This is a genomic window from Serratia sp. TMDUHS_CL (genome assembly GCF_037137105.1).
Lineage (GTDB): Bacteria > Pseudomonadota > Gammaproteobacteria > Enterobacterales > Enterobacteriaceae > Serratia > Serratia nevei.
The window spans coordinates 168,341-226,011 of sequence record NZ_JBBBDV010000007.1 but is presented as its reverse complement, the minus strand read 5'-3'; the positions used below and the strand labels follow the sequence as shown (position 1 = coordinate 226,011).

The window sequence follows — 57,671 nt, the reverse complement described above, 5'->3', positions numbered from 1 at the left end:
CTTGAGCGTGATGCGGCGCAGCAACAACAGGCTGCCCCAGCCGATGCCGCCCAGCAGCAGCGCCAGCACCGCCATACCGGCCAGGATCGCCCACAGCAGCGTGCTGGCCCCCATCAGCGTCACCAGCAGCGCCACCACGACCGCCGCCGTCACCGGCAGGAAGTAGCGCAGCGGCCAGACGTTGGCCACCACGTCGCGGCGCAGCACCCGCAGCGGTTGGGTAGCCAGCAGCTGACGGTACGGCCGCAGCCCGACCAGCAGTGAAATCAGCACCAGCGCGCCGAGCGCCCACAGCCACGGCCAGGCGCCGGCGGCAGGCAATGCGGCCGGTAACACCGGTTTCAGCAGGCGAATCAACAGCGCTTCGAACGCCAGCCCGATCGCCCCGCCGCACACCGCCGCCAGCGCCATCACCGCCAGCCACTGGCCGACGATCAGCTTACGCAGCGCGCCGCGCCCGGCGCCGAGGGTTTTCAGCACCGCGATCAGATCGTAGCGGCTGCGGCAATAGTGGCTCATCGCCACCGCCACGGCGGCGATCGACAACAGCAGCGTCAGCAGGGCCGACAACAGCAGGAACTGTTGGGATCGCTGCAGAGACTTGCCGAGCGCGCTGCCGGACTCCTGCAGCCCGAACCAGCGCTGATCCGGCGTCAACTGCGGCGTCAGCCGTTCTTCGTAACGTTGAATATCCGGCTCGGCGCCGGCGAACATATAGCGGTAGGTCAGGCGGCTGCCCGGCTGCACCGCGCCGGTCTTATCGACGTCCGCCAGGTTGATCATGATGCGCGGCGCGGTCTGGAACGGGTTGAAGCCGGCGTCCGGCTCCTGAATGATTTCACCGGCGATGCGCAGCGTGGTGTCGCCCACCTCGAGCGAATCCCCGACTTTCACGTTCAGCAGCGCCAGCAGACGCGGTGCCACCAGCACGCTGCCCGGTTCGGGCTTGATGTTGGCCGGGCGCGTTTCCAGCTTGCCGTACAGCGGATAGGCCAGATCGGTGGCTTTCACGTCCGCCAGCTGCGGCCGATCGCCGGCATAGGTCATGGTGGTGAACGACAGCTGACGGCTCAGTTTCAGCCCCTGCTGCTGCGCGTCCAGCAGCCAGCCTTCCGGCACCGGATGCGCGCTGCGCAGCACCCGATCGCCGGCGATAAAGTCGCGGCTCTGTTGACTGAGCCCTTTGTCCATACGATCGCTGATGCTGCCCAGCGCCAGCACGCAAGCCACGGAGAGCGTCAGCGCCAGCCAAACGATCAGCAGCGACGGCGAGCGCCATTCGCGCCAGAACCAGCGCCAGATCATGCTTCCTCCCACAGCTTGCCTTCGCGCAGCCGCAGCCGCCGCTGGCAGCGCGCCGCCAGGGTTTCGTCATGGGTCACCAGGATCAGGGTGGTGTCAAAATCGCGGTTGAGGGAAAACAGCAGGTCGGCGATGCGATCGCCGGTTTGGCGATCGAGGTTGCCGGTCGGTTCATCGGCGAACAGCACCCGCGGCCGGCCGCTGAAGGCGCGCGCCAGCGCCACGCGCTGCTGCTCGCCGCCGGACAGCTGCGCCGGCAGGTGATCGAGCCGTTTGCCCAATCCCAGCTGTTCCAGCAGCTGCACCGCCTGCTCGCGGCTTTGCCTGTCGCTCTCGCCGCGCAGCAGCGCCGGCAGCTGCACGTTTTCCAGCGCGTTCAGCGTCGGCACCAGCATGAACGACTGAAACACGAAGCCGACGTTTCTGGCGCGCAGCGCAGCGCGCCCCTCTTCGTCCAGCGCGGTCAGCGACTCGCCGAGCAGGCGCACCTCGCCCTCGCTGCCGTCATCCAGCCCGGCCAAAATGCCCAGCAGGGTCGATTTCCCCGATCCGGATTCGCCGATCAGGGCGATCGTCTGCGCGGGTTTGACAAGCAGCTCGACTCCGGTAAGGATGGTGAGCTGATGCTCACCCTGACCAACGTGTTTACTAAGATGATGAACTTCAAGAACGTTTTCCGCTGGCATCTTCCCTTCCTTTTGCTGTTGGGATTATTCAGTTTACGCGCTGTCGCCGCCGATACCTTGTTGATTTTGGGCGACAGTTTAAGCGCCGGCTACCGCCTGCCGATCGAGCGGGCCTGGCCGACGCTGTTGGCCGAACAGTGGCAGAAAAAACCGGGTGCACCGCAGTTGGTCAACGCCAGCATCAGCGGCGACACCGCCGCACAGGGGCTGGCGCGTCTGCCCGCGCTGCTGAAACAGCATCAGCCGCGCTGGGTGCTGATCGAGCTGGGCGCCAACGACGGCCTGCGCGGTTTCCCGGCGCAGGACGTACAGCGCGATCTCGGCCAGATCATCACACAGGTGCAGCAGGCCGGCGCACAGCCGCTGCTGATGCAGATCCGCATCCCGCCGAACTACGGCCGCCGCTATACCGAGGCGTTCAGCGCCGTTTACCCGGCGCTGGCCAAGCAGTTCAACATTCCGCTGCTGCCGTTCTATATGGAACAGGTGGTGGTGAAGCCGGAATGGATGCAGGATGACGGATTGCACCCCAATGGGGACGCCCAGCCGTTTATCGCCACCTGGATGGCGGAGCGCCTGGAACCGCTAGTAAAACATGAGTCTAACTAAATTAGGGTCGTACACTAGGTAAAGTTATGCAAAAAGCAGTATTGATAACCGGCTGCTCCAGCGGGATTGGGCTGATTGCGGCGCAGGATCTGCGCAACCGCGGCTACCGGGTGCTGGCCGCCTGTCGCAAGCCGCAGGACGTGGAAAACATGCGCCAGCTCGGGCTGGAAGGCATCGAGCTGGATCTGGACGACAGCGCCAGCGTCGAGCGCGCCGCCGCCGAGGTGATCGCGCTGACCGGTGGCCGCCTGTACGGCTTGTTCAACAACGGCGGCTTCGGCGTTTACGGCCCGCTCAGCCGCATTTCGCGCAGCCAGCTGGAGCGGCAGTTCGCCACCAACCTGTTCGGCACCCACCAGCTGACCCAGCTGCTGTTGCCCGCGATGTTGCCGCACGGCGAAGGGCGCATTATCCAGACCAGCTCGGTGATGGGGCTGGTCTCCAGCGCCGGGCGCGGCGCCTACGCCGCCAGCAAGTTCGCGCTGGAGGCCTGGTCGGACGCGCTGCGCATGGAGCTGCACGGCAGCGGCATTCAGGTCAGCCTGATCGAACCGGGGCCGATTTCTACCCACTTTAGCCAGAACGTCAACCAGGCACAGAGCGACAAGCCGGTGCACAACCCCGGCATCGCCAAGCGCCTGACGCTGCCGCCGGAGGCCATTCTGCCCAAGCTGCGCCACGCGCTGGAAAGCCCGCGCGCCAAACTGCGCTACCCGGTGACCCTGCTGGCGCACGCCATGAGCGTGCTGCGCCGCATTCTGCCGGGCCGCTGTCTGGATTGGCTGCTGCGCAGCAACGCTTAATTCGCCCGCCGGGGTTGAAGAATGGCGGCGCGCCCCCATCTACACCCCATGGCTCCGCACGATCAGAGAGAAAAAAGATGCTAGCTCAAGCTGTTGTTGATATTAACGAAACTAACCTGCACCAGACGCTGGAACAATCGATGTCCATTCCGGTGCTGTTCTACTTCTGGTCCGAGCGCAGCCAACACTGCCTGCAGCTCACGCCAGTGCTGGACAAGCTGGCGGCGGAATACGCCGGTCAGTTTATTCTGGCCAAGGTGGACTGCGACGCCGAACAGATGATCGCCTCCCAATTCGGGCTGCGCTCCATTCCGACGGTCTACCTGTTCAAAGACGGCCAGCCGGTCGACGGCTTCCAGGGCCCGCAGCCCGAAGAAGCGATCCGCGACTTGCTGCAGCGTTTCCTGCCGAAGGAAGAAGACCTGAAACTGGCGCAGGCGCAGGAACTGCTGGCCGCCGGCAACGCCGCCGAAGCGCTGCCGCTGCTGAAAGACGCCTGGCAGAGTAGCCAACAGCGCAGCGACATCGGCCTGACCCTGGCCGAAACCCAGATCGCGCTCAGCCGTAGCGAAGACGCCGAAGCGGTGCTGGCAACTATCCCGCTGCAGGATCGCGATACCCGCTATCAGGGCCTGGTGGCGCAGATTGAACTGTTGAAGCAGGCGGCGGACACCCCGGAAATCCAACAGCTGCAACAGCAGGTGCAGCAGCAGCCGGACAACGTCGAGCTGGCAGTGCAGCTGGCGCTGCAGCTGCATCAGGTCGGGCGTAACGAAGAAGCGCTAGAGCTGCTGATGGGGCATCTGAAGAAAGATCTGGCCGCCGCCAACGGCAACGCGCGCAAGACTCTGATGGACATTCTGGCCGCGCTCGGCACCGGCGACGCGCTGGCCGCTAAGTATCGCCGCCAGCTGTACTCCCTGCTGTACTGATATACCCTTCTTCTTTCCAGCCGCATCGTTATCGGCTGCATGTTCGAACCCCAGTCACTTAGTTATCTAAGCTCCTGGGGTTTGTCACGTTTGCCGCCTGGACGCAACTGGAAATCCATTGGGTATATCTGTTGTCCCAAAGTAAATATTGAAGGGTATCCCCTAAATAGTTCGAGTTGCATCAAGGCGGCAAGTTTGTAAGTCCCCGGGAGCTTACTCAAGTAAGCGAGCGGGGCGCGCAAACGCAGCCAACACAGATGCAGCTTGAAATATGACGGGGATATCAGCGATAGACCCGCACCCCACCTTCCACGCCCGCCGGGCTGAACAACACCTGCCACAGCTGAATATTGCGCGAACGGAACGCGCCGGCGCAGGCATTCAGGTAATAAGTGAACATGCGTTCGAAGCGCTCGGAATAGCCGCCGGCCAATTCCGGCCACGCCCGTTTGAAGTTCTCCAGCCAGGCCATCAGCGTGCGATCGTAATCGGCGCCAAAGTTGTGCCAATCCTCCATCACGAAACGCCCTTCGCTGGCCTCGGCGATATGCCGCACCGAAGGCAGGCAGCCGTTGGGGAAGATGTATTTGTCTATCCAGGCGTCGACGTTGAGATCGGTCTGATTGGAACCGATGGTGTGCAGCAGGAACAGGCCATCCGGCTTCAGGTTGCGCGCCGCGACGCTGAAATAGGTCTCGTAGTTTTTCGGCCCGACGTGCTCGAACATGCCGACCGACACGATGCGATCGAACTGGCGATCCAGATCGCGGTAGTCCTGCAGCAAGATCTCGACGTCCAGCCCCGCGCAGCGTGCCTGCGCCAGCTTCTGCTGCTCGGCGGAAATGGTCACGCCGTGCACCGAGACGCCGTAGTTTTGCGCCGCAAACTGCGCCAACCCGCCCCAGCCGCAGCCGATATCCAGCAGCGTCATGCCCGGTTTCAGCTGCAGTTTTTCGCAGATCATCCGCAGCTTGGCCTGCTGCGCCTGCTCGAGCGTCTGCGCCTCTTTCCAGTAGCCGCAGGAGTATTGCATGTAAGGATCGAGCATCGCCCGGAACAGGTCGTTGCCGATGTCGTAATGCTCTTTGCCCACCTGCCAGGCGCGCTTGCGCGATTGGCGGTTGAACAGCCGGGCATAGGCGACACGCGCGATGTCGCTCAGGCTTTTCGGCAGCCGCTCATCGACGCCGGCCTGCAGAATGCGGGTGAACAGCATGTCCAGCCGTTCGCACTCCCACCAGCCGTCCATATAGCCTTCGCCGAAACCGAGCGATCCTTCCTGCAAAATGCGTTTGAACAGCGCCGGGTTGTGCACCCGGATATCCCAGGTGCGCGGGCCGTTGATGGCGACGCCGGCTTCCGCCAACATCTCCTCCACAATGCGATACCAGCGATCCTTCTTCTGGGCGAGTTCATCAACACTGAGCGAATCCATAACAATCCTTGGCCGAAATGTCATTTCAAAAAGCATAGTCGCAAATAAAAATGACAAATTTTTGACGGTAAATACCGGGGTGTTTTTACTCTAGCCAAGGCGAGCAACATCATGAAATGAATAAAAATTATTGAAATCATGCCATTTAGGCATACTTATCCGCGCCAGCGCGGGCGCGGATAAACCGACGGCGGCTAAGGTAAAATAGAGGTGCCGGCCTGGCCCGCCAGCACCGCGTCGATATCCTGCAGGCCACCGATATGGGCCGTCCGCCCGGTGCGATCGACGAAGCGGCTGACCGCCATGATCTTCGGCCCCATGGCGCCGTCCGCCACCGCCATCGGCGCCAGTTCCTGCGTGGTGGCGCGCCGGATAGCGCGCTGGCGCGGCGTGCCCCACTCCTGGTACACCGCGTCGGCATCGGTGAGGATCACCAGATGATCGGCCCCCACCTGCTCCGCCAACAGCGCCGCCGCCAGATCTTTGTCGATCACCGCTTCGCTGCCCGTCAGCCCATGCTCGCCGGCGATCATCGGGATACCGCCGCCGCCGTTGCAGATCACGATGTGCCGCTGCGACAGCAGCAGCGTGATCGCCTCGATGTCGAGGATCTTTTGCGGCGCCGGCGAAGGCACCACCCGGCGGATGTAGTTGCCGTCCGCCTTCAGCGTCCAGCCGTATTTGGCCTCCAGCGCCTGCCGCTGTTCCGGCGCATACACCGGCCCGATGAACTTGCTCGGCGCCTGATAATCCGCATCCTGCGCATCCACCAGCACCCGCGTCAGCAGCGTGGACACCGGCTGCTGCGGATGGCTGGCGCTCAACTGCTGCGCCAGCATATAGCCGATCATGCCCTGGCTTTCGGCCACCAGAATATCCAGCGGATAAGGCGGCACATCGCGGTACGCCAGGTTCTGCAACGCCAGCAGCCCCACCTGCGGCCCGTTGCCGTGTACGATGGCAATGCGGTATTTCTGCGCCAGCTTGCCGATGGCGTCGGCGATAAGGGCGATGCTCTTATACTGATTTTCCGCAGAGAGCACGGCTCCGCGCTGCAACAGGGCGTTGCCGCCCAACGCAATGACCAAGGTTTTCATGGTTTGCACCCGTAGTTGAAATCATACCGTCCCGGCCGGATCCGCGATCCGGCCCTCGTGTTCACACCGCGCGCCGCACAGTGCGTTAATCGTCGTCACCCCCAGCCACACGCCCAGCAGCGTGTCCGCTCCCGAGAAGTGCCCCAGGCTCAGCACCGCCGCCACCGCCGCCGATACGCCTTCAGGCGCCCGCAGCCCCTGCGCCAACGCATGCAGCGGCGTGGCGAACAGGCCCTGCTCGGCGTAACGCAGGTAGTGCGCGCTCACCAGCGTGGTCAGCGCGTCCAGCGGTGGCGTCTGGGCGAAAAACGGCGCCAGCCCGGTAACCGGGATGCGGCTGTCGAGGTGGGCGCTCAGCAGCAGGCCGAGCAAGGTGTCGTCGTTGCTCGGCGTCAGCCCCGGCCCCTTGCCCAGCGCCTGGTGCCAGTCGACCGTGTCGCCCCGCAGCCAACGGGAAAAATCCCGCACCAGCGCGGCCGGCTCCGGCGTTAACGGCTGCCTCACCAATCGGCCCAGCTCGCCGTGCAACCCGCACTGCGCCGTGCAGCGCTGCAATACCGCCGTCAGCGGCCGATCGGCAATGGCCGCACGCGGCGACAGCGCCAGATCCCGCGCCGCCGCGGCGGGCCGCACCAGGAGCGCACCCAACGTGATGCCTGCGGCGGAGAAAGCGCAGCGTCGTACGGACGGCACCGCACGCCGCACGCGATCGAAATCCCGCGCGCCAAGCTGCCACCCCATCGGGCTCAGGCCGCTGCCGGCGCGGTGCAGCGTCAGCAGCCGTGCGTTTTCCGTCAGGAAATTGATCGCGTTGTTGAAGCTGCCGACGCAGCGCAGCGCGCCGTAATCCTGCGTCGCATGGCGGCTGCCGGCCAACGCGATAATGTCCATATGCGCCTCCGTTCGCTTACGCCGTAATGCCGAGCTTGTCGGCCAGCGCTTCGATCGCTTTCTCGAAGCAGCCGAGCGGTGCACGCACCGTGCCGGCGCCAATTTGCCCGACCCCGGCTTCGCGGTGGGCGATGCCGGTGTTGATCAGCGGCGTGATGCCGGTTTCCACCACCCGCCGGGCATCCAGCCCCAGGCAGGCGCCCTGGAAGTCCCAGGTCGGGATCTGCAGCATCATGTTGCGCTCGAGGTAGATTTCCGCCATTTCCTCGGAGATGTCGGTGGCGGCGCTCATGCCGCCGGAAGCCCCGACGAAGCGCGTCACGCCCGGTGCCGCCACCATCGCCGCGCCGCCAATGCCGAAGGTTTCGGTGATCGCGCTGTCGCCGATGTCCGGGTTGGCGTCCGCCTGGCTGAATCCGGAGAAGAACAGCCCTTCCGGCGTGTTCACCGGCGCGGTGAACCAACGATCGCCCATCCCGCTGATCTTGATGCCGAAATTCTTGCCGTTGCGGGTCATTACCGTGACGATGGTGCCCTGCTCAATCTCCGCCCCGGCGTCCATCGCCGCCTTGCAGTAGGCCATCGCCAGATTGAGGAAGAACTGATCGGTGATGCTGAGGAACTGCATCACCTGCGCCAGCTCCGCCTTATCGCGCGGCAGCTGGCTGATCTCCGGCGCCAGCCTGCGCATCAGCAGCGCCGAGGCCGCGATATTGCGCTGGTGGAATTCGTCCCCCATGCTGATCGCCTGCGCCATCAGCGCGGTCAGATCGATCCCTTCCTCCAGCGTCGCCAACACCGCTTTCAGCACCGGGGCCAGCGAGTCGCGCATCCAGCGCAGGCGCTGCTGCACGTCCTCGCCGTAGGCGCCGAAGCGCATCACTTTGCCGATACCTTCGTTCATGTTGCAGTAGGCGTAATTGCCGTGAACGGTGTTCCTGACCACCACCATCGGCATGTGGGCCGAGGTGATGCCGCCCATCGGCCCCACCGCGCTCACGCTGTGGCACGGGATAAACTCGATTTCCCCCTGCGCCAGCAGCGCCAGCGCCTGCTGCTCATCCTGCGCCCAGCCTTCGAACAGGCAGGCACCGATGCAGGCGCCGCGCACCGGGCCGCTCATCTCTTGCCAGGTGACCGGCGGGCCGGCATGCAGCAGCTTGCGCCCTTCGGCCAGCTGCGGGATCAAGCGGTGCGCCAGATCCACATCCTGCCAGTGCGGGCGCGCCTCGCGGATACGGGCGATAACGGCGGCGTTTGCTTGCTCAATCGTTGCGTACATAGCGGTTCCTTACTTTAATTTTTTCAAGATGTTGGCTAATCGTTGATCGCCACCGGCTACCGGCGCCCACTGGTAATGCACCACCGGAATGTCGCTGGTTTGCAGGTCATCGGCGAAGCTGCGCAGCCCGGCGTTGATCACCGCGACGCCGTCCAGCAAGGCCGGCCGTTCGCGTTCGGGTGCGGGTAAGACGGGGGTAATCAGCTGATGCGCCAGCGCGACCGCCGCCGGCAGCGACGGCATCACCGCGATGCCGGCTTCCTGCAGGGTGGCGATTTGCCGCGAGCGCTGCTGCGGATCCTGTTCGGTGCCGGTGACGGTGGCGATTGCCGCCAGCGGGTGGGCCGCGCCGCGCGCCGCGCGCACGTTGGCCACCTCAGCCGCCAGCGACGCCGCCGGATCGTCCTGAGCGCCGAAGCCGATCACCACGTCCAGCAGCAACACGCCGGTCCGCGGCTGCTGCGCCAGGCGGGCGATTTCTTGATTGCGGGCGGTCGGGTCAATCATCGGGTGCGGGCGCCCCTGGGTATAAAAGTCATCGCCCATGTCGATGATGCGATGGTCGTCGGCCACCAGCATGGCGCCGCGCGGGTGTTCGCTATCCACCGGCAGGGACAGTTTTTCCGCCAGCAGCATCGCGCATTCGGCCGCCAGCGTGCCGCCGGCGTACAGCCCGGCGATTTTGCCGCCGGGGACCGCAGGCTGCTGCGCCGCCTGTTGCTGCACGCAGCCCAGCATCGCCGCCAGCCGCGCCGCTTCATCCAGCGTGGCGGCGAACGTGATGTTGCCCTCCTGGCGCACGGCGGACTGCGCGCCGAGGAACAGCGCCACCACCGGCTTGCCGAGCGCTTTCATCTCGTCGATCACCCGTTGGCGCACCTCGGGTGCCGGCGGTTTGGACACGAACGCCAGCACAAGACTCTGCGGATCCGCTGCCAGCATGCGCAGCGCGCTGATGGCGCTGATGCCGCCGATCTCCGCCGTCAAATCCCGCCCGCCGAGGCCAATGGCGTGCGAGATGCCCTGGCCTGCCAGGGTAATTTGCGAAATAAGCTCCTGAATGCCGGTGCCGGAGGCGCCCACTACGCCGATAGATCCGGCGGGCGCCACGTTGGCGAACGCCAGCGGCGCGCCGGCTATGCAGGCGGTGCCGCAGTCCGGCCCCATCACGATCAGCCCGCGCTCGCGCGCCTTGGTTTTCAGCGCCACTTCCTGCGCCACGCTGACGTTGTCGGAGAACATCATCACGTTGCAGCCGTCTTCCAGCGCGCTATCCGCCAGCTCCGCCGCGTATTCGCCGGCGATCGAGATCAGCGCCAGATTGGCGGCGGGCAGCTTCTGCCTGGCGGTGCGCCAGCTGCGCGCCCGCAGCAGTTTTTTGCCGCCCTGGCTCCCCTGCGCAATCGCCTTGAGCGCCGTCTCCAGCGCCGCGCCGATCTCCTCGGCGATCGTCTCGTCGGCGGACTCAGCTTTGATCGCCACGCAAATATCGTTCGGCGTCGCTTCGCTAAACTGCGGGTGCCAGAAACCGGTCACCTCCAATAAGGATTTATTGGCCGGTGTCCCCATCATGACGGATATTTCCTCGACCTTGGGAGATTCACTGAGTTTGCGGGAGATCAACATCAGGCTGACGGAATCCTGAAAGCTCCCCTTTTTAATAAAAGCATGGATCATGGTGATATCCTTAAGACAGCATTTAATAATATCGGCAATATTTCCCGCACCGGCGGCGCGGCGATGCATTGAATCCAGCGAAAAGGTTAATGATCAAGCTACAAATTAAAACCACGCCCAGAGGTGAGTACGGTCACACTTTATCTATTGTTAGAAAAAATAACTTAATCGCCTGAATATTAGTTAATCCAGACGAAAAAAAGCATTTATAAAAAAACTTCTAACAATGGCGATTTAATTCAACGAATTTTTAATCCAATCGGATAAAACGCATCTGGATCACATTATTCCCACCCGGTATTTATACATTACAACGCAGAGGCGAATTAAATAAACCGTAGTGATAAAAGGACTGTATATGAAGGTCTCTAAACAACAATTACATCAGCTTATCCAGCAAAAAATTCACGCCGCCGGCCTGAGCCAGGAACACGCCGGCATCGTCGCCGACGTGCTGGTTCATGCCGATGCGCGCGGCATTCATTCTCACGGCGCGGTCAGGGTCGAATACTATTCCGAACGCATCAGCAAAGGCGGCACCAACAATCACCCGCATTTCACCTTTGAAAAAACCGGCCCCTGCAGCGCCATTTTCGACGGCGACAACGGCGCCGGGCACGTGGCGGCCAAGCTGAGCATGGATCGCGCCATCGAGATGGCGAAAGAGAACGGCGTGGCGGTGGTGGGCGTACGCCGCATCGGCCACAGCGGGGCGCTGTCGTACTTCGTGCAACAGGCGGCGCGCGCCGGCATGATCGGCATTTCGCTGTGCCAGTCCGATCCGATGGTGGTGCCGTACGGCGGCGCCGAGGTCTACTACGGCACCAACCCCATCGCCTTCTCCGCGCCGGGCGAAGGCGATGAGCTGATCACCTTCGATATGGCCACCACCGTACAGGCCTGGGGCAAAGTGCTGGACGCCCGCTCGCGCAACGCCGCCATCCCGGATACCTGGGCGGTGGACGCCGAGGGCAAGCACACCACCGATCCGTTCGCCGTCAGCGGGCTGCTGCCGATCGCCGGGCCGAAAGGCTACGGCCTGATGATGATGGTCGACGTGCTGTCGGGCATTTTGCTCGGCCTGCCGTTCGGCAAACACGTCAGCTCGATGTATCACGATCTCAGCGCCGGCCGGGAATTGGGCCAATTGCATATCGTGCTGAACCCGGGTTATTTCACCAACGAATCCGCATTCCGTAAAAATATCAGCCAGGTCATGAAAGAATTGAATGCCGTTAAGCCGGCGCCGGGCGTCAGCAAAGTGCTTTATCCAGGGCAGAACAGCCATGCGCGTGAAATGGAAAGCGAGAAAAACGGCATCGAAATCGTCGACGATATTTATCAATACTTAATTTCAAATGCTATTTACCAGCGTTCTTACGACCATAAAGATCCCTTCGCCAGTTAACGCACTCTTATTATCGTGGGCTTTTTACGCCGCGGCTCGCGGTTGAAATGTCAGAGCCGGGGAGAAAAAAGAAAACCTTCATCAGCGCGCTCAGCGCAATAGGCCGGCCGGCGGCGAATAGCATCAGCCCTGGCCGCATCGCCGCTGAGACACAACATGCGGGCAGGTAAACATGAAAGACTTCCAACAAGAAATCCGTGATATTTCCGGCTGGTTATCGAAAATCGGCGCCGACCCCAGCGGCGGCATGACGCGTCTGCTTTATACCCCGGAATGGATCGAAGCGCAGCACGCGTTGAAAAACGTCTTCGAGGCCGCCGGGCTGAACACCCATTTTGATGCGGTCGGCAACCTGTTCGGCCGACTGGAGGGCAGCAAATACCCCGACCAGGTGATTCTCTCCGGTTCGCACATCGACACGGTGGTCAACGGCGGCAACCTCGACGGCCAGTTCGGTATCGAAGCCGCCTTCATGGCGATCAAACACCTCAAGGACACCTACGGCCCGCCGCTGCGCAGCCTGGAAGTCATCGCGCTGGCGGAAGAAGAAGGCAGCCGCTTCCCTTATGTGTTCTGGGGCAGCAAGAACATCGTCGGCCTGGCCCGGCGGGAAGACGTGCAACACATTACGGACGCCAAGGGCGTCGGCTTCGTCAACGCCATGCGCGACGCCGGTTTCGATTTCCCTCCGCCGCATCAGCCGCTGCGCAGCGACATCGCGGCCTTCGTAGAGATCCACATCGAGCAGGGCAAGGTGCTGGAAACCGAAGGCAAAACCATCGGCGTGGTGACCAGCATCGTCGGCCAACGGCGCTATGACGTGCGTCTGCAGGGCGAAGCCAACCACGCCGGCACCACCCCGATGAGTTACCGCCGGGATACCGTGCATGCCTTCAGCCGCATCTGCTGCGAATCGATCGCCAAGGCGCGCGCCGAGGGCGATCCGCTGGTGCTGACCTTCGGCAAGGTAGAGCCGAAACCGAACACCGTCAACGTGGTGCCGGGCTTTACTCACTTCACCCTCGACTGCCGCCACACCGATCAGGCCGCGCTGCTGCGCTTCACGCAGGAGATCGAGCAGGATATCCAGCGCATCTGCGCCGAGATGGGCATCGAGGCCGAGATCGATCTGTGGATGGACGAAGCGCCGATCCCGATGAACGAACAGCTGGTGGCCTGCGTCAGCCGCCTGTGCGAAACGCAGCGGCTGAATTACCGCATGATGCACAGCGGCGCCGGGCACGACTCGCAAATCTTCGCCCCGCGCGTGCCGACGGTGATGATGTTCGTGCCGAGCATCGCCGGCATCAGCCATAACCCGGCGGAAAAAACCGCCGTCGCCGATCTGAACGAAGGGGTGAAAATCCTGGCGCAGACGCTGTATCAGCTGGCCTACACCGAACAGGGGGCCGAGGCATGAGCAACGACATCGACCCGCGCTACTGGAAAAAGATCGTCGTCGTGCTCTGTCTGGGCTGGGCGGTGATCTGGATCTATCGCACCGTCCTGACGCCGATCTTCCCCGAGATCCAACAAACCATCGGCGCGCACTCCAATGCGGAAATGGGGCTGATCGCCAGCTTCTACTTCTTCGCCTACACCGGGATGCAGATCCCGGCGGGCATCCTGGTGGACAAATTCGGCAAGAAGGTGGTGCTGATCCCGGGCTTCTGCCTGTTCATCATCGCCACGCTGCTGATCGGCAACGCCACCAGCCTGACCATGGTCTATGCCGGCAGCCTGCTGGCGGGCATGGGCTGCGGCTCTTATTACGGCTCGGCCTACTCCCTGTCGTCGGAGAATATCCCGCTGGAACGCCGTGGCCTGGCGACCGCGGTGATCAACAGCGGCTCGGCGCTCGGCATGGCCATCGGCCTGATCGCCTCCAGCCTGCTGGTGAAAAGCTTCAACATGAACTGGCAGATCATGCTGTTCATCATCACCGGCCTGCTGGTGGTGATGACGCTGGTGTTCGCCGTGGTCATCAAAGGCTCGCAGCCTCAAGCCCCGGCGGCCGTCAGCCAGACCGCTGCGCCGACGGCTGCCGAGCCCGAAGAGGACGGCCAGGCCAGCGGCCTGTTCAGCCTGCGCATGATCTCCGCCTACGCAATGTACTTCGCCACCTGCTACGGCTACTACATGATAGTCACCTGGCTGCCCTCGTTCCTGCAGCAAGAGCGCGGCTTTGAAGGGGTGGCTATCGGCTTCTCCTCCGCCCTGGTGGCGTTCGCCTCGGTGCCGGGCGCGCTGTTCTTCAGCCGCATGTCCGACCGTTTCCGCAACAAGAAGGTGCAGCTGATCATTTTCCTCGAGCTGTGCGCGGCGGTGATGCTGGTTTGCACAGTCATTTCGCCGGACTCCACCATGCTGCTGATCAGCCTGATCCTGTACGGGTTGCTGGGTAAGCTGGCGGTCGATCCGATCATGATCTCCTTCGTCGCCGACAACGCGCCGAAGAAAGGCTATGGCACCAGCTTCGGCGTGTTCAACTTCTTCGGCATGTCCTCGTCGGTGATCGCCCCCTTCCTCACCGGCGTAATCTCCGACAGCACCGGCTCCAAGGTGATGGGCTTTTACATCTCCGCCGCCATCCTGCTGGTGGGCACCGCCATTTTCTTCACCGTCAACGTCTTGATGAAACGCACTACGGCAGCCCGAACGGCCACCGAGGCCTGACGGCGCTTTTTTACCGGGCGCCGCCGCGGCGCCCTTTCAACGATCAGGAGAATCAACGTGGGTTACTTCAACAATCAAACCGGTTATCCAACCGACATTCTGTCAACGCGCGCCATCATCAAACGCGGCAACTATGCGCTGATCCCGCCGAACGGCCTGGTGCGCAACGTCATTCCCGGCTTTGAAAACTGCGACGTCACCATCTTGTCGACGCCGAAACTGGGTGCCACCTTCGTCGATTATCTGGTGACGCTGCACGACTGCGGCCGCAACACCAAAGGCTTTGGCGGCGAAGAGCTCGAAACCTTCGTGTACGTCATCGACGGCGCCATCACCGCTTCCGCCGACGCCACCGACTACCCGCTGACCGCCGGCGGCTACCTTTACTGCCCGGCGGGCGTCACGATGCGGTTGGAAAACGCCAACGGCGGCCAATCCAGCCGCCTGTTCCTCTACAAGCGCCGCTATCAGCGCATCAAGGGTTACGAGGCGCACGTGGTCAGCAACAACGTCGCCAACCTGGAGCAGATCCACTACGAGGGCATGAGCGAGGTGATCCTGCAGGATCTGCTGCCGAAAGATCTGGGCTTCGACATGAATATGCACATCCTCTCCTTCGCTCCCGGCGCCAGCCACGGCTACATCGAGACCCACGTGCAGGAGCATGGCGCCTACATTCTCAGCGGTGCCGGCGTGTACAACCTGGACAATGAATGGATGCCGGTGAAGCAAGGCGACTACATCTTCATGGGCGCCTATGTGCAACAGGCGGGCTATGCGGTGGGCCAGGAAACCTTCAGCTACATCTACTCCAAGGACTGCAACCGCGACGTCGAGCCGTAAGCGCTTCGCCGCCAAAACCAAGGCCACCTGCTCGCGCAGCGTGGCCTTCTTTTTTATTTATCCCAATCGCCGGCCGATGCGCATCGCGCGGGCGACGTTGGCGGCGCTGCGCTGCAGGTTGAGTTCCCCTTGCGACAGCGCGACCGCCAGCGTACTCAGGCGCGGCAGAATACTGAACATCGCGTCGATCCCCTGCGCGTGCAGCGCCTCCGCCCCGTCCTCCACCACGCCGGCCAGCGCGATGACCGGCAGGCCGCGCGCGCGCGCCAGACGAGCGACGCCGGACAGCGCCTTGCCGCCCAGCGTTTGGCTGTCGATGCGCCCTTCGCCGGTGACCAGCAGATCGGCCTCCGCCAGCGCCTGCTCCAGGCCCAGCGCCGCCATCACGATCTCGATGCCCGGCTTCAGCGTTGCGCCGAGAAACACCTGGCAGGCGATCCCCATGCCGCCCGCCGCCCCGCCGCCGGCGACCTGTCGCACGTCGCGGCCGGTACTCTGGCGGATCACCTCGGCATACTGCGTCAGGCCCTGTTCCAACTGCGCCACCATCGCTGCCGTCGCGCCCTTCTGCGGCCCGAACACCACCGCCGCGCCACGCGGCCCCACCAGCGGATTGTCTACGTCGCAGGCGACCTCAATCCGGCACTGCCGCAGGCGCGCATCCAGCGTACTGAGATCGATTCCGCTCAGCGTCGCCAGCTCGCCGCCGCCCCACGGCAGCGCCTTGCCGTCCGGGCGGTAGAAGCGCCCGCCCAGCGCCTGCACCATGCCGACGCCGCCATCCACCGTGGCGCTGCCGCCGATGCCGAGGATCAGGTGGCGAATGCCCTGATCCAGCGCATGCAGGATCAGTTCGCCGGTACCGTAGCTGGTCGCCAGCAGCGGGTTACGGCGCTCGGCCGGCGTCAGCATTAACCCGCTGGCCGCCGCCATTTCGATCACCGCCGTCTTGCCGTCGCCGCTGACGCCGTAAAACGCCGCCACCCGTTCCCCCAGCGGCCCCGTGGCGGCCACGCTCACTTTGCGCCCGCCGGTGGCGGCCACCAGCGCGTCCACCGTGCCTTCGCCACCGTCGGCGATCGGCAGGCAGACGCACTCGGCATCGGGATAAACCTCGTGAAAGCCGCGCGCGATCGCCCGCGCCGCCCGCTCCGCGCTGACGCTTTCTTTAAATGAATCCGGTGCAATAACAATTTTCATGATGCCTCCTTTATTCGAGACGAAATAAAAAATGGCCATGCCTTCCCCCGCTGAAATAATCAGATGAGAAATGCATGGCGAAATAAAATAAAACTGTTGCCGACTATTTAATGAAGATAATGGGAAGTGTTATTTATTGACCCATTTCGCCGGCACGCTGTAGGTTAATATCGCCCCCAGTATCATCATTGTCGACAAGACGCACATCGCCGCCAAATTGCTGTGGGTCAGCTGTTTGAAATAGCCGATGATATAAGGCGAAATAAAACCGCCGATATTGGCGATGGAATTGATGAGCGCAATGCCCGCCGCGGCGCAGGTGCCGGTAAAAATGGCGTTCGGCAGGCTCCAGAACAGCGGCGACGGCACCAGGCTCGACGCCACCGCCACGCACAGCGCCGCCATCACCACGTGCTTGTTGTCCGGGAACAGGCCGATAAAGATCAGCGACACCGCGGCGATGCAGAACGGCACGATGATGTGCCAGCGCCGCTCGCGATGCTTGTCCGAACTGCGCGCGGCCACCAGCATCGCCACCACCGCCAGCATGTACGGCAGCATGGTCAGCAACCCGATATCCATCACCGAGGTCACGCCGGTGTCGCGAATGATGGTCGGAACCCAAAACGCCAGCCCGCCCTGGCCCATCACGGTGCAGAAGCAAATCAGCCACATTTTGGTGAACGCGGACGATCTCAGCATGCTTTTCATCGTCCATTCCTGCCCGCCGGCACCGCCCTGGCGCGGCGCGCTCTGCGCCATATCCTCTTTGATCAGCGCCTTCTCCTGCGGGCTGAGCCACTTGGCGCTCTGATAGGTATTATCCAGGAAACAGAAGATGACGACGGCGATCAGCAGCGCGCGCGGGCCGCTGATAAAGAACAGCCACTGCCAGCCGGAGAGGTTCATCAGGCCGTTCATGTGCTCGATGATCCACCCGCACAGCGGGCCGCCGATGATGTTGCTGACCGGGATGCCACACACGAACAGCGCGGTCATCTTGGCGCGCTGGCTGGACGGGAACCACAGCGTCAGATAGAGGATCACGCCGGGGTAGAAGCCGGCCTCCGCCAGCCCCAGCAGGAAACGCGCCAGGTAGAATTGCCAGGGATTGGTGATAAAGATGCTCAGCATCGAAATCGCCCCCCACACCACCATCAGCAGCGCGATGATCTTTCTGGCGCCGTAGCGGCTCAGCAGAATGTTACTGGGTACCCCGGCGATGATATAGCCGATGAAAAACACCCCGGCGCCCAGCCCGTAAACGGCTTCGGCCATCGAGACATTGCCGTTCAGAATATCGGGCATCATTTGAAATTTCGAAAACGAGATCCCAACCCGATCGAGATAACCGACGATATAGCTCACTAATAAAATGGGCATAATGCGCCAGGCGATTTTTCGATATAAACGGTTTTTGTCAGGGGCGGTAAGAATATCTTTATCAATAACAGCATTATCGGTTGCCATATTCAGTGTCTCCTCGGTTGGCATCCTGCTTTTTACTTTTTATTGTGCTGAATCATTTTTTATTGGATTGGCGGGGACCCTCTTTATTTATCATAAAGAGGGCGTTATTAATGTCGAACATCTCTGATTCTAACGATAAGCCGGCAAATCAAATGCCGGGGGTGCTCTTAGCCGGCCACCCGGTGGTTGCCCATGATTTCCAGCGCACGCACCAGCGCGGAGTGATCCAGCTCGCCGTCGCCATTGGCGGCGCAGACGTTGAACAGCTCCTGGCAGGTGGCGGTATTCGGCAGGCTGAGCGCCAGCGCCTTCGCGCCCTGCAGCGCCAGGTTGAGATCCTTCTGGTGCAGCGAGATGCGGAACCCCGGCGCGAACGCCCGCTTGATCATCCGCTCACCGTGCACCTCCAGAATGCGCGACGAGGCGAAACCGCCCATCAGGGCTTCGCGCACCCGGGCCGGATCGGCGCCGGCGCGCGAGGCGAAGACCAGCGCCTCGGAGACCGCTTCGATGGTCAACGCCACGATGATCTGGTTGGCGACCTTGCAGGTTTGCCCGTCGCCGTTGCCGCCGATCAGCGTGATGTTCTTGCCCATCAGCGCCAGCAGTGGCTGCACCCGTTCGAAGGTCGCTTCCTCGCCGCCCACCATGATGGTCAGCGTGCCCTGTTTGGCACCCACTTCGCCGCCGGAAACCGGCGCGTCCAGATACTGGGCGCCCAGCTGGTTGATACGCTGCGCGAATCGCTTGGTCTCCAGCGGTGAAATGGAGCTCATGTCCACCACCACTTTGCCGTTCAGCTTGCCGGCGGCGCAGCCGCGTTCACCGAACAGCACCTCTTCCACCTGCGGCGTATCCGGCACCATGATAAAGATCACGTCCGCCTCATCCGCCACCTGCTGCGGATCGCGGCAGGCGATGGCCCCTTGCTGCAACAGTGCCGCCGGCACCTCATGCCGGGTGTGGGCGTAAAGCGTGTGCCCACCCGCCAGCAGTTTTTCCGCCATCGGCGCGCCCATGATGCCCAGACCGATAAATCCCACTTTCATTTTCATCTCCTCAAGACAGGTATTTTTTAATCCATGACAGGCCGCTTTCCGTGGTGGTGAGCGGTTTGTATTCACAGCCGATCCAGCCGCGATAACCCATGCGATCCAGCTGCGCGAAGATAAACTCGCAGTTGATTTCACCGGTGCCCGGCTCGTGCCGCCCCGGATTGTCGGCGACCTGAATGTGGTCGATCTTCGCCAGCAGGCGCTCAAGGGTCTGCGTCAGCTCTCCCTCCATGCGCTGCATGTGGTAAAGGTCGTACTGCAGATACAGGTTGGGGCTGCCGATCGCCTCGATCAGTTCGATCGCCTGCCGGGAGGTTTGCAGGTAGAACTGCGGCATGTCGTAACGGTTGATCGGTTCGATCAGCAGACGGATATTCTGCCGCGCCAGAGCGTCGGCGGCGTAGCTCAGGTTCTCCTTCACCCGTTCGTCGGTGGCGTGGCGGCCGACGGCGGGATCCGGATTGCCGATCAGGCAGTTGATGCGATCGCAGCCCAGCGCCTGCGCATACTCGATCGCGCGCCCGACGCCGTCGCGGAACTCCGCTTCGCGCCCCGGCAAGCAGGCGATGCCCCGTTCGCCCGCCGCCCAGTCGCCGGCCGGCAGGTTGAACAGCACCTGGCTCAGGCGATGCGCCTCCAGTTCGCTGCGCAGCGCGGCGATCGGGTAGTCATAGGGGAACATGTATTCCACCGCGCTGAAGCCCTGCTCCTTCGCCCGGCGGAAGCGCTGCATGAAATCGACTTCGGTGAACAGCATGGACAGGTTGGCTGAAAATTTCGGCATGGTAAGGTTCCTCAACGGTAATCAAAGAAGTTGACCGAGGTCGGCGCGTCTTCCGGCGTTGCCGCCACCGGTTCGAACTCGTTGACGTTATCCAGCTCGGTGCCCATGGAAATATTGGTGACGCGCTCCAGGATGATTTCCACCACCACCGGCACCCGGTGCTGCTGCATCAGCTCCTGGGCCTGACGGAACGCTGGCGCAATCTCTTCCGGTTTGAACACCCGCAGCGCCTTGCAGCCCAGCCCTTCCGCCACCTTGACGTGATCGACGCCGTACTCGCCAATCTCCGCGTTGTTGATGTTTTCAAACGACAGCTGCACGCAGTAATCCATATCGAACCCGCGCTGCGCCTGGCGGATCAGCCCCAGATAGGCGTTGTTCACCAGCACGTGGATATAGGGCAGCTTGAACTGTGCGCCGACCGCCAGCTCTTCAATCATAAATTGGAAATCATAGTCGCCCGACAGCGCGACCACCTTGCGCTGCGGATCGGCGGCGCATACGCCCAGCGCCGCAGGCAGCGTCCAGCCCAGCGGGCCGGCCTGGCCGGCGTTGATCCAGTGACGCGGCTCGAAAACGTGCAGCATTTGCGCGGCGGCGATCTGCGACAGCCCGATGGTGGTGACGTAGCAGGCATCGCGACCAAAGGCGCGGTTCATCTCTTCATACACCCGCTGCGGCTTGACCGGCACGTTGTCGAAGTGGGTTTTGCGCAGCAGCGTTTGCTTGCGCTGCAGACAGGCAGCGCACCAGGCGTCGCGATTCGGCAACTCGCCGCGCTCGAAGCGGCGCTTTGCCGTATCCACCAGCATTTGCAGCGCAATGCGCGCGTCGGAGACGATGCCCAGATCCGGGCAGATCACCCGGCCAATCTGCGTCGGCTCAATATCGATGTGCACCACCTTGCGCCCGGCGGTGTACTTGTCTACCGAGCCGGTGTGGCGGTTGGCCCAGCGGTTGCCGATGCCGAACACCAGATCCGAATCCAGCAGGTTGGCGTTGCCGTAGCGGTGCGAGGTTTGCAGGCCCGCCATGCCCGCCATCAGCGGGTGATCGTCCGGAATGGCGCCCCAGCCCATCAAGGTCGGGATCACCGGCACGTTGCAGATCTCCGCCAGCTGCTGCAGCAGATCCGCCGCGTCGGCGTTGTGAATGCCGCCTCCGGCGATGATCAGCGGTTTTTTCGCCGCGCACAGCAGATCCAGCGCTTTGTCGATCTGCGCCTGGGTGGCCGCCGGCTTATAGGCGGGCAGTGAAGAGTAGGTGTCCGGATCAAACTCGATCTCCGCCATCTGCACGTCGAAAGGCAGGTCGATCAGCACCGGGCCCGGCCGGCCGGAGCGCATCAGGTGGAACGCCTGCTGCAGCACGCGTGGCACCAGCGCCGGTTCCTGCACGGTGACCGCCATCTTGGTCACCGGCTTGGCGATCGATTCGATGTCTACCGCCTGAAAATCTTCTTTGTGCAAACGCGCACGCGGCGCCTGGCCGGTGATGCACAGGATCGGGATCGAATCGGCGGAGGCGGAGTAAAGGCCGGTGATCATGTCGGTGCCCGCCGGGCCGGAGGTGCCGATGCACACGCCGATGTTGCCGGCGGCGGCGCGGGTGTAACCTTCCGCCATGTGCGAGGCCCCTTCCACGTGCCGCGCCAGGTAGTGTTTGATGCCGCCGTGCCGCCGCATCGCATCGTAGAACGGGTTGATCGCCGCGCCGGGCACGCCGAACGCGGTGGTGATCCCTTCTTTTTCCAGCACGTGCATTGCCGCGTCTACCGCTCGCATAATTGCCATGTGATGCTCTCCTTAATTTATTGGAAAATTTTTCCAACTTAAAATTGCGGTCAAAAAAACCCGTTTGCTCATCAAACGGGGAGTCTTGCTCCGCGCCGGTTCACCCCGGCGCGCGACGTTTACGCCTTGCTGCGCGATTCGCCCAGCGCGGCGCTGATGTCTCTGGCCACTTCACCCACCAGTTCGCCCAGCTCCTTGAACCGCTCCTTGCCGACCCGCGAACTCGGCCCGGAGATGGAGATGGCGGCGATCACGTTGTTGTTGCGATCGAAAATCGCCGAAGCCAGGCAGTTCAGGCCAAGCGCGTGCTCTTCATCGTCGATGGTGTAGCCCTGCGCCAGCGACTGATGCAGATCCTTGCGCAGCAGGTTCACGCTGGTCAGCGTCTTGGGCGTGTAGGATTGCAACCCCGAACGCACGATCAGATCCAGCATCTCCTCTTCCGCCAGCGGGTACAGCAGCGCTTTGCCGGCGCCCGAGGCGTGCAGCGGCAAGCGGCTGCCCAGCGGCGCGCACATGCGCACCATCGCCTGGCACTCGCATTGACGAATCAGCACCGCGTCGAAATTGTTGCGGATCGCCAGGTTGGCGGTCTCGCCGGACAGCAGCATCAGCCGGCGCATGAACGGCCCGGCCACCGATACCACGTCGCGATCGTTCATGTAAGCGGAACCGACGGTGAACGACTGAATGCCGATATGCCACCAGCCCAGCTGTGGATCCTGAAAGACGAATTCCGATTTCTCCAGCACTTTCAACAATCTGAAGGTGGTGGACAGCGGCAGCTCCAGCTTTTCGGACAGCACGGAAACCGACGAACTCCCCCCGGCGTTGGCCAGGTACTGGAGGATCTCCAGCCCGCGATCCAACGCCTGCGCACCTTTGGTGGCGCCGGCTTCGGTGGCGGGTCGTCCTTTCCTGCGTAATTCGGTCATTCAAGCTTCCTTTGTCAGTAACGGCATGGGTGACGCTATGATAAACGCCCTGCGCGGCGTGCGGCCAGCGCTATGCCAAAACTATGCGATACGGCTCCGGCAAGCGGCTGACCACGCAGTTGTCGGCACCTGCGCGATCGATGGTGAAAAAGTCGGTGACCTTCGCATAGGCAAACAGCGGATGGTGCCAGACATTGCGGTGATAGTTAATTCCCTGCTTGCCGTTGGTGATAAAGGCGCGCAGCGTGCCGATGGAGATGTTTTCGCCCGGTTCGGCGACGATCACCACGAAGCGTTCGCCGTTCATCGGCACAAAGGCCTGCGACGAGAGCGGATGCTTTTCCAACAGGGAAAAGGTCATCGGCAGATCGCAGGGTTCCGCCCGGTTGATGCTGGCCAGCACCCGGTTGCCATCGGACACCTCTATCTTGGCGAGATCGTGATAACGCTCGGTTTTTCCGTCATTGATATGAAAGAAACGCGAGCCCTCTATCTGCAATACATCGCCATAAGGCGCAAAGGCCGCCGGCGTTAATTCTTCGATGACTAAATCCATGTGATTCTCCAAAGCGCATGACCCAGACGACGATTGAACGGCGATATTTCACCCAACGCCTTCACTCTAGACAGCGCGTGGTGAATTTGACAGCATTTTTTTGGAAAATTTTTCCACAACAAGATCACCCGCACACTTTACGATCAAAGAGCAATATTAGTTGCTTTAAATCAATGAATTAAAAAACCGCCCAATTCATCATCGGGCAAAATGGGGCGGCGCGCGTTCATCGCTATCGGGTGATTCTGTGACCGGGATCGTGGGGTTGGGCTTTGCCGCTGCCTATCGCGCCGCAACATCAGTAGATTCTTCTCACCGATAACCGAAAAGGCGGTGTCAGCCAAGGACCCCTCATGCTGGATCACGAAACCATTCGTTCGTTTATCAAAGTTGCCGAGTGCCAAAGTTTCTCCCGCGCGGCGGAGCTGCTGCACAAAACCACCGCCACCATCAGCTACCGCATCAAAACGCTGGAGGAGAGCATCGGCACGCAGCTGTTTATCCGCACCACCCGCACCGTCAACCTGACGCCGGCCGGAGAGTATTTGCTGGAGCGCTGCCGCCAGTGGCACACCTGGCTGGACGCCATGCCGGGCGAACTGCGCCAAATCAACGACGGCGTAGAGCACCAGGTGAATATCGTTGTCAACAACCTGCTGTACGACGCCGCCGCCGTGGCCGGGCTGTTGGCCCACCTGCACGCCAAGTACCCGTTCACCCAATTTCACATTTCCCGCCAGGTGTACATGGGCGTGTGGGACGCGCTGCTGAATGAGGATTGCCATCTGGCGATCGGGGCGGCGGGCAATGAATCGCTGGAAAACAGCATCAAGGTACTGCCCCTGGGCAAGATCGATTGGGTGTTCGCCATCGCGCCGACGCACCCGCTGGCCGCCGCCGCCGATCCGCTGAACGAAACGCAGCTGCGCCCTTACGCGGCGATCAACGTCGAAGATACCGCGCGCCATTTGGCCAAGCGCACCGCCTGGCTGCTGTCGGGCCAGCAGGAGATCAAAGTGCCGGACCTGCGCACCAAGCTGGAGTGCCATCTGCGCGGTCTCGGGATCGGTTTCCTTCCGCGCCAGCTGTGCCAAACTTACCTTGATAGCGGCGAGCTGGTGGCTAAGCAGCTCAAATATCCGCGCCAGCCCTCTCCCCTGTCGCTGGCCTGGTCCGATGCTCGCGGCGGTGAGGCGGTGCGTACCCTGATCGGCCTGTTCCAGACGCGGGATCCGCTGATCGCGGGTTTGGTCAGCGCCCTGGATTAAGTCGCGGTAACGGTAGGCATTTTTCCGGCGCTGACGTAATATCTGTTTACATATGTCTGACAGGAGGTTTGCATGCTTACTTTTATTCCCATCGTGATCGTCGTCGCACTGATTGTGGTGTTCGCCGGCGTCAAAATTGTGCCGCAGGGGTTCCAATGGACGGTAGAACGCTTCGGCCGCTACACCAAAACGCTGATGCCGGGCCTGAACCTGGTGGTGCCGTTCATGGACCGCATTGGCCGCAAAATCAACATGATGGAGCAGGTGCTGGACATTCCCTCGCAGGAGGTGATTTCCCGCGATAACGCCAACGTCGCCATCGACGCGGTGTGCTTTATCCAGGTGGTCGATCCGGCGCGCGCCGCCTACGAGGTCAGCAATCTCGAACAGGCGATCGTCAACCTGACCATGACCAACTTCCGTACCGTGCTCGGCTCGATGGAGCTGGACGAAATGCTGTCGCAACGCGACAGCATCAATAGCCGCCTGCTGCACATCGTCGATGAAGCGACCAATCCGTGGGGGGTGAAAATCACCCGTATCGAGATCCGCGACGTGCGGCCACCGGCGGAACTGATCGCCTCGATGAACGCCCAGATGAAGGCCGAACGTACCAAACGCGCCGACATCCTCGAGGCGGAAGGGGTGCGCCAGGCGGCCATTCTGCGCGCCGAAGGGGAGAAGCAATCGCAGATCCTGAAGGCCGAGGGCGAACGTCAGTCGGCGTTCCTGCAGGCGGAAGCGCGTGAACGCGCCGCCGAGGCCGAGGCGCGCGCCACCCAGCTGGTGTCCGACGCCATCGCCAGCGGCAACATTCAGGCGGTGAACTACTTCGTGGCGCAGAAATACACCGACGCGCTGCAGAAGATCGGTTCCTCCAACAACAGCAAAGTGGTGATGATGCCGCTGGACGCCAGCAGCCTGCTCGGCTCGATCGGCGGCATTACCGAACTGCTGAAAGAAAGCAAAGGCAAATAATCATGCTCGAACTGATCGCGGCGAATCCGCTGTGGTTTTGGCTCTCCCTCGGGGGCGTGTTGCTGGCGGCGGAAATGCTCGGCGCCGGCGGCTACCTGCTGTGGAGCGGCGTGGCGGCGCTGTTGGTCGGCGCTCTGATCTGGCTGCTGCCGCCGCTCTCCTGGGCGTGGCAGGGCATGATCTTCGCCGTCCTGACCGTCGTCGTCGCCTACCTGTGGTGGTACTGGCTGCGCCGGCGCCCGGCGGCCGCATCCGGCGGTTCGCCGGTGCTCAACCAGCGCAACCGCCAGCTGATCGGCACCCGCGCTACGCTGACGGAGCCGATGCACAACGGTATGGGGCGCATCAATATCGGCGACAGCAGCTGGCGCGCGCAGGCGGCAGAAGATCTGCCCGCCGGCACCGAAGTGGAAGTGGTGGCGGTGGAAGGCGTCACACTGGTGATCCGCGCCCTGCCTTCATCATTGCGCTAACGAGTAAGCCGGGTTGACTCACCCCGGCTCACTCATCCTTTCAGCAGAGCCGTGTTTTACGTTTTATAATCGACCCACACTCCGCTACGCGTCGTGTAAATCTTGTTCGACAGTGGGTTGATAGTGAATAATCCGTAACCAGCGGCAGAGGTGGGAGGCAACCAATTATCTACCGTCACATTCACCCTGGGTGACGGGAAAATTATCCATCGCCCCGTAACGCCGTCAACAAAGGTAATCCGGTTAAAGTTGCCCCCTTGCACATCCAACAAAACCCCCTTCCCGGTGACCATCAGCGTCGCTAAAGAGACATCAATCAAAACCAAGCGTAATGCATCGACCGTTGTGACATCACCAACGACTCTCGTATTTTGCAGGTTTCCGCCGCCGGTAAAGCTCTTTTGCAGGTCGCAATTGGTGAGTCTTGGCATCGACGTAGAAATTACATCGCCACCGATGTAACTATTCAAAATCTTGGCGGCAGAAGAGAGCTGTAGGTTACCCGCAATATTGCCTCTGGATACTGATGAGTTATCGTCACGAATATCTACTCCCCCTACCGTTCTAACAGAATCTAAATTGACGCGGGCATTAGCCATAACCACAATGTCTTTGGCAAAGACTGTCCCTATAGCCCCCCCATTCGGAGCGGGATCACCAGGTATAATTGACACATTCGCGGTTGACGAAACATTCCCGACAGCAGTTGCCGTTGCACCGAAAGTATGAACATGCTCAACCGTGCTATTTTTAGAGGCATAGATATTAATCACGCCGGCACCGCCACCGACGGAGGAAAAGTAGCTATTCATATAGCCATATCCGTTTCTTTTTTCGGCAGAGTTGGGAGTTTCAACAGTTGCCTTGGTGACTAACGTGCCTTCTTCATGAACTTTGGCCAGCCAATTTTTTGAGCCTGATACTCGCCAAGCTTTCTCTCTACAGTCATGAGCCATTAAAGAGTTTATAGTATTGGCATTAGACTCATCAAACGTCGATCCGGTTGCAGCAGGGTAACTGGTAAAGTCGATACCGAACATCGTCTCATTGCCACAGAACAGTGCCCTGACGTCATTAAATACGTTATCAAACGTAGAAGCAAAATAGACGCCTGCGCCATTCATGTGCATTGAAGAGAGAAATTGAACTCTGGAACCTGAAAGCGTGTGCAGTTGACCATTAATCTCTTTACTCGTGTAACCATCCATATTGTAAATCGTGATGGTATCCAGATCCTGATTACCCTGAGTCGTTCCATACACTAAACCTTTTCCGTCATACTGACCATTCTGATTGAGCACGACCCAAGGCAATTTTAACCCGATATCAGTCTTTGGAGTAAATGATGAAGATTTAATGAATAAATGCAGGGCTCCAGATAAACAAGTCAGCCCACTAATATTGATAGAAGACGAAATAAATAAGCCCACTTGGGCATACGAGCCCGCTTTGGGAAACTCGCTCACCAGAGTGCATTTCTTTTCAATCGCTTTGTTTATAGCCGCCTGCAAGCTGACGGTGACATCAATATAATTTGATGTCGTTCTATCCGTAGCTTCTATCCCGTAATCATAAAGATTAACCGTGCCGGCAATCCTTTCCCAATAAAATCCGGTCGTTTGCGCAACGTGGCCGCCATCATCGGCTTTTACACCAGCAACAGAGATGAAATCACCGCCACCGTATATCCCACCGTCCTTCCACGCATTAAGCGTAACCCTGACTCCCGCTTGCGCGGGCACATAGGCTCTTAAAGCCTCAAAACTCGAGATAACAGCAAACGCGGTAGCTCGATCAGAACCGATATTCATAGAACCTCCTCTTTGAAGTCTGCGCGTCGCAATCGACACCAAGACTCTAAAACTCGGTCCTTCATAGCGCCAAAACAGCGGGTTGTGCCACACGCAGATGGACAACCCGGCGTCCGGATTATTTGGCTGCAGTCACCTGATGGCAACACCCCGCCAGGTTGTTGATGATGGGGCACTCCGCCCCCTCGTCGCCCGGGCATTGGTCGGCCAGCGCCAGCAGGCGCTGGCGCATGTCGCCCAGTTCGCTGATGTGCCTTTCGATCTCCGCCACCTTCTGCAGCGTGCGCGCCTTCACGTCCGCGCTGTGGCGGGCCGGATCGTTGAACAACGCCACCAGCTCGCGGCACTCGTCCAGGTTGAAGCCCACCTGCCGCGCCTGGCGCAGCAGCGTCAGCTCTTCAACGTGCCTGGCGGAATAGTGGCGGTAACCGTTGTCGCTGCGGATCGGGGCGGTAATCAGCGCTTTCTCTTCGTAAAAACGAATCGTCTTGCTGGTTAGCCCGGTTTTTTTCGCGACGTCGCTAATATTCATTTTCCCTCCTTGACCTTACCCTTGCTGGAAGGTTTAAGCTCCATTCTTAGTGAAAACAGGTCAGGCGGTCAACCTTTAAACACCGCCCTTTAAGCAAGGAGTTCAATCATGTCACACACCACTATGCTGGCATTGCAGGGGCTGTCCTGCATGAACTGCGCGCAGCGGGTGAAAAAAGCCCTGGAAAGCCGCAGCGATGTCGAACAGGCGGACGTTAACGTGCATTACGCCAAAGTGACCGGCGACGCGCCGGACAGCGCGCTGATCGACAGCGTGATCGCCGCCGGTTATCAGGCCGAAGTCGCGCCGCACGCCGATACCGAACTGCAGCTGAGCGGCCTGAGCTGCATGCACTGCGTCGGAACCACCCGCAAGGCGCTGGAAGCGGTGCCGGGCGTGTTCGCCGCCGACGTCGCTATCGACGGCGCGAAAGTGTACGGCGATGCCGATCCGCAGGCGCTGATCGCCGCGGTGGAAGATGCCGGCTATCACGCCAGCGTAGCGGACGCCGTCGCCCCAAAAACTGAGCCGTTGACTGACGCAACACCTTCGTTGCCGGACGTTCAGCCAGCGGCGCAATCTCCCCTTCCGGCAACCGACGGCGCGGACGACAGCGTACAGCTGCTGCTCAGCGGCATGACCTGCGCCAGCTGCGTCAATAAAGTGCAGCAGGCGCTGCAAAGCGTTCCCGGCGTAGAGCATGCGCGCGTCAACCTGGCGGAACGCAGCGCGCTGGTGACCGGCGCCGCCGATGCGCAGGCGCTGGTGGCGGCGGTGGAAAAAGCCGGCTACGGTGCCGAAATGATTCAGGATGAAACCGAACGCCGCGAGCGCCAGCAGCAGACCGCACGCGCCAACATGAAGCGCTTTAGCTGGCAGGCGGCGCTCGGTCTGGCGTTGGGTATCCCGCTGATGGCCTGGGGGCTGTTCGGCGGCAGCATGACGCTGACGCCGGAAACCCAGCGCCCCTGGCTGCTGGTCGGCGTCATCACCCTGGCGGTGATGGTGTTCGCCGGTGGGCACTTCTACCGCAACGCCTGGCGCGCGCTGATGAACGGCAGCGCCACCATGGACACCCTGGTGGCGCTCGGCACCGGCGCCGCCTGGCTTTACTCGATCGCCGTCAACATTTGGCCCGATTTCTTCCCGATGGAGGCGCGCCACCTCTATTACGAGGCCAGCGCGATGATCATCGGTTTGATCAATCTCGGCCATGCGCTGGAGCAGCGCGCCCGTCAGCGTTCTTCGCAGGCGCTGGAGCGGTTGCTGGATCTGACGCCGCCTACCGCGCGGTTGGTAACCGACGACGGCGAGCGCGATATTCCGCTGGCGGAGGTGCAGCTCGGCATGACGCTGCGGCTGACCACCGGCGATCGCGTGCCGGTCGACGGTGAAATCGTGCAGGGTGAAGTCTGGCTCGATGAAGCGATGCTGACCGGCGAAGCGGTGCCGCAGCAGAAAGGCCCCGGCGATACGGTGCATGCCGGGACGGTGGTCGACGACGGCAGCGTGCTGTTCCGCGCCGCCGCCATCGGCAGCCAAACCACGCTGGCGCGCATCATCAAACTGGTGCGCCAGGCGCAGAGCAGTAAACCGGCGATCGGCCAACTGGCCGACCGCGTCTCGGCGGTGTTCGTGCCGGCGGTAGTGGCGATCGCCCTGTTCAGCGCGGCGATGTGGTACTTCTTCGGCCCGCAGCCGCAGCTGGTCTACACGCTGGTGATCGCCACCACGGTGCTGATCATCGCCTGCCCGTGCGCATTGGGATTAGCGACGCCGATGTCGATCATCTCCGGCGTGGGCCGCGCGGCGGAGTTCGGCGTGCTGGTACGCGACGCCGATGCTCTGCAGCAGGCCAGCCAGCTGGACACCCTGGTGTTCGACAAAACCGGCACCCTGACCGAAGGGAAACCGCAGGTGGTAGAGATCCTGACCTTCAATCAGGTCAGCGAGCAGCAGGCGATCGGCTGGGCCGCCGCGCTGGAGCAAGGCTCCAACCACCCGCTGGCGCGCGCCATCATGGAACGCGCCGCCGGGCAAACGCTGCCGCAGGTCGCGCAGTTCCGCACCCTGCGCGGCGCCGGCGTCAGCGGGGAGATCGACGGCGTGCCGGTGCTGCTGGGCAACGCCGCGCTGCTGGAGCAGCATCAGGTTGCGACCGCCGAACTGGAAGCGCCGATGCGCGCCCAGGCCGAACGCGGCGTGACGCCGGTTTTGCTGGCCGTTAACGGTCAACCGGCCGCGCTGTTCGCCATTCGCGATCCGCTGCGCGAAGACAGCGTCGCGGCGCTGCAGCGCCTGCACCAGCAGGGCTATCAGCTGGTGATGCTGACCGGCGACAACCCGGTGACCGCCAACGCCATCGCCAAAGAGGCCGGCATCGATCGGGTGATTGCCGGGGTGCTGCCGGACGGTAAAGCGGCGGCGATCAAGCAGCTGCAGGCGCAGGGCCAGCGCGTGGCGATGGTCGGCGACGGCATCAACGACGCCCCGGCGCTGGCGCAGGCCGACGTGGGCATCGCGATGGGCGGCGGCAGCGACATCGCCATCGAAACCGCCGCCATCACCCTGATGCGCCACAGCCTGCACGGCGTGGCGGATTCGGTAGCGCTGTCGAAGGCCACGCTGCGCAACATGAAGCAGAACCTGTTCGGCGCCTTTATCTACAATACGCTGGGTATCCCGATCGCCGCCGGCGTGCTCTATCCGCTGACCGGCACGCTGCTCAGCCCGGTAGTGGCGGGCGCGGCGATGGCGCTGTCGTCGATTACCGTAGTCAGCAACGCCAACCGGCTGCTGCGTTTTAAACCCAGGAAGTGATCGCCGGGGCGCCGTCATGGCGCCCCGCTGTTTTCCGGGCTTTCCTGCGCGGCGGATAGCGTTTAGCATGAATGACGATTTTCCCTCGCCTTTCATGCTGAAACGCGCACCCGTTATTCAGGAGCCACGCCGTATGGGTCAACTGTTACGCCGCCTCGCCGCCTTTCTCGGCCTGATCTCGCCCAAACGTTACGCTTATCCGGCGTTGGACATCACTCTGCCGGGCGATCGTCGGCTGCATCTGGTGGGCAGCATCCATATGGGCACCGTCGATATGTCGCCGTTGCCGCCCCGGCTGGCCGCCCGGCTGCAACAGGCCGACGCGCTGATCGTCGAAGCCGATATCACCGATTCCGCCTCGCCTTTCGACCACGCCGAGCTGCAGCCGGCGCTGGAACAGCGCCTGTCCGCCGAAGAATATCAACGGCTGCTGGCGCTGTGCCATGAGCTGGGCGCCGATCCATACGCCTTCGCCACCCTGCCCGGCTGGCAGGTCGCGCTGATGATGCAGGCGCGCCAGGCTCAGCGCCTGGGGCTGCGGGCAGAGTACGGCGTGGACTATCAGCTGCTGCAGGCCGCCCGGGCGCAGGACAAACCGGTGATCGAGCTGGAAGGGGCGCAGCAGCAGCTGGCGATGCTGGAACAGCTGCCGGAAGGCGGCATTGCGCTGCTGCGCGATACGCTGGAGCACTGGCACACCAACGCGCGGCTGCTGCAAACCATGGTGAGCTGGTGGCTGGACGCCAAACCGCGCGGCACGCTGGACACCCTGCCCGCCACCTTCAGCGCCGGGCTGTACGACGTGCTGATGCACCAGCGCAATCGCGACTGGCGGCGTCAGCTGGAGGCGCTGCCGGCCGGGGACTATGTGGTGGCGGTTGGCGCATTGCACCTGTATGGCGAGGATAACCTGCCGGCGATGCTGCAGCCGCAGGGCTAAAAAAGAGGCCAATATCGCTATTGGCCAGTCAAAGAGGAATTTCTTGTATTCTAGTTATACGCATAGCAACCGTGTTAACGGTTACAGTAAACAGGGTAGCAACCCGGTGAATATCTTGGCAACCCGCTTTATGTAACAGCCGCTCAGGTTGCCGGGCAGGTCGGATTTTTGTATTTTTAAAGCTGGTTATCACCCTTCCCCCGCAGGGGACATTCTGGACAACACATCATGACGCCCGCAGTCGTTCTGCTCGAAAAACAAAAGGTCACCTTTACCCTTCATCCGTATCACCACGACAGCGACGAAACTAATTTCGGCGACGAAGCGGTGAGAAAGCTGGGGCTGGATGCCGATCGGGTTTACAAAACCTTGCTGGTGGCGCTGAACGGCGACGCCAAACACCTGGCGGTGGCGGTCACGCCGGTCGCCACCCAGCTGGATCTGAAAAAGGTCGCCCGCGCCCTCGGCGCCAAAAAGGCCGAGATGGCCGATCCGCAGCTGGCGCAGCGCGTCACCGGGTATCTGGTGGGCGGCATCAGCCCGCTGGGGCAGAAAAAACGGCTGCCGACGGTGATCGACAGCCCGGCGCAAGCGTTCGCCACCATCTACGTTTCCGGCGGCAAACGCGGGCTGAACATCGAGCTGGCCGCCGCCGATCTGTGCCGCCTGCTGGCCGGCAGCTTCGCCGACATCGCCAAGCGCGACTGACGCCGCGCGCTCAGCGGCACACTACCGTGGCGTCACAGGCCGCCAGCGTCTCGACCAGGCGGTCCTCCAGCGCCTTCACCTCCGCGCCGGGCACCAGATAGTTGTTGCTGATGATGGCGAACGCCAGCGGCCGTCCGGTCGCCGAGTCGACATAGCCGCTGAGCGACGAGACCCCGGTCATGGAACCGCTCTTGGCGTGGGCGCGGCCCGCCGCCGCCGTCTTCACCATGCGGCTCTGCAGCGTACCGCCCACCAGCAACCCCGGCTGGCCCGCGATGGGCAAGGCGTTATACCAGGCGGCAAACCACGGCTGTTTCCTGGCTGCCAGCAGCAGCGTCGTCAGCTGCTGCGCCGTGATCTGGTTCATGCGTGACAGCCCGGAACCGTCTACCTGACGGTACGCGCCGGCCGCGATGCCCTGGCTTTGCACAAACTGGCCGATCGCCTGCAGGCCGGCGGCCCAATCCCCCTTGCCCTGCGTCTTGCGGCCCATCGCCTTGGTCAGTACCTCGCCGTAACCGTTGTTGGACACCTTCAGGAAGGTGACGGCCAGGCGAGAGAGCGGCGGCGAGGTTTTTTCGGCCAGCAACCGGGCATCGGCAGGGGTCACGCCCTCTTCCGCGTTACCGCGCAGCGTGATGCCGTGCGCGCGCAGCGTATGTTGCAATAAGGCGCCGATCACGCGGGCCGGTTGATCGACGGTGATCAATCGCGAGCGGGTCTCCGCCTGCGCGGCGATGGTGCCGCTGACCACGATTCGGTTGCTGCCCGGCTGGCGATCGAACGTCAGTGCGGTGTCGCCGCCGGTGGTGGTGCGGTTGACCAGCGTCACCGCGTCATTGGCGGGATAGAAACCCACCCGCCCTGACGCACCGGCGCGGGCCCCCGGCTGCACGTCCACCCGCACCACGTTGATATCGCCACCGGGGGTAAAGGCGTAGTTCAGCGCCGAGATCGGCGCGCCGAAAGCGAAGGGTTCGTCGTCCCAGCTCCAGCCGGCGCCGAAGGGCGTTTGATCGAACGCGCTGGCGTCCAGGATCAGCCGCCCATGAATATGGCGAATGCCGCGCTGCGCCAGCGTGGCGGCGAAGGTGTCGAGATCGTCAGGGTGCAACGTCGGATCGCCGCTGCCCTGCAGATAGAGATCCCCCTGCAAGATGTCGCCGCGCTGCTCGCCGGTGGTCAGCAGCCGGGTTTCAAACCGGTAATCCGCCCCCAGCACGCCGAACGCCGCCAGAGAAGTGAACATCTTCATGTTGGAAGCCGGCGCCAGGCGCTGCTGCGCGTGCGCCTGATACAGCACGGTGCCGCTGTCGGCATCACGCACCATCACGCCGCTCGACGCGCCAACCAGCGCCTTGTCTTGGCCGATGGCCGCCAGCGCCTGGCTGAGCGTTTGCTCATGGCGTTGGCCGGATGACGAACACCCCGCCAGCGCCAGGATGGCGGGCAGCAGCCAGCCTGCGGTTTTCAACATGTCATCTCCCTGCTTGCGTTATCAAAACCAAATTGTTGCTCAGGCTATCATTGGAAGGCGGCGGCGGCGACTTTTGCGTGCGTTTGAAGGAGGATTTCGGCGGGAAAACAGGCGGCCTGCCCATGGGGAGCAGGCCGCTGCGGTGGCGATTAGCGATAAACGATCTCGCCCTTCGGTTCATAAGCCGCCGCATCCAGCGGCGAGTGTTTCTCGATGTACTGCTTGAGCACCTCGGCATCGATAAAGCCGGTGTTGACGTAGCTCGGCAGCCCGTCCAGCTTCGGATAGCCGTCGCCGCCCAGCGCGTTGAAGTTCAGCGTCGCCATGCGGTAGGTTTTATCCGCCTGCAGCGGCTGGCCGTTGATCTTCACCTCGCTGACGCCCTTGCCGTCCGCCACCAGGCTGACGTTGGCGAACTGGGCGTAGGCGCCGGAATCCGGCTTCATGTTGGCCACTACCGCCAGGTACTGCTCAACCTCGCGGCCTTTCATATCGACATGCACCAGGGTGTTGCCGAACGGCTGTACCTTGAGCACGTTTTTGTAGGTGATATCGCCGCTTTCAATGGAATCACGCACCCCACCGCCGCTCATCACCGCGAAGTCGGCATCGGCGCGCTCCCTCTGCGCGGCCAACATCACCCGCGCCAGGTTGGTTTGCACGAAGCGCACCTTGCTGCGATCGCCCTCCAGCTTGCCGTTAACGCTACCGATCTTCACGCTCAGCTGCTCCTTGCCCTTCTCCTGGAACGGCGTCAGCAGCTTCATCATGGTCGGATCTTCCGCGATCTGCTGGGTGTAATACACGCGCTCGCTGGTGCCGTCCGCCTTCTCCACCTTCTTCTTCAGGTTCACCGGGATCAGCTGATAATGCACCAGCTTCAGCTCACCGTTGCGGAATTCGAAGTCGGCGCGGCCCACGTATTTGCCCCACTCATGCGCCTGCACGATCCAGGTGCCGTTCTGGCGATCCGGCGAGCACGGCGTGCCCGGCACATAATCCACCTGCTTACGGTTGTCGCCGGCCATGCACACCGGATCCTGCGAGTGGCCGCCGACGATCATGTCGAGATACCCGGCCGGCAGGCTGCGCGCCATCTCCACGTCGCCCGGCGCGTTGGAGCCGTGTTCGCCGTTGTCATAGTGCCCCATGTGGGTAGCGGCGATGATCACGTCCGGCTTCTCATCCTTGCGCAATTGCTCCACCACCCGCTTAGCCTCCGGCGCCGGCACGCGGAATTCAATGTCGGTAAAGTACTCTGGGTTGCCCATTTTCGCGGTGTCGTCGGTCGTCAGGCCGATCACCGCGATCTTGATGCCCTGCTTGTCGAACAAGGCGTAAGGCTTGAACAGCCGCTGGCCGGTACTTTTCTGATAGATGTTGGCGGACAGCAGCGGGAAGGTCGCCCATTTTTCCTGCTGGCGCAGTACGCTCAGCGGGTTGTCGAATTCGTGGTTGCCGATCGCCATCGCGTCGTAACCCACCAGGTTCATGCCGCGGAAGTCCGGCTCGGCGTCCTGCAGGTCCGATTCCGGCACGCCGGTGTTGATATCGCCGCCCGACAGCAGCAGCAGGCTGCCGCCCTGCGCCGCCACTTCCTGACGAATGCCGTCCACCAGCGTTTTCTGCGCACCCAGGCCGTATTCGCCGTGATCGTTCTGCCAGAAGTGACCGTGATGATCGTTGGTGTGCAGAATGGTGATGGCGTAGGTCTTATCCTTTTCCCAGGCACTGGCGGCCCCCGACAGCAACGTCAGGGAAACGGCCAACGCGCATGCGGTGGTTTTCAGCGAAAAGCGCATGGCGGATCTCCGTGTATTAAATGGCTTTTATGATGAGGGCGAAATTGTAGCGCGAATTAATGACAGCTGATTTCAAATTTTTGCGATGTGAGTCTGATTATTTCAGATATGGTAAAAATTGAGCACCCTGCCTAAGATGTCATCTCTGTGCTCAACAACTTATCAGGCTAATAATAATATGACCGACAGTAGCCAAAGCGCGATGCCGCCCGCCAAGGGCAGCGCGGTGAAGGGAACCGCCTTCTCCATCCTTGGCGCCATCAGCGTGTCTCACCTGCTCAACGATATGATCCAGTCGCTGATCCTGGCGATTTACCCGATCCTGCAAGCCGATTTTCACCTCAGCTTCGTGCAGATCGGCATGATTACCCTGACCTATCAGCTGACGGCCTCGCTGCTGCAGCCGCTGATTGGCTATTACACCGATAAACACCCGCAGCCTTACTCGCTGCCGATCGGCATGGGCTTTACCCTGTCCGGCCTGCTGCTGCTGTCGGTGGCGAGCACCTTCCCGCTGGTGCTGCTGGCGGCGGCGCTGGTGGGCACCGGCTCATCGGTCTTCCACCCGGAATCCTCGCGCGTGGCGCGCATGGCCTCCGGCGGTCGGCACGGCCTGGCGCAGTCGCTGTTCCAGGTCGGCGGCAACTTCGGCAGCTCGCTCGGCCCGCTGCTGGCGGCGCTGATCATCGCGCCTTACGGCAAGGGCAACGTCGCCTGGTTCTCGCTGGCGGCGCTGCTGGCGATCGTGGTGTTGCTACAGGTCAGCAAGTGGTATCAACATCAGCACCGGGCAACTAAAGGGCAGCCGAAAAGCCCGTCGCTGCTGAAACCGCTGCCAAAACGTACCGTTGCCTACTCGCTGGGCATCCTGCTGGTGCTGATTTTCTCCAAATACTTCTATCTTGCCAGCATCAGCAGCTATTACACCTTTTATCTGATACATAAGTTCGGCGTTTCGGTGCAGAATGCACAGATTCACCTGTTCGCCTTCCTGTTCGCAGTGGCGGCTGGAACCATTATCGGCGGGCCTCTCGGCGACAAGATAGGGCGTAAATATGTTATTTGGGGCTCCATTCTCGGCGCTGCACCGTTTACCCTTGTTTTACCCTATGCATCCCTGTATTGGACCGGCATTTTGACGGTGATCATCGGGGTTATTCTCGCCTCGGCGTTCTCCGCCATCCTGGTCTATGCGCAGGAGCTGATCCCCGGTAAAGTCGGCATGGTTTCCGGCTTATTCTTCGGTTTTGCTTTCGGTATGGGTGGGTTAGGTGCGGCAGTTCTTGGTTATGTCGCCGATTTGACCAGTATCGAGCTGGTCTACCAAATCTGTGCTTTCCTGCCGCTGATCGGCATTATCACGGCGCTACTGCCCAATATGGAGCATAAAGCGCAATAACCCCGCTGAATACCCGGATGAAATTATTTATTCATCCGGGTTATCCCACGGATAAACCAATGTTATTTGGCTTATCTGACACAAAATCTCCTCATTGCCGCGCCTTAAGTGAAATCCTCTGCTTTTTTACAAAAAAGGCCAAATTAGCCAAGCAAGCCGCGAACAAATGCAATAAACTAAATGTATCTTTTCGTAACTTTGTTGCGTTTCTCCCGTGCCGCGATGCATAGCCAGAAGGAGTATGGATGCATAATTCAACACCGCTCATCACCACCATCGTCGGAGGGTTAGTACTCGCCTTCCTCCTCGGCATGCTGGCGAACCGCCTGCGCATCTCCCCTCTGGTGGGGTATCTGGCCGCAGGGGTGCTCGCCGGCCCGTTCACCCCCGGTTTCGTCGCCGATACCTCACTGGCGCCGGAACTGGCGGAAATCGGCGTTATCCTGTTGATGTTCGGTGTTGGCCTGCACTTCTCTTTGAAAGACCTCCTCGCAGTAAAATCTATCGCCATTCCCGGCGCCGTGGCGCAGATAGCCGTCGCTACCCTGCTCGGTATGGGGCTGTCCAAGCTGCTCGGCTGGGATCTGATCTCCGGTCTGGTGTTCGGCCTCTGCCTCTCCACCGCCAGCACCGTGGTGCTGCTGCGTGCCCTGGAGGAACGGCAGCTGATCGACAGCCAGCGCGGGCAAATCGCCATCGGCTGGCTGATCGTAGAAGATTTGGCGATGGTGCTGACGCTGGTATTGCTGCCCGCCTTCGGCAATATGCTGGGCAACGACAACGCCAGCAGCAGTCAGCTGCTGATGGAGCTGGCGCTGACCATCGGTAAGGTCATCGCCTTCATCGCGTTGATGATCGTGGTCGGCCGCCGCCTGGTGCCGTGGATCCTGTCGAAAACCGCCAGCACCGGCTCGCGCGAGCTGTTCACCCTGGCGGTGTTGGCGCTGGCGCTCGGCATCGCCTACGGCGCGGTGAAGCTGTTCGACGTCTCCTTCGCGCTGGGCGCCTTCTTCGCCGGCATGGTGCTGAACGAGTCCGAACTGAGCCACCGTGCGGCGCACGACACCCTGCCGCTGCGCGACGCGTTCGCGGTGCTGTTCTTCGTCTCGGTCGGCATGCTGTTCGATCCGATGATCGTGATTAACGAACCGCTGGCGGTGCTGGCGACGCTGGCAATCATCGTGTTCGGCAAATCTGCCGCCGCGTTCCTGTTGGTGAAAATGTTCGGTCACTCCAAGCGCACCGCGCTGACCATTTCCGCCAGCCTGGCGCAGATCGGCGAGTTCGCCTTTATTCTGGCGGGCCTCGGCATCGCGCTCGGCATGATGTCGGAACACGGGCGCAATCTGGTGCTGGCCGGCGCCATTTTGTCCATCATGCTCAACCCGCTGCTGTTCACCCTGCTGGAGCGCTATCTGGCCAAAACCGAAACCATCGAAGAGCAAATTCTCGAAGAGGCGGTGGAAGAAGAGAAGCAGATCCCGGTGGACATGTGCAACCACGCGCTGGTGGTCGGCTATGGCCGTGTCGGCAGCCTGCTGGGCGGCAAACTGGCCGAGGCGGGCATTCCGCTGGTGGTGATCGAGAACTCCCGCCCACGGGTGGAAGCGCTGCGCGAACAGGGCATCAAGACGGTGCTGGGCAACGCCGCCAATCCGGAAGTGATGGATCTGGCGCGGCTCGACTGCGCGCGCTGGCTGCTGCTGACCATCCCCAACGGCTATGAGGCCGGCGAGATCGTCGCCTCGGCGCGCGCCAAGCGGCCGAACATCGAGATCATCGCCCGCGCCCACTACGACGACGAAGTGGCCTACATCACCGATCGCGGCGCTAATCAGGTGGTGATGGGCGAACGGGAGATCGCCAACAGCATGCTGAACATCCTGCAGCTGGACACCCTGAGCGAAGAAGAAAAAATGGGCGGCTGTCCGATCTGAAGCGCCACGGCGCACAAAAAAAGGTCCGGCATTGCCGGACCTTTTCTTTTTCAGCGGGTTAACGCTCCCAGTAGGACTCTTCCAGGCTGTCTTCCCGCTCCGGCAGGCCACGGGTGAGGCGCGGCGAATGCTGGTTCAACACCTGGTAGCTGACGCGGTTGGCGTATTTGCACACCTGCGCCAGGGAGGAATAAGTCAGGTAGCTGCGCACGTGCTTGCTGGAATTCGGCACGTTATGGCGGTGATAGCCGTTGGCGGCAATATCGTGCAGCAACGCCGACAGCGCGCCGTCGCCGGCGCCGTTGGTGTTCATGATCCTCTCCGGCCCGCCCATATACGGCGCGATGTGCGAATAAACGCGCAGCGGATTTTCACAGTGTTCACGGCGCATGGCGCGGCTGAATTCGTAGCGGTTGAACTCGGCGATATGCCCCGGCAGCAGCGGGTGCTGGGTCTGGCGCTTGTTGGCCTCTTCGGTGTAGCCCGCCATATACAGGCCGTTCGGCCCGGCGGTGCACAGCACCAGATCCACCCACTCCAGCGCCATGTCCGAGGCGGTCAACGGATCGCTCAGCCCGGTCAGCTCCAGCGCTTCGTCTTCGTTCATCGCCAGAATCGTCACGTTTTCCTTCAGGAAGTCGCGCCACCACTGCGGGTTGTCGGCGATCACGTACTTGGTGCCCAGCGTCAATACCACCGGCACGTCGTGTTTTTTGGCGTATTCGATCGCCTGCAGGGTGGCGGCCTTCATCGGCTCCCCTTCCTTGCAGCGCACCAGATAAGAGCTCAGCACCAGCGCCGACGCGCCGGCGATCACCTCTTCAGGAATGCTTTCCGGGCGCAGCTGGTTCATCTGGCCCGGGTTGATGGCGAAGGTGCGCTCGCCGCTTTCGCCAATCAGCGTGAAACAGCGGCCGATGGCGCCATCAACGCCCTGCAGATAGTTAAGATCGGTACGGCTGGAGGTATTGCACAGGTAACGGTAGGCATAGCTGCCGATTTTCACGTTGCTGCACATCACGCCGAGCAGCACCGAGCGATCGTCCGCCAGCACTGAATAGTTGTGCATGGTATTGCCGATGGTGCCGCCGGCGAACTGATGGGTAACCAGGTTGTTGTCATTCAGTTCCTGATACAGCGCCTCGGCGACGTCGTCTTCGATCACCAGAGAGTGGCCCAGGCTCAGGCCGTAGCGCTGGACAAAAGCGTCGTCCACTTTCGCCTCGATATCCACCAGCGTCTGATCGATGCCGACGATATACGAGGTGCTGATTTCACTTTCGGGCTGGGCCTGCTGCAGAAGCGGATCGCGGGCGCTCACCGGGAAATAGTGTTTGGACTTGCGTTTACCAGGAAATTTCATGTGATTGGCGGTGGTGACGGTTTAACAAGCGGAGAATGTTAACACATCCCCGCCCGATCACGATGCATCTAATAGACAGATTATGGATGATTACAGGCGCTGCGCCACCAGCTGCTGCATCATATCGATATGCGCCGGCTCGTCGTTCAACGCCGAGATATATTCAAACTTCTCGCCGCCGGCCTTGAGGAAGATCTCGCGGTTCTGTTCTTTGATCTCTTCCAGCGTTTCCAGGCAGTCCGCCGAGAAACCGGGGCAAATCAGCTGAATGTGCTTCACGCCCTGCGCCGGCAGCCCCTTCAGGGTCTCATCGGTGTACGGCGTCAGCCACGGCTCGCGGCCGAAGCGCGATTGGTACGTCATCATCACGCGTTCCGGCGCCAGCGGCAGCGTGGCGCTCAGCGCACGCAGGGTGTCCTCGCAGCGCTGCGGGTAGTCGTCGCCCAGGCGCGCATAACGTTTGGGAATACCGTGGAACGACAGCACCAGCCGATCCGGCTGGCCGTGCTCGGCGAACGAGCGCTCCACGCTTTGCTGCAGCGCGGCGATGTAGGCCGGATGTTCGGCGTAATCGCGGATGAAGGCCACAGAAGGCAAACGGCGATAGCCTTTCAGCACCCGCGCCACGCCATCCCATACCGCCGCGCTGGTGGAACAGGAATATTGCGGATAGAGCGGCAGCACCACCAGGTTGGTCACGCCCTGCGCCAGCAGCTTGTCGATGGCTTCCGCCAGGCTCGGCGAGCCGTAGCTCATGCCCAGCTCCACCGGCGTATTCGGCATGCGCGCCGCCAGCGCCCGCTGTTGGCGGCGGCTGTACACCAACAGCGGCGAGCCCTCTTCCATCCACACCGACTGATACAGCTTCGCCACGCGCGGCGAACGGATCGGCAAGATCGCGCCGTTGAGGATCGGCCACCAGATCAGCGGCGCCGTATCGACCACGCGATCGTCACTGAGGAATTCCTTCAGATAGCGTTTGACCGCCGACGAGGTCGGCGCATCTGGTGTGCCCAGGTTCACCAGCAATACGCCGTGTTTCTCTTGCTTCATCTCAGTTCCCCTCATTTCCTTTCCGGCCGGCATTCCGTTCTGGGTCGGGATGTCAGCAGCCATTAATGCCGGCTATTGTAACGGAAAAGTCCTGCGTCGAAACCGATAACAGCAACAGGCTATGCCTGTGGGCCTTCCCTTTGCGCCAGTTGCCACACCGCCGCCACGTTGCGCGCCGTCACCTGCAGATTGCGATCGGCGTCCGCCAGCGCTTCTTCCAGCGTCACGATGCGGTCGAGCACCGAAAACGCCGCGTCGATGCCGTGTTGATGCACCACCTGGTAATCCGGTGTCAGGCTGCCGGCGATGGCGATCACCGGCACCCCGTGGCGCTTGGCCACCCGCGCCACGCCGATCGGCGTTTTGCCGTGGATCGACTGGCTGTCCAGCCGCCCTTCGCCGGTGATCACCAAATCGGCATCGCGCACCGCCTCATCCAGACGCAGGGTTTCGGTGACGATCTCGATGCCCGGCCGCAAGCGCGCGCTGAGCATGCCGAGCAGCGCCGCCCCCATGCCGCCCGCCGCTCCCGCGCCCGGCTGGGTGAGCACGGCGCGGCCGGTTTCTCGTTCCAGCAGTTCGCCATAGTGATGCAGTGCCGCATCGAGCTGCGCCACCATCTCCGGCGTCGCCCCCTTCTGCGGCCCAAACACCGCCGAGGCGCCCTTTTCGCCGCACAGCGGGTTATCGACGTCGCAGGCGGCGGTTACGCTCACCCGTTGCCAACGCGCATCCAGCCCGGCGAGATCGAGGTGCGCCAGCTGCGCCAGGGCCGCCCCGCCCACCGGCAGCGGCCGGCGATCCTTATCCAACAATTTAACGCCCAGCGCCTGCATCATCCCGGCGCCGCCGTCGTTAGTGGCGCTGCCGCCGATGCCGAGAATGATCGCCTTCACGCCGCGCTCCAGCGCCGCCAGCATCAGTTCGCCGGTGCCGTAACTGGTGGTGATGCGCGGATCGCGCCGGCCAGGCGGTGCCAGATGCAGCCCGGAGGCGGCGGCCATTTCAATCACTGCGGTTGCGCCATCGCCCAGCAGGCCATAGAACCCCTGCACCGGCTCCCCCAGCGGCCCGGTGACCGTCACCTGGACGATTTCGCCGCCGGTGGCCGCCACCATCGACTCCACCGTGCCTTCGCCGCCGTCTGCCATCGGCAGCTTCACGTAGTGCGCCTGCGGATAAATTTGGCGGAATCCCCGCTCGATGGCGTCGGCAACGCCGAGCGCGCTCAGGCTCTCTTTGAAAGAATCCGGGGCAATAACCACTTTTTTCAGCGTTTTCATCACTGTTCCTTATCCCGCCAGGTTAAATACGCCAAACATCAGCGCCGAGATTGCCGCGATGGTGAATCCCACCAGCGTTTCATACGGCAACAGCTTCAGCCGCTCGTGCACCGCCATATTGACGCTGCCGCCGGTGGCGTGGAAGAAGCTGCCGTGCGGCAGGTGATCCAGCACCGTGGCGCCCGCATGGATCATCGCCGCACCGGCCAGCCCGCTCACGCCCAGCTCGAGCAGCGTAGAGCTGAACACCCCGGAAGCCACGGCGGTGCCGGCGGTGGTCGATGCGGTCGCCATCGACATCAGCGCGCCGGACAGCGGCGCCAGCAGCCAGGCCGGCAGCCCGGTGTGCGTTAAGCCGTTAATCAAGACATCCTTCAGCGCCGAGTTGGCGATAATGCCCGCCAGCGTGCCGGTGCCGAGCAGCATGATCGCCACCGGCGCCATGCGCGACAGGCCGGAGACCATAAAATGATTGCACTGGCGGATACGCCCCATCAGCAGCGCGCCCGCCAACCCGCCGGCCGGCAGCGCGATCAGCGGATCGACGGCGATACCGGCGATCGGCCGCAGCGACAGCAGCAGGATCGCGACCAGCGGCGCGCTGATCGCCGCAGCGAAGCCCGGCCGCGCCCCTTCGGCATGCTGAGTCAGCTCTTCGGCCATCACTTTGCTGCCTTTATCGCTCAGGCGACGCGCCAGCAGATAGGCCACCACCAGGCCGCACAGCCCCGGCACGATGCCGGCCATCATCACCGAAGTGAGCGGCACGTGGAAGTTGTCCGCCGCCGCAATGGTGTTCGGGTTGGGCGACATCACGTTGCCGGCCTTGCCACCGCCGATCATCGCCAGCAGGATCGCCGCGCGCGAAATGCCGGCCTTCTGGGCGATCGACAGCGCGATCGGTGCGACGGTGATCACCGCCACGTCGATAAATACCCCCACCGCCGTCAGGATCAGTGTAGCCACCGCCAGCGCCAGCAGCGCGCGGGTTTCGCCCACCTTGCGCACGATGGTTTCGGCGATGGTGTGCGCCGCGCCGGATTCGATCAGCACCCCGGCCAGCACCCCCGCCGCCAGAATGCGCATCACGGCGTTGGTGATGCCCTGCGCCCCGCCGATCATCAGCGTTACGGTCTGCACCAGGTCGGCGCCGCCGCACAGCCCGCCCGCCAGCGCACCGGCGATCATGCCGTAAGCCGGTGGCACCTTGCGTAGAATCAGGACGATGGCGACGGCTAACGCCACCAGCGCCCCCAGCGTGGATACGGTTGTCATTGTTGTTTTCTCCGTGGTTGATGTGCAGGCCAACATATCCCGCGCGCCCCGCGTTGGCCTGAGGGGAAACAACAAAAAATCGCCGGGGGAACGGCGTGGAATTTGTGGGTTGGCACAACTCAGTCGTGCATCAGCATGCCGATATACAACCGCAGAGCGTCGGTTAATTGATTGATTTTCATGCCGGTTATCGCTTCGATGCGCTGCAGGCGATAGCGCAGGGTATTGACGTGGATATGTAGCTGCGCGGCGGTCTGCGTCTGATCACAATTCTGCGAAAAATAGTGGCGCAGCGTGCCGCGCAGCACGCCTTTTTCGTCCTGTTCGCCCAGCGTCCGCCAGGGGCGCCCCAGCTCCTGCGCGCGCCAGTCCTCCCCCAGATCGCACAACAGCGACGGCAGCGGGTAGTCGTGGTAGAACAGCGTGGCGTGACGCAGTTTCAGGCGCTGCGCCATCGCCTGGGTGGCGCGCGCCGTCAGGCTGGAACGGTAGGCGCTTTGCGGATCGTCATAAAAACCGCCGACGATCAAGCGCACCCGAAAGCGGTGTTTGAGTTGGTTTTGCAAACGCTGCGCCTGCTGGCGTTCCAGCTTCAGGCTCCATTCACCCTGCGCCATGCAGGCCGGGCGCAGCAGGGTCATTTCATTGAAGCCGGTAATGGCGATCAACGCATCGCGCTGGGTGGCCTCCAGCTCCGCCAGCAGCTCGCGCAGCAGGTGCGGCTGCGCCTCTTGCAGCTCGACGATCCACACGATGCGCGCCTGGCGCAGATCCAATCCCAGATACGCCGCCATCGCTTGCAGCGACGCGGTGTTCGGCTGCGGCTGCAGCAGCTGATTCGCCAGCTCTTCCCGGTAGCGCTTTTCCCACTGGTGCTGATCCAGCAGCGCCGCCTGCTCCACCATCAACTCCGCCGCCATCTTCACCAGCTCGGCGTAGGCGCGCACCTCGGCCGGTTCGCCGGAGATGCCGATCACCCCCACCCGCTGGTTGCGAAAGCTGAACGGCAGGTTGATGCCGGGCCGCACACCCTTCAGATGCTCGGCGGTGGCGCGGTCGATTTCCACCACCCGATTCTCGGCCAGCGCCAGCACCGCGCCTTCATGGCGCTGGAACAGGCGCTGCGGGTTGCCGGAGGCGATGATCACACCGTTGCTGTCCATCACGTTGACGGAATGGCTGATGATGCCCATCGCCCGCTGGACGATCTGGCGCGCGGTGGCTTCCGCCAGAAGATTGGTTTGTCTGAGCATGCCCGGCTCCCTGCTGAGGGTGAAAACGCAGGCTTGTTATACGCCATTTGGCGCGGGCGATTAATGGGCACGGCCGCAACAAGCCGCCGCGATCACAATTTGGCGGGAAAACGGCAAAAAAAAACGCCGGGCCACAGGCCCGGCGTCATGCACAATCCGCTTGCGATCAACCGAGGATGGTCGCCAGCTCTGCGCTCACTTCGGCGACCTTGCGGGTGCCGTCGATTTTGCGGTATTGGGTGTTACCCGCTGCCGCTTCTTTGCTGTAGTAAGAGATCAGCGGCGCGGTCATCTGATGGTATTCCACCAGGCGCTTGCGCACGGTCTCTTCCTGATCGTCCTTGCGCGTGGTCAGCTCTTCGCCGGTCACGTCGTCTTTGCCTTCCACCTGCGGCGGATTGAACTTCACGTGGTATACGCGGCCGGACGGCGCGTGCACGCGGCGGCCAACGATGCGGTCAACGATCAGCTCGTCCGGCACGTCGAACTCCAGCACGAAGTCCACGTTGATGCCGGCTTCTTTCATCGCGTCAGCCTGCGGAATGGTGCGTGGGAAACCGTCCAGCAGGAAGCCCTTGCGGCAATCTTCCTGAGCGATGCGCTCTTTGACCAGCGCGATCACCAGCTCATCGGTCACCAGCTTGCCGGCGTCCATGATCTCTTTCGCCTGCTTGCCCAGTTCACTGCCGGCCTTCACGGCTGCGCGCAACATATCACCGGTGGAGATTTGCGGAATGCCGTATTTCTCCATGATGAATTGAGCCTGAGTACCTTTACCAGCGCCCGGAGCGCCCAGCAGAATGATACGCATTGCGTAAATCCCCTTGCTATGTAGTTTTTATAAAATTGCGAAAACGCTCAACGATACCATTTCAGGGGGGGCAGGCTCAAGGCGCGCGAAGGAAATCGATTGCGGAATGTGCAAAAAAGCGGGCAAGCAAAAGGCGAGAAAAAGCGGGGAAAAATCGGCAATGCGCCCCTAACGGTGCCGTTAAGGGCGCATATCTTCAGCTTTAGGCGGACAGCAACTTATTCATGCGACGGATGAACAGGTTCGGATCCTCCAGCGTGCCGCGTTCAGCCAGCAGCGCCTGATCCAATAACAGGTCGATCCATTCGGCAAAATGTTCGTTATCGCCCACGTCGGATGCTCGTTTGACCAACGCATGCTCCGGATTAAGCTCGAAAATGTACTTCACCTCCGGCGCCTGCTGGCCGGCGGCGGCGAACAGCTTGGCCATCTGGGTGCTCATTTCGTCGGCGTCGGTTACCACGATCGCCGGCGTATCGGTCAGGCGGTGCGTCAGGCGCACATCCTTCACGCGCTCGCCCAGCAGGGTTTTCACGCGTTCGATGAAGGGTTCCAGCTGCTTCTCGGCGGCCTTCTGCTCTTCGGTTTCATCCGCCAATTTATCCAGCGTTTCATCCGCTTTGCTGACCGACTGGAACGGCTTGCCGTCGAACTCGGTCAGGTAGCTCATCATCCACTCGTCGATGCGATCGGACAGCAGCAACACTTCGATGCCTTTCTTGCGGAACAGCTCCAGGTGTGGGCTGCTCTTGGCGGCGGCGTAGCTGTCGGCGGTGATGTAGTAAATCTTCTCCTGCCCTTCCGCCATGCGGCCGACGTACTCTTCCAGCGACACGGTCTGCGCCGAGCTGTCGCCGTGGGTGGAGGCAAAGCGCAGCAGCTTGGCGATCGCTTCCTGGTTGCCGTTGTCTTCCGCCGGGCCCTCTTTCAGCACCAGACCGAACTGCTGCCAGAATTTCTGGTAGCCTTCGGCGTCGTCTTTGGCCAGCTTATCCAGCATCTGCAGCACGCGCTTGGTCAGCGCGCCGCGCAGGTTTTGCGTCACGCGGCTGTCTTGCAGGATCTCGCGCGACACGTTCAGCGGCAGATCGTTGGAATCGATCAGGCCACGCACGAAGCGCAGGTAGTTCGGCATGAACTGCTCGGCGTCGTCCATGATGAACACGCGCTGCACGTACAGCTTCAGGCCGTGCTTGTGATCGCGGTTCCACATGTCCCACGGCGCCTGCGCCGGGATATACAGCAGGCTGGTGTACTCCTGCTTGCCTTCCACCCGGTTGTGGCTCCAGCTCAGCGGATCGGTGAAGTCGTGGGCGATGTGCTTGTAGAACTCTTTGTACTCTTCATCGGTCACGTCAGCCTTGCTGCGGGTCCACAGGGCCTGCGCCTTGTTGATCTTCTCCCAGGTGACGGTATCGTCTTCTTCGTTTTTGCTTTCGATCTCTACCGGCAAGGCGATGTGATCGGAATATTTGCCGATCACCGAGCGCAGGCGCCAGGCGTCGAGGTACTCATCTTCGCCTTCGCGCAGATGCAGGGTGATTTCGGTGCCGCGGGTCTCTTTGGTGATATCGGCGATGGTGTAGTCGCCTTCGCCGGCGGACTCCCAGAACACGCCTTCGTCATCGGCGGCGCCGGCGGCGCGGGTGCGCACGGTCACTTTGTCCGCCACGATGAACGCCGAGTAGAAACCGACGCCGAACTGGCCGATCAGCTGGCTGTCTTTCGCCTGGTCGGAACCAATGGATTCCAGGAACGCTTTGGTGCCGGACTTGGCGATGGTGCCGAGGTTTTCGATCACTTCTTCGCGGCGCATGCCGATGCCGTTGTCGGCGATGGTCAGGGTGCGCTGCTCTTTATCGAAGGACAAGCGTACGCGCAGCTCGCCGTCGCCGGCGTACAGCTCTGGCGCGGACAGGGCGCGGAAGCGCAGCTTGTCGGCGGCGTCAGAGGCGTTGGAAATCAGCTCGCGCAGGAAAATTTCTTTGTTGGAGTACAGCGAATGGATCATCAAATGAAGCAGCTGTTTTACTTCAGACTGGAACCCGCGGGTTTCTTGACCTTTCATACTCATTGATTACCTCAAAAGACAATGGCTACCAAAATCGAACAATGAGGATCAGATGAGGGTCAGGGTCTTGTTTTTCAAGCGGACGGCGGGAGATTTTTGGCAAAAAAAAGACGGGGCCGAATGGCCCCGTCCGGGAAAAAATCAGAACTTGATGGCGTGACGCCCGGCCAGCGAATGCGACAGCGTGGTGCCGTCGACCATTTCCAGCTCACCGCCCACCGGCACGCCATGGGCGATACGGCTGGCGAGCACGCCATACTGGCCGCACATCTCAGCGATGTAGTTGGCGGTCGCTTCCCCTTCCACCGTCGGGTTGGTGGCGAGGATCACTTCGGTGATGCTTTCCTTTTCCAGCCGTTGCTCCAGGCGATCCAGACCGATATCGCCCGGCCCTATGCCGTCCAGCGGCGACAGATGACCCATCAGCACAAAGTAGCGCCCGGCGAACTGGCCGGTCTGCTCGATGGCGTGGATATCCGCCGGGCTTTCCACCACGCAAATCTGGCCGTTTTGCTGACGGCGCGGATTGGCGCAGATGGTGCAGATGTCCTGCTCGGTGAAGGTGCGGCAATCGGCGCAGTGGCCGATCTCCGACATCGCGCGCGTCAACGCCTGCGCCAGGCGCATGCCGCCGCTGCGATCGCGCTGCAGCAGCTGAAACGCCATGCGCTGCGCCGATTTCGGGCCGACGCCCGGCAGGCAGCGCAGCGCCTCCATCAGGGATTCAAGGAGCGGGCTGGTTTGCATCAGAACGGCATCTTGAAGCCAGGCGGCAACTGCATGCCGCTGGAGACGGAAGCCATTTTCTCTTTCTGGGTCTCTTCGATGCGGCGCGCGGCGTCGTTAAACGCGGCGGCGATCAGATCTTCCAGCATGTCTTTGTCGTCTTCCATCAGGCTAGGATCGATCTCCACGCGGCGGCAGTTGTGCGCGCCGTTGATGGTGACTTTCACCAGGCCCGCGCCAGACTCGCCGGTCACTTCCAATTTGGCGACTTCTTCCTGCATCTGCTGCATTTTTTCTTGCATTTGCTGGGCTTGCTTCATCAGGTTGCCCAGACCGCCTTTACCAAACATAGTCGTCTCTCGTCGCTAGGGCCGCGCACCTCGCGCGGCGTTTAAAGGGGGCGGATACTCTCTTCATCCAGATCCGCGTCGAAGAACCGGCACAGCGTCTGAATATGGGTATCCGCAACGATGGACTGGCGCGCCTGCGCCAGCTTTTCTTCATAGATGGCTTGTCGCCACTCCAGCGGGGTGCGCTCCGCCGGATTATCGTCCTCTATCACGGTCAGCTCGATCGGGCTGCCGTACAGCTCACCGAGCGCTTCGGCCAACGTCTTCTGCGCCGAAGGCGAATTCAGATGACGCTGCGAAGACCGCAGATGGAGGCAAATCTTGCCCGCTTCCGGCTGCTGCTTGAAGGCGTTCAACGCCAGCTGCTGCACCAGTTTCGGGATCTTCAGCCTGTCGATTTCCGCCGCCCAGGCGTCGCGCTCCAGCGACTCCACCACCAGCTTGGCGGCCAGCTCCGGCGTTTTCTCGTGCTCCAACGCCGTGCGCAGCGCTTTCGGCGTCGCCAGCGGTTCCGGCGCCGCTTCCGGCTCGGTCTGCGCGCGCCAGCGATAGGCTTCCGGCTTGGCCGGTTTTTCCGGCACCTTCTTCTCTGCCAGACGCTGCTGGCTACGCTCGGTCACGGAAGCCAAACGCCCCAGCGCCGAGTTTGCCGGCCGCGCTATTCCTGGCGCCGCCGGCTCATTCTTTTTTGGTGTGGATGCTCCCTGCTGCCGCTGCAGCTGGGACCGCGCTTTCAACAGCTGGGCGGTGGCATCCGGTAATGGGGTCGATGATTGTCGCGGTGGCGCGGCCGGCTGCCCTAGCGGCGGCGGCGCGTCCTGAAACTGCGGTGGCTGTTGCGCTGCGGCGGCCTGCGGCTGCGCCATCGGCGCCGGCGCGGTCTGCACCAACGCCACCGGCTCCGGGATCACCGCTTTCGGGTGAAACGCCAGCGCGCGCAGCAGGGTCATCTCAACCCCCATGCGGCGATCCGGCGCATAGGCCAGCTCTTTGCGGCCCACCAGCAGCGTCTGGTAGTAAAGTTGCACATCGGCCGGCGGCAAAGTGCGCGCCAGCTCGCGCAGCCGTTGTTCCACGGCCGCGTAGTGGTTGTCGAGCATCGAAGGCAGCAGCTGCACCATCGCAATGCGGTGCAGCAGCGCCAGCGTCTCCACCAGCAGGTTTTCCCAGTCCACGCCGCGCGAAGCGGCCTGCGCGACCTGCGCCATCACCTTTTCGCCGTCGGCGCTGACCAGCGCTTCGAGGATCGCCAGCGGCTGCTCGTCATCGAGCGTGCCGAGCATCTGGCTGACGGTGGCGGCGGTCACCTGCCCCTGCCCCATAGCGATCGCCTGATCGGTCAGGCTCAGCGCATCGCGCATGCTGCCGTCGGCGGCGCGCGCCAGCAGCTGCAGCGCGCGAGCGTCGCTGGTGATCTGCTCCGCCGTCAGCACCGTTTCCAGCTGCTGGCGGATTTGATCGACATCCAGCGCCTTGAGGTGGAACTGCAGGCAGCGCGAGAGAATGGTCACCGGCAGCTTTTGCGGATCGGTGGTGGCCAACAGGAATTTGACGTGCGGCGGCGGCTCTTCCAGCGTCTTCAGCAACGCGTTGAAGCTGTGGCGCGAGAGCATGTGCACTTCGTCGATCAGGTAGACCTTGAAGCGGCCGCGCGCCGGCGCGTACTGGACGTTGTCCAGCAGATCGCGGGTATCTTCCACCTTGGTTCGGGAAGCGGCGTCGATCTCGATCAGATCGACGAAGCGCCCCTGCTCGATCTCGCGGCAGTTGTCGCATTGGCCGCACGGCGTGGCGGTGATGCCGGTTTCACAGTTCAGGCCTTTGGCCAGCAGGCGCGCGATGGTGGTTTTCCCCACGCCGCGGGTGCCCGAGAACAGATAGGCGTGATGGATCCGCCCCAGCGAGAGGCCGTTGGCCAGCGCGGTCAGGACATGTTCCTGGCCGACCACGTCTGCGAACGTTTGAGGGCGCCACTTACGGGCGAGAACCTGATAGCTCATTAATACCGGAGAAGTCGAGGAATCTGGAGGGTCATGCTAACACAGCCCCGCGGCGATCCGCGAGGCCGTTGTGCCCAAGGGGCGATGCCGCCTCAATGGCCGGCGAAGTCCACCAGGCAGTAGCAGTCGATGCCCAGCTTGTTCAGACGCGCTTCCCCGCCCAGATCCGGCAGGTTGATGATGAACGCGGCGTCTTTCACTTCACCGCCCAGGCGGCGGATCAGTTTGGTGGTCGCTTCGATGGTGCCGCCGGTCGCCAGCAGATCGTCCACCACCAGCACTTTGTCACCCGCGGTGATGGCGTCGGTGTGGATCTCCAGCTTGTCGGTGCCGTACTCCAGCTCATAGCTTTCGCTGAGCGTGGCGCGCGGCAGTTTGCCCGGTTTACGTACCGGCACGAAACCGACGCCCAATGCCAGCGCGACGGGCGCGCCGAACAGGAAACCACGCGCTTCGGTACCCACCACCTTGGTCACGCCCGCTTCGCGATAGCGCTCAACCAGCAGCTCGATGCTGGCGGCGTAGGCCAACGGGTTTTCCAGCAGGCTGGTCACGTCGCGGAACAGGATGCCCGGCTTCGGATAATCCGGGATGGTTTTGATACTGTCTTTAATAAACTGAAGCTGCTGCGCAGTAGCGGTCATAATTGTTGCCTGATAAAACTGCCTGAAAACCGGCGCGCCGCTCACCCACCGCCCCCGGGTGAAACACACCGGAGAAGAAATGGCAGGCGATCCGCGCACGAAAACGCCCAAATCTATGCAAACTGGCGGACAAATGCAACTCTCCCCTGCATCTTTCAACCCGCAGCGTTGTTGACTGCGCGCATTCCCCCCGGTCACTTACCTAAGTAAGCTCCCGGGGATGCCTGCGTTTGTCGCCTAGCTGCGGCTTGAAAGCTATTGGGGAGTTTAAGGCACAATCAGCGCTGTTTTTGTTGCGACAGGTCAATAACCGGCAGGCGCAGCATAAAGGTCAGCAAAATGGCCAGCATCAGCAGCAACAGCCCGCGCACCCACCAGATTTTCACCAGCCACAGCGAACAGGCGAAGGTGAGCACGATCACCAGCACCGCCTTCCACTTCGCCCCCGGCGGCAGCGCGCGATGCTGCTGCCAGTGGCGCAGGTAGGGGCCGAACCAGGAGCGGTGCAGCAGCCAGTGATGAAAGCGCGGCGAAGAGCGGGCGAAGCACCAGGCGGCCAACAGCAGGAACGGCGTGGTCGGCAGCAGCGGCAGCACCACGCCCAACGTTGCCAGCACCACCGCCAGCCAGCCTAAAATGATCAATAACCCACGCGTCATGCGGCTCTTCGCTCCTCAATCGGTTGCCGCCTACTGTAGCATCGGCGCCGCGCCGGCGGAATATGCGTGCGGCGCTTGTTTCACGGCAGGATCGCGGGCAAGCTTACGCCTGTTGAAATCAAGAGGGAGCTTATGTGAGCACTCAGCGTCTATTACAGGTGTTGGCACAGCAGATCGCGGCGCTGGCGGCCGAAGTGACCCCGCGCGGCGATGTGCCAATCCCGCAGGCGCGCTTCGACGCCGCCCTGTTCGCCAATCGCGGCACGCGGCTGCGCGACTACCTGGCCGAGGTGGAGAAGAATTTCGCCCAGCTGCAAAGCGCCGCTAATGACAGCCGCACCAGCCAGGTGGCTTTTCTGGCCGAAAAACTGGTGGCTCAGATCGCCGCCCTGCAGCGCGAGCTGGCAACCCAGGCGCTGCGGCGCAAGAACCAGCCGAAAGAAGCCCCCGAGGCCGATCTGTACCACAAGCTGGCAGAGCATCAGGACTACGAACGCCGGCTGATCGGTATGATTCAGGATCGGGAAAGCCTGCTGGGGCGCCAGACCACGCTGGCGGCGCAGCAAAAGCTGCAGCACGAGCTGGCGGCGCTGGAGGGGAGACTGATGCGCTGCCGCCAGGCGCTGGCGCGCATCGAACGCAATATCGAGCGCAAAGAAAACGGTTTTTGAAGATTTATCACAATATTTTAATGATTATTCCCGGTTGCGCGCCGGGTTCACTATACTCTGCCGGTACACGAGTTATTCATCCCATTAATTAATAAAAGCGCAGGTGCTATGTCTCTGGAAAACGCGTCACCCGAACTGCAGCTGGCGGTAGACTTGATTTACCTGCTGGAGTGCAACGAGATCGATCCGGCCACCGCGCTGGCGGCGCTGGATATCGTCAAACGGGACTATCAGGAAAAGCTGCAGCGCGCCGGCGTCACCTCTCCCTATCTGCCTGCCGGACAGTAAGCAGGGACAGCGCCGCTGTCCCTTTCGTCTTTCAACGCTTATCAGCCCGCCGTCTGGCCGCCTTCATCCGGCGACAGCGTTCTTTTCACTTCCTGCACTTCGTTGCCCTGCTGGTTATGCAGATAGACCTCCAGCTGGTTGAAAGCGATGTCGATGTCGTTTTCCCGACACAAACGATCGATTGAGCGGTTCAGCTCGTCCACGGTGTAGCTGCGATCGCGCAGTTCGCGCACATACAGCCGCAGCTCGTGATCCAGCGTGCTGGCGCCGAAGTTGAGGAAGAACACCTGCGGTTCGGGATCGGTCATCACCCGCGGGTTGTCATGCGCCGCCTGCAGCAGCACCTTTTTCACCTTGTCGAGATCGGAACCGTAGGCCACGCCCACCTTGATCAGCACGCGGGTGATGGTGTCGGACAGTGACCAGTTGATCAACCGCTCGGTGACGAACGCCTTGTTCGGAATGATCACCTCTTTGCGATCGAAGTCGGTAATGGTGGTGGCGCGAATGCGGATCTTGCTGACCGAACCGGAGAAGGTGCCGATGGTGATGGTATCGCCGATGCGGATCGGGCGTTCGAACAGAATGATCAGGCCGGAGACGAAGTTGGCGAAGATTTCCTGCAGGCCGAAGCCCAGCCCGACCGTCAGACCGGCAGCCAGCCATTGCAGTTTGTCCCAGGAGACGCCCAGCGATCCCAGCGCAACCACGGCGCCCACGGCGGTGATCAGGTAAGTGAGCACGGTGGTGATGGCATAGGATGCCCCCTGCCGCAGCTGCAGCCGCGACAGCACCACCACCTCCAGCAAACCGGGCAGGTTGCGGGTGAGGACGTAGGCGACGATCACCGCGGCGATCGCCACCATCATGTTGCCCAGCGTCACCGCCTGCGACACGCTGCTGCCCGCCACGGTGCTGGTGTAATGCCACAGCGTGATGCTGTCCAGGTAAGCGATGACCGTCACCAGATCCGACCAAATGGCGTAGAAGGCGCTGGCGAAGATAGCAAACAGCACCAGGGTGGTCAGGCGCAGCGACTGCTGATTGATCTGATCGAGCGCCAACGGCGGCTCCTCTACCACCGGCTCGCCGCCTTCGGCCCCCTCCTTCGCCACGTTTTGCCGCCGCGCCAGCGCGCGCCGGTAGGCCAGACGCCGCGCCGCCACGCTCAGGCCGCGCAGCGCGGTCAGGTACACGATATTCCACAGGAAGAACAGATACAGGCTGTCTATCCAACGGCTGGCTAGCCGCAGCGTGGTATAGAAGTAGCCGGCGAACATCAGCCCCAGCAGGATCAGCGGCGTGGCGGCGAGCGCGGTGACCACCACCAGCCGCACGGCGTGCGAGCCCTTTTCACGCCAGCTGTCGCGGCACAGCGGGAACACCAGCACCGTGAGCAGCGCCAGCGTCAACATCACCACGATCTGGCCGATGACGTCCTCCACCAGGCGCAGCGGCGCTTTTTCGCCCAAGACCGACCAGAAGATCAGCGGCTGCAGCGCCAGCCCCAGCCGCAGCGTCTGGCGGCGGTAATGCGCGCACAGGTTGGCGCCAAAGTTGAAATGCCGCTCGGCGATGCCGCCCGGTTTCAGCATGCGGTAGCTGAAGCCGAATACCAGCCATGACAGCGCCAGCTGCTGCGACAGCGCCCAAATAAAGTCGCTGATGCCGAAGTCCGCGCGATACATCCAGAAACCGATGCCGAGCAGCAGCGCGGCGCCGGGCAACACCTTCAGCAAGGTCAGCGCGATGGCCTTCGGCGTATGTAGCTGGCCGTCGCGTTTAAGCTGCCCCACGTCGTTGGCCAGCTTTTGCAGATGGCCGTCGATCAGCCGGTAGCGCCAGCGCAATAGCCCGATCGCCAGCAGCATCGGGATCAGGAACACCAGCGCATTCAAACCGCCCTGCAATAGCTTGCCGCCGTCGAATTTGATATCGAGCCCGGCGAGCTGATCGCGCACCGCCTCAGGCATCGCCTTCAGCCACGCCAGATCGACCGGCTTGTTGCTGTTGACCCAGAAAATCTGCTGGGTCAGCGTATCCTGCAACGAACCGTAGACGCTGGTCAGCTGCTGCTGGTTGATCTGCAGGTTGATCGATAACGACAGCTGGTTGCTGAGCTGCTTGTTCAGCTGATCCAGCAGCTCGCGGCGCATGTCGACAATTTCGTTCAGCGCATCGATCACTTCCGGGCCCGCCTTTTCCTTGCTTTCGGCCACCAGCTGATTGATGTAATCCTCCCCCTTGAACAGATCGTCGCGTTGCTGATTGATATCGAACTGCTCCAGCCGCAGATCGGCGATGCGCGTGTCTATATCCGCCAGCAGCGTGCCCTGCGGCAGGCTCTGCTGCTGCTGATACAGAATGCGCGACAGCACCAGGCTGCCCTTCAGCACCTGAATCTGCTCTTTCAGGTTACGTTCCGCCTGCAGACCGCGATCGAGCCAGTTTTTGACCCGAATATTCTGCTGGAACAGGGTGTTGCTCTCTTCGGTGGCGGCGATCAGCTGCTGGCTCAGCTGGCGGTTGACGTCCAGCTGCTTGCTGACCAACTGATCGTGCTGGATATCGGTGGCGTCTTCCGGGTTCTGCGCCTCTTTGGCGGTTTTTTCAGACAGCGTCAGGCGCTTGCTGTTGACGAGCTCCTGCAGCAGTTGCACCGACCGATCCAGCGCGTCGATATGCGCCGTGGTGTAATCGCGCTGTTTTTGCAGCAGATCTTGTAGCGTGGTATTGGCTTCCAGGCTCTTGCGCTGCAGCTCCAGCTGCGCGTTGAGCAGCGCCTGTTCGGTGTTCAGCATCACCTGCTGGCTGTTGCGCAGCGAATCTTGCCCCGGCGTCTGGCCGCTGAGCTGGCTGCGGATCTCCTGCAGGCGCTGCGAAGCGGCGTACATGGTGCTCTGCACCCGTTCAGGCTGGGTTTGCAGCGACACCAGTTGGCTGTTGTAGGTGGAGAGGCTCTCCTGCGCGCTTTGCAGCTCGTCGAGCGTTTGATACAGCCGGCTTTCCAGCTGGCGCAGCGACAGCGGCAGCAGCGCGGCGCGCGCGGCCGCGTTGTCCGTCGGCCGCTTCAGCGCATCCAGTTCGGCGGTGACCTGATTGAGCTTCGCCGGCGCCTGCTGCACCTGCTGTTTAAGCTGTGCGGCGTCCTGCCGGTTGCGCTCGATGGCGTCCAGCAGCTCCAGCGTACGGGTTAAATCCTGTTGGGAGAGCTTTTCGACCGGCGTCAGGGCTTTTTGCTTGTTCAGCGTTTCCAGCTGGCTTTGCACTTCGCTGCGCTGCGGCAGATCGCCGTTCAGCGCCGCCTGTGCCGGCAAGCAGCACGCAAAAATCAGGAAAAGGAGTGTCGCGGCGGCGATGCGCCGCCGGCATGCGCCGACAAACGTGAGCGGCGCCAGAGAAGGCAGAGTCAACCAGCGATGCATGATTTGGCTTCGGATCGGTAAAGAAGCCTGAAGATTATCACGATCGCCGGCGGGCAACGAACAACAAAAGCGTTGCCGGTGATGTCCCGTTGTCGCGAAATCAGAAAGTCAGCACTTTCTCCGCCGCCAGCGTCCACTGCGCCAGCTCGACCAGCGTGCCGATCGCCACGCCGTCCGCCAGCGGCAAGCGGCTGACGCCGCGCGCGTCGGCACAGGTCTT

General features: G+C 62.0%; 49 protein-coding genes and 1 other annotated feature (2 of these 50 running past the window's edge). Of the genes, 17 read left to right on the top strand and 32 right to left on the bottom strand.

Features of this window, described 5'->3' with window-relative positions; all coding sequences use genetic code 11:
* A protein-coding gene (gene ybbP / locus WCL58_RS15290; RefSeq protein ID WP_336851342.1) for a putative ABC transporter permease subunit YbbP crosses the window boundary here: on the bottom strand, positions 1-1,305 show its 5' portion. Its footprint begins 1,128 nt before the window's first position; only the first 1,305 of its 2,433 coding nucleotides appear in the window; it begins with the start codon at positions 1,303-1,305; its stop codon lies beyond the left edge, outside the window.
* Positions 1,302-1,988: a putative ABC transporter ATP-binding protein YbbA gene (gene ybbA / locus WCL58_RS15285; RefSeq protein WP_004940192.1), complete on the bottom strand. Its 687-nt coding sequence runs from the start codon at positions 1,986-1,988 to the stop codon at positions 1,302-1,304. The genes ybbP and ybbA overlap by 4 nt, the downstream gene beginning before the upstream one ends.
* On the opposite strand from ybbA, the gene tesA reads away from it, so the two are divergent.
* The 3 genes from tesA (at position 1,959) to WCL58_RS15270 (ending at position 4,332) form a co-directional block, all read left to right on the top strand.
* Positions 1,959-2,597: a multifunctional acyl-CoA thioesterase I/protease I/lysophospholipase L1 gene (gene tesA, locus WCL58_RS15280; protein ID WP_164268474.1), complete on the top strand. Its 639-nt coding sequence runs from the start codon at positions 1,959-1,961 to the stop codon at positions 2,595-2,597. The two genes, ybbA and tesA, sit on opposite strands and share 30 nt — an antisense overlap.
* Positions 2,598-2,623: 26 nt before the next feature.
* Entirely contained in the window at positions 2,624-3,400 is a 777-nt protein-coding gene (locus tag WCL58_RS15275; protein WP_060423505.1) for an SDR family oxidoreductase, read from the top strand.
* Positions 3,401-3,477: 77 nt separating this feature from the next.
* Positions 3,478-4,332, top strand: coding sequence for a co-chaperone YbbN (locus tag WCL58_RS15270; protein ID WP_025160052.1), 855 nt, complete (start codon positions 3,478-3,480; stop codon positions 4,330-4,332).
* Positions 4,333-4,615: 283 nt separating this feature from the next.
* On the opposite strand, the gene cfa is transcribed toward WCL58_RS15270, so the two are convergent.
* The 5 genes from cfa to WCL58_RS15245 form a co-directional block, all read right to left on the bottom strand.
* Positions 4,616-5,767 carry a cyclopropane fatty acyl phospholipid synthase gene (gene cfa, locus WCL58_RS15265; RefSeq protein WP_336851341.1) on the bottom strand — a complete coding sequence of 384 codons (1,152 nt, stop codon included), beginning with the start codon at positions 5,765-5,767 and terminating at the stop codon, positions 4,616-4,618.
* Positions 5,768-5,961: 194 nt separating this feature from the next.
* On the bottom strand, positions 5,962-6,864 hold the full coding sequence (locus tag WCL58_RS15260) for a carbamate kinase (protein ID WP_047025725.1): 903 nt from the start codon (positions 6,862-6,864) through the stop codon (positions 5,962-5,964).
* 21 nt (positions 6,865-6,885) lie between these two features.
* The gene (locus WCL58_RS15255) at positions 6,886-7,755 is read right to left on the bottom strand and encodes a DUF2877 domain-containing protein (protein WP_336851340.1); all 870 of its coding nucleotides are present in this window, start codon (positions 7,753-7,755) and stop codon (positions 6,886-6,888) included.
* 16 nt (positions 7,756-7,771) lie between these two features.
* Positions 7,772-9,037 carry a DUF1116 domain-containing protein gene (locus WCL58_RS15250; RefSeq protein ID WP_336851339.1) on the bottom strand — a complete coding sequence of 422 codons (1,266 nt, stop codon included), beginning with the start codon at positions 9,035-9,037 and terminating at the stop codon, positions 7,772-7,774.
* Between the two features lie 9 nt (positions 9,038-9,046).
* Positions 9,047-10,714 (bottom strand): acyl-CoA synthetase FdrA, encoded by a 1,668-nt coding sequence (locus WCL58_RS15245; RefSeq protein WP_336851338.1) that lies wholly within the window; start codon positions 10,712-10,714, stop codon positions 9,047-9,049.
* Between the two features lie 358 nt (positions 10,715-11,072).
* Here WCL58_RS15245 and allD point away from each other — a divergent pair, with 358 nt between their 5' ends.
* The 4 genes from allD to allE all read left to right on the top strand — a co-directional run bounded on the left by allD (position 11,073) and on the right by allE (position 15,641).
* Positions 11,073-12,122, top strand: a complete 1,050-nt coding sequence (allD, locus tag WCL58_RS15240) for an ureidoglycolate dehydrogenase (RefSeq protein ID WP_060423493.1) — start codon at positions 11,073-11,075, stop codon at positions 12,120-12,122.
* A 172-nt stretch (positions 12,123-12,294) separates the two neighbouring features.
* Positions 12,295-13,542: an allantoate deiminase gene (allC, locus tag WCL58_RS15235; protein ID WP_336851337.1), complete on the top strand. Its 1,248-nt coding sequence runs from the start codon at positions 12,295-12,297 to the stop codon at positions 13,540-13,542.
* On the top strand, positions 13,539-14,798 hold the full coding sequence (locus WCL58_RS15230; protein ID WP_043146764.1) for an MFS transporter: 1,260 nt from the start codon (positions 13,539-13,541) through the stop codon (positions 14,796-14,798). Before allC ends, WCL58_RS15230 begins: the two co-directional genes overlap by 4 nt.
* 57 nt (positions 14,799-14,855) lie before the next feature.
* Complete coding sequence (gene allE, locus WCL58_RS15225) at positions 14,856-15,641, top strand: (S)-ureidoglycine aminohydrolase (RefSeq protein ID WP_060423489.1); 786 nt, start codon at positions 14,856-14,858, stop codon at positions 15,639-15,641.
* 57 nt (positions 15,642-15,698) lie between these two features.
* Here allE and WCL58_RS15220 read toward each other — a convergent pair whose 3' ends face one another.
* The 7 genes from WCL58_RS15220 to WCL58_RS15190 all read right to left on the bottom strand — a co-directional run bounded on the left by WCL58_RS15220 (position 15,699) and on the right by WCL58_RS15190 (position 23,434).
* Complete coding sequence (locus tag WCL58_RS15220) at positions 15,699-16,841, bottom strand: glycerate kinase (protein ID WP_336851336.1); 1,143 nt, start codon at positions 16,839-16,841, stop codon at positions 15,699-15,701.
* A gap of 129 nt (positions 16,842-16,970) precedes the next feature.
* Positions 16,971-18,224, bottom strand: coding sequence for an MFS transporter (locus tag WCL58_RS15215; RefSeq protein ID WP_204275857.1), 1,254 nt, complete (start codon positions 18,222-18,224; stop codon positions 16,971-16,973).
* Positions 18,225-18,478: 254 nt separating this feature from the next.
* Positions 18,479-19,360 (bottom strand): 2-hydroxy-3-oxopropionate reductase, encoded by an 882-nt coding sequence (gene glxR, locus WCL58_RS15210; protein WP_033647242.1) that lies wholly within the window; start codon positions 19,358-19,360, stop codon positions 18,479-18,481.
* Between the two features lie 10 nt (positions 19,361-19,370).
* Positions 19,371-20,150, bottom strand: coding sequence for a hydroxypyruvate isomerase (hyi, locus tag WCL58_RS15205; protein WP_033647243.1), 780 nt, complete (start codon positions 20,148-20,150; stop codon positions 19,371-19,373).
* Between the two features lie 11 nt (positions 20,151-20,161).
* Positions 20,162-21,943 carry a glyoxylate carboligase gene (gcl, locus tag WCL58_RS15200; RefSeq protein ID WP_033637372.1) on the bottom strand — a complete coding sequence of 594 codons (1,782 nt, stop codon included), beginning with the start codon at positions 21,941-21,943 and terminating at the stop codon, positions 20,162-20,164.
* A gap of 119 nt (positions 21,944-22,062) precedes the next feature.
* Positions 22,063-22,878: an HTH-type transcriptional repressor AllR gene (allR, locus tag WCL58_RS15195; protein WP_038875050.1), complete on the bottom strand. Its 816-nt coding sequence runs from the start codon at positions 22,876-22,878 to the stop codon at positions 22,063-22,065.
* Positions 22,879-22,948: 70 nt separating this feature from the next.
* Entirely contained in the window at positions 22,949-23,434 is a 486-nt protein-coding gene (locus tag WCL58_RS15190; RefSeq protein WP_336851335.1) for an ureidoglycolate lyase, read from the bottom strand.
* 353 nt (positions 23,435-23,787) lie between these two features.
* Between WCL58_RS15190 and allS the strand changes: the two genes are divergently transcribed.
* The 3 genes from allS (at position 23,788) to WCL58_RS15175 (ending at position 26,153) form a co-directional block, all read left to right on the top strand.
* The gene (allS, locus tag WCL58_RS15185) at positions 23,788-24,702 is read left to right on the top strand and encodes an HTH-type transcriptional activator AllS (RefSeq protein ID WP_060423483.1); all 915 of its coding nucleotides are present in this window, start codon (positions 23,788-23,790) and stop codon (positions 24,700-24,702) included.
* Positions 24,703-24,774: 72 nt separating this feature from the next.
* Positions 24,775-25,680, top strand: coding sequence for an SPFH domain-containing protein (locus WCL58_RS15180; protein WP_004940203.1), 906 nt, complete (start codon positions 24,775-24,777; stop codon positions 25,678-25,680).
* 2 nt (positions 25,681-25,682) lie between these two features.
* On the top strand, positions 25,683-26,153 hold the full coding sequence (locus tag WCL58_RS15175; protein ID WP_038875043.1) for an NfeD family protein: 471 nt from the start codon (positions 25,683-25,685) through the stop codon (positions 26,151-26,153).
* A 56-nt stretch (positions 26,154-26,209) separates the two neighbouring features.
* Here the strand turns inward: WCL58_RS15175 and WCL58_RS15170 are convergent, their stop codons facing one another.
* Both WCL58_RS15170 and cueR read right to left on the bottom strand, forming a co-directional pair.
* Positions 26,210-27,964: a hypothetical protein gene (locus tag WCL58_RS15170; RefSeq protein WP_336851334.1), complete on the bottom strand. Its 1,755-nt coding sequence runs from the start codon at positions 27,962-27,964 to the stop codon at positions 26,210-26,212.
* Between the two features lie 118 nt (positions 27,965-28,082).
* Positions 28,083-28,496: a Cu(I)-responsive transcriptional regulator gene (cueR, locus tag WCL58_RS15165; RefSeq protein ID WP_060423476.1), complete on the bottom strand. Its 414-nt coding sequence runs from the start codon at positions 28,494-28,496 to the stop codon at positions 28,083-28,085.
* A gap of 108 nt (positions 28,497-28,604) precedes the next feature.
* On the opposite strand from cueR, the gene copA reads away from it, so the two are divergent.
* The 3 genes from copA (at position 28,605) to ybaK (ending at position 32,964) form a co-directional block, all read left to right on the top strand.
* On the top strand, positions 28,605-31,316 hold the full coding sequence (copA, locus tag WCL58_RS15160; RefSeq protein ID WP_336851333.1) for a copper-exporting P-type ATPase CopA: 2,712 nt from the start codon (positions 28,605-28,607) through the stop codon (positions 31,314-31,316).
* Positions 31,317-31,449: 133 nt separating this feature from the next.
* Entirely contained in the window at positions 31,450-32,256 is an 807-nt protein-coding gene (locus tag WCL58_RS15155) for a TraB/GumN family protein (protein ID WP_060423470.1), read from the top strand.
* A gap of 228 nt (positions 32,257-32,484) precedes the next feature.
* Positions 32,485-32,964, top strand: coding sequence for a Cys-tRNA(Pro)/Cys-tRNA(Cys) deacylase YbaK (ybaK, locus tag WCL58_RS15150; protein ID WP_336851332.1), 480 nt, complete (start codon positions 32,485-32,487; stop codon positions 32,962-32,964).
* Between the two features lie 10 nt (positions 32,965-32,974).
* Here ybaK and dacB read toward each other — a convergent pair whose 3' ends face one another.
* Both dacB and ushA read right to left on the bottom strand, forming a co-directional pair.
* Complete coding sequence (gene dacB, locus WCL58_RS15145) at positions 32,975-34,441, bottom strand: D-alanyl-D-alanine carboxypeptidase/D-alanyl-D-alanine endopeptidase (RefSeq protein WP_336851331.1); 1,467 nt, start codon at positions 34,439-34,441, stop codon at positions 32,975-32,977.
* 149 nt (positions 34,442-34,590) lie between these two features.
* The gene (ushA, locus tag WCL58_RS15140; protein WP_070914135.1) at positions 34,591-36,243 is read right to left on the bottom strand and encodes a bifunctional UDP-sugar hydrolase/5'-nucleotidase UshA; all 1,653 of its coding nucleotides are present in this window, start codon (positions 36,241-36,243) and stop codon (positions 34,591-34,593) included.
* Between the two features lie 178 nt (positions 36,244-36,421).
* On the opposite strand from ushA, the gene WCL58_RS15135 reads away from it, so the two are divergent.
* Positions 36,422-37,642, top strand: coding sequence for an MFS transporter (locus WCL58_RS15135; RefSeq protein ID WP_049272288.1), 1,221 nt, complete (start codon positions 36,422-36,424; stop codon positions 37,640-37,642).
* 245 nt (positions 37,643-37,887) lie between these two features.
* A complete protein-coding gene (gene ybaL, locus WCL58_RS15130) occupies positions 37,888-39,579 on the top strand; it encodes a YbaL family putative K(+) efflux transporter (RefSeq protein WP_004940247.1) in 1,692 nt (563 codons plus the stop codon).
* A 58-nt stretch (positions 39,580-39,637) separates the two neighbouring features.
* On the opposite strand, the gene WCL58_RS15125 is transcribed toward ybaL, so the two are convergent.
* The 12 genes from WCL58_RS15125 to WCL58_RS15070 form a co-directional block, all read right to left on the bottom strand.
* Positions 39,638-40,942, bottom strand: a complete 1,305-nt coding sequence (locus WCL58_RS15125) for an inosine/guanosine kinase (RefSeq protein ID WP_049199930.1) — start codon at positions 40,940-40,942, stop codon at positions 39,638-39,640.
* 90 nt (positions 40,943-41,032) lie between these two features.
* Positions 41,033-41,995: a ferrochelatase gene (gene hemH / locus WCL58_RS15120; RefSeq protein WP_004940253.1), complete on the bottom strand. Its 963-nt coding sequence runs from the start codon at positions 41,993-41,995 to the stop codon at positions 41,033-41,035.
* A gap of 119 nt (positions 41,996-42,114) precedes the next feature.
* The gene (locus tag WCL58_RS15115) at positions 42,115-43,278 is read right to left on the bottom strand and encodes a glycerate kinase (protein WP_070914137.1); all 1,164 of its coding nucleotides are present in this window, start codon (positions 43,276-43,278) and stop codon (positions 42,115-42,117) included.
* A 9-nt stretch (positions 43,279-43,287) separates the two neighbouring features.
* Positions 43,288-44,553 (bottom strand): GntP family permease, encoded by a 1,266-nt coding sequence (locus tag WCL58_RS15110; RefSeq protein ID WP_038875012.1) that lies wholly within the window; start codon positions 44,551-44,553, stop codon positions 43,288-43,290.
* 119 nt (positions 44,554-44,672) lie between these two features.
* Positions 44,673-45,806, bottom strand: coding sequence for a sugar diacid recognition domain-containing protein (locus WCL58_RS15105; RefSeq protein WP_060423460.1), 1,134 nt, complete (start codon positions 45,804-45,806; stop codon positions 44,673-44,675).
* Positions 45,807-45,972: 166 nt separating this feature from the next.
* Positions 45,973-46,617: an adenylate kinase gene (adk, locus tag WCL58_RS15100; protein ID WP_004940261.1), complete on the bottom strand. Its 645-nt coding sequence runs from the start codon at positions 46,615-46,617 to the stop codon at positions 45,973-45,975.
* 202 nt (positions 46,618-46,819) lie between these two features.
* Complete coding sequence (gene htpG, locus WCL58_RS15095) at positions 46,820-48,685, bottom strand: molecular chaperone HtpG (protein WP_049199924.1); 1,866 nt, start codon at positions 48,683-48,685, stop codon at positions 46,820-46,822.
* Between the two features lie 144 nt (positions 48,686-48,829).
* Complete coding sequence (gene recR / locus WCL58_RS15090) at positions 48,830-49,435, bottom strand: recombination mediator RecR (protein ID WP_025301791.1); 606 nt, start codon at positions 49,433-49,435, stop codon at positions 48,830-48,832.
* Positions 49,435-49,764, bottom strand: a complete 330-nt coding sequence (locus tag WCL58_RS15085; protein WP_025301790.1) for a YbaB/EbfC family nucleoid-associated protein — start codon at positions 49,762-49,764, stop codon at positions 49,435-49,437. The genes recR and WCL58_RS15085 overlap by 1 nt, the downstream gene beginning before the upstream one ends.
* A gap of 41 nt (positions 49,765-49,805) precedes the next feature.
* Positions 49,806-51,764 (bottom strand): DNA polymerase III subunit gamma/tau, encoded by a 1,959-nt coding sequence (gene dnaX / locus WCL58_RS15080; RefSeq protein ID WP_060423453.1) that lies wholly within the window; start codon positions 51,762-51,764, stop codon positions 49,806-49,808.
* Positions 50,409-50,473: a sequence feature (DnaX frameshifting element), on the bottom strand. It overlaps the preceding gene by 65 nt.
* Before the next feature lie 92 nt (positions 51,765-51,856).
* A complete protein-coding gene (gene apt / locus WCL58_RS15075; RefSeq protein WP_019454166.1) occupies positions 51,857-52,408 on the bottom strand; it encodes an adenine phosphoribosyltransferase in 552 nt (183 codons plus the stop codon).
* Positions 52,409-52,686: 278 nt separating this feature from the next.
* Complete coding sequence (locus WCL58_RS15070; protein ID WP_019454167.1) at positions 52,687-53,067, bottom strand: DUF454 family protein; 381 nt, start codon at positions 53,065-53,067, stop codon at positions 52,687-52,689.
* 134 nt (positions 53,068-53,201) lie between these two features.
* Between WCL58_RS15070 and priC the strand changes: the two genes are divergently transcribed.
* Positions 53,202-53,738 carry a primosomal replication protein PriC gene (gene priC / locus WCL58_RS15065; RefSeq protein ID WP_038875000.1) on the top strand — a complete coding sequence of 179 codons (537 nt, stop codon included), beginning with the start codon at positions 53,202-53,204 and terminating at the stop codon, positions 53,736-53,738.
* A 108-nt stretch (positions 53,739-53,846) separates the two neighbouring features.
* Positions 53,847-54,026, top strand: a complete 180-nt coding sequence (gene rsmS / locus WCL58_RS15060; protein WP_016928837.1) for a pleiotropic regulatory protein RsmS — start codon at positions 53,847-53,849, stop codon at positions 54,024-54,026.
* 41 nt (positions 54,027-54,067) lie between these two features.
* On the opposite strand, the gene mscK is transcribed toward rsmS, so the two are convergent.
* The gene (mscK, locus tag WCL58_RS15055) at positions 54,068-57,451 is read right to left on the bottom strand and encodes a mechanosensitive channel MscK (RefSeq protein ID WP_336851330.1); all 3,384 of its coding nucleotides are present in this window, start codon (positions 57,449-57,451) and stop codon (positions 54,068-54,070) included.
* A gap of 100 nt (positions 57,452-57,551) precedes the next feature.
* Positions 57,552-57,671, bottom strand: partial view of a DsrE/DsrF/TusD sulfur relay family protein gene (locus tag WCL58_RS15050; protein ID WP_033647269.1) — the final stretch only. 234 nt of this gene lie beyond the right edge of the window; the window shows 120 of its 354 coding nt (coding positions 235-354); the start codon falls outside the window, past its right edge; the stop codon is at positions 57,552-57,554.

Coding starts and splice junctions, on each gene's coding strand:
- tesA (WP_164268474.1), top strand. CDS start 1,959: ATGAACTTCAAGAACGTTTTCCGCTGGCATCTTCCCTTCCTTTTGCTG.
- ybbA (WP_004940192.1), bottom strand. CDS start 1,988: ATGCCAGCGGAAAACGTTCTTGAAGTTCATCATCTTAGTAAACACGTT.
- WCL58_RS15275 (WP_060423505.1), top strand. CDS start 2,624: ATGCAAAAAGCAGTATTGATAACCGGCTGCTCCAGCGGGATTGGGCTG.
- WCL58_RS15270 (WP_025160052.1), top strand. CDS start 3,478: ATGCTAGCTCAAGCTGTTGTTGATATTAACGAAACTAACCTGCACCAG.
- cfa (WP_336851341.1), bottom strand. CDS start 5,767: ATGGATTCGCTCAGTGTTGATGAACTCGCCCAGAAGAAGGATCGCTGG.
- WCL58_RS15260 (WP_047025725.1), bottom strand. CDS start 6,864: ATGAAAACCTTGGTCATTGCGTTGGGCGGCAACGCCCTGTTGCAGCGC.
- WCL58_RS15255 (WP_336851340.1), bottom strand. CDS start 7,755: ATGGACATTATCGCGTTGGCCGGCAGCCGCCATGCGACGCAGGATTAC.
- WCL58_RS15250 (WP_336851339.1), bottom strand. CDS start 9,037: ATGTACGCAACGATTGAGCAAGCAAACGCCGCCGTTATCGCCCGTATC.
- WCL58_RS15245 (WP_336851338.1), bottom strand. CDS start 10,714: ATGATCCATGCTTTTATTAAAAAGGGGAGCTTTCAGGATTCCGTCAGC.
- allD (WP_060423493.1), top strand. CDS start 11,073: ATGAAGGTCTCTAAACAACAATTACATCAGCTTATCCAGCAAAAAATT.
- allC (WP_336851337.1), top strand. CDS start 12,295: ATGAAAGACTTCCAACAAGAAATCCGTGATATTTCCGGCTGGTTATCG.
- WCL58_RS15230 (WP_043146764.1), top strand. CDS start 13,539: ATGAGCAACGACATCGACCCGCGCTACTGGAAAAAGATCGTCGTCGTG.
- WCL58_RS15220 (WP_336851336.1), bottom strand. CDS start 16,841: ATGAAAATTGTTATTGCACCGGATTCATTTAAAGAAAGCGTCAGCGCG.
- WCL58_RS15215 (WP_204275857.1), bottom strand. CDS start 18,224: ATGCCCATTTTATTAGTGAGCTATATCGTCGGTTATCTCGATCGGGTT.
- glxR (WP_033647242.1), bottom strand. CDS start 19,360: ATGAAAGTGGGATTTATCGGTCTGGGCATCATGGGCGCGCCGATGGCG.
- hyi (WP_033647243.1), bottom strand. CDS start 20,150: ATGCCGAAATTTTCAGCCAACCTGTCCATGCTGTTCACCGAAGTCGAT.
- gcl (WP_033637372.1), bottom strand. CDS start 21,943: ATGGCAATTATGCGAGCGGTAGACGCGGCAATGCACGTGCTGGAAAAA.
- allR (WP_038875050.1), bottom strand. CDS start 22,878: ATGACCGAATTACGCAGGAAAGGACGACCCGCCACCGAAGCCGGCGCC.
- WCL58_RS15190 (WP_336851335.1), bottom strand. CDS start 23,434: ATGGATTTAGTCATCGAAGAATTAACGCCGGCGGCCTTTGCGCCTTAT.
- allS (WP_060423483.1), top strand. CDS start 23,788: ATGCTGGATCACGAAACCATTCGTTCGTTTATCAAAGTTGCCGAGTGC.
- WCL58_RS15180 (WP_004940203.1), top strand. CDS start 24,775: ATGCTTACTTTTATTCCCATCGTGATCGTCGTCGCACTGATTGTGGTG.
- WCL58_RS15175 (WP_038875043.1), top strand. CDS start 25,683: ATGCTCGAACTGATCGCGGCGAATCCGCTGTGGTTTTGGCTCTCCCTC.
- WCL58_RS15170 (WP_336851334.1), bottom strand. CDS start 27,964: ATGAATATCGGTTCTGATCGAGCTACCGCGTTTGCTGTTATCTCGAGT.
- cueR (WP_060423476.1), bottom strand. CDS start 28,496: ATGAATATTAGCGACGTCGCGAAAAAAACCGGGCTAACCAGCAAGACG.
- copA (WP_336851333.1), top strand. CDS start 28,605: ATGTCACACACCACTATGCTGGCATTGCAGGGGCTGTCCTGCATGAAC.
- WCL58_RS15155 (WP_060423470.1), top strand. CDS start 31,450: ATGGGTCAACTGTTACGCCGCCTCGCCGCCTTTCTCGGCCTGATCTCG.
- ybaK (WP_336851332.1), top strand. CDS start 32,485: ATGACGCCCGCAGTCGTTCTGCTCGAAAAACAAAAGGTCACCTTTACC.
- dacB (WP_336851331.1), bottom strand. CDS start 34,441: ATGTTGAAAACCGCAGGCTGGCTGCTGCCCGCCATCCTGGCGCTGGCG.
- ushA (WP_070914135.1), bottom strand. CDS start 36,243: ATGCGCTTTTCGCTGAAAACCACCGCATGCGCGTTGGCCGTTTCCCTG.
- WCL58_RS15135 (WP_049272288.1), top strand. CDS start 36,422: ATGACCGACAGTAGCCAAAGCGCGATGCCGCCCGCCAAGGGCAGCGCG.
- ybaL (WP_004940247.1), top strand. CDS start 37,888: ATGCATAATTCAACACCGCTCATCACCACCATCGTCGGAGGGTTAGTA.
- WCL58_RS15125 (WP_049199930.1), bottom strand. CDS start 40,942: ATGAAATTTCCTGGTAAACGCAAGTCCAAACACTATTTCCCGGTGAGC.
- hemH (WP_004940253.1), bottom strand. CDS start 41,995: ATGAAGCAAGAGAAACACGGCGTATTGCTGGTGAACCTGGGCACACCA.
- WCL58_RS15115 (WP_070914137.1), bottom strand. CDS start 43,278: ATGAAAACGCTGAAAAAAGTGGTTATTGCCCCGGATTCTTTCAAAGAG.
- WCL58_RS15110 (WP_038875012.1), bottom strand. CDS start 44,553: ATGACAACCGTATCCACGCTGGGGGCGCTGGTGGCGTTAGCCGTCGCC.
- WCL58_RS15105 (WP_060423460.1), bottom strand. CDS start 45,806: ATGCTCAGACAAACCAATCTTCTGGCGGAAGCCACCGCGCGCCAGATC.
- adk (WP_004940261.1), bottom strand. CDS start 46,617: ATGCGTATCATTCTGCTGGGCGCTCCGGGCGCTGGTAAAGGTACTCAG.
- htpG (WP_049199924.1), bottom strand. CDS start 48,685: ATGAAAGGTCAAGAAACCCGCGGGTTCCAGTCTGAAGTAAAACAGCTG.
- recR (WP_025301791.1), bottom strand. CDS start 49,435: ATGCAAACCAGCCCGCTCCTTGAATCCCTGATGGAGGCGCTGCGCTGC.
- WCL58_RS15085 (WP_025301790.1), bottom strand. CDS start 49,764: ATGTTTGGTAAAGGCGGTCTGGGCAACCTGATGAAGCAAGCCCAGCAA.
- dnaX (WP_060423453.1), bottom strand. CDS start 51,764: ATGAGCTATCAGGTTCTCGCCCGTAAGTGGCGCCCTCAAACGTTCGCA.
- apt (WP_019454166.1), bottom strand. CDS start 52,408: ATGACCGCTACTGCGCAGCAGCTTCAGTTTATTAAAGACAGTATCAAA.
- WCL58_RS15070 (WP_019454167.1), bottom strand. CDS start 53,067: ATGACGCGTGGGTTATTGATCATTTTAGGCTGGCTGGCGGTGGTGCTG.
- rsmS (WP_016928837.1), top strand. CDS start 53,847: ATGTCTCTGGAAAACGCGTCACCCGAACTGCAGCTGGCGGTAGACTTG.
- mscK (WP_336851330.1), bottom strand. CDS start 57,451: ATGCATCGCTGGTTGACTCTGCCTTCTCTGGCGCCGCTCACGTTTGTC.